This window comes from Microthrixaceae bacterium (assembly GCA_023957975.1).
Taxonomy (GTDB): Bacteria; Actinomycetota; Acidimicrobiia; order Acidimicrobiales; family Microtrichaceae; genus JAMLGM01.
Map to the genome: position 1 here is coordinate 1 of JAMLGM010000005.1, position 57,671 is coordinate 57,671.

The 57,671-nt window shown below is 66.2% G+C and carries 53 protein-coding genes and 3 tRNA genes (1 of these 56 running past the window's edge); 28 read left to right on the forward strand and 28 right to left on the reverse strand.

Annotated features, from left to right (window positions below; genetic code table 11):
* Together M9952_08720 and M9952_08725 are read left to right on the forward strand one after the other, a co-directional pair.
* Positions 1–254 (forward strand): protoglobin domain-containing protein (locus tag M9952_08720; protein MCO5313001.1); only part of this gene is annotated, 254 nt, incomplete at its 5' end.
* Between the two features lie 7 nt (positions 255–261).
* Positions 262–846 (forward strand): MarR family winged helix-turn-helix transcriptional regulator, encoded by a 585-nt coding sequence (locus tag M9952_08725; GenBank protein ID MCO5313002.1) that lies wholly within the window; start codon positions 262–264, stop codon positions 844–846.
* Positions 847–951: 105 nt separating this feature from the next.
* Here M9952_08725 and M9952_08730 read toward each other — a convergent pair whose 3' ends face one another.
* Positions 952–1,413: a GNAT family N-acetyltransferase gene (locus M9952_08730; protein MCO5313003.1), complete on the reverse strand. Its 462-nt coding sequence runs from the start codon at positions 1,411–1,413 to the stop codon at positions 952–954.
* Between the two features lie 311 nt (positions 1,414–1,724).
* On the opposite strand from M9952_08730, the gene M9952_08735 reads away from it, so the two are divergent.
* The 3 genes from M9952_08735 (at position 1,725) to M9952_08745 (ending at position 7,812) form a co-directional block, all read left to right on the forward strand.
* A complete protein-coding gene (locus tag M9952_08735; GenBank protein ID MCO5313004.1) occupies positions 1,725–3,464 on the forward strand; it encodes a type I restriction-modification system subunit M in 1,740 nt (579 codons plus the stop codon).
* A gap of 200 nt (positions 3,465–3,664) precedes the next feature.
* On the forward strand, positions 3,665–4,672 hold the full coding sequence (locus M9952_08740) for a restriction endonuclease subunit S (GenBank protein MCO5313005.1): 1,008 nt from the start codon (positions 3,665–3,667) through the stop codon (positions 4,670–4,672).
* The gene (locus tag M9952_08745; protein MCO5313006.1) at positions 4,672–7,812 is read left to right on the forward strand and encodes a type I restriction endonuclease; all 3,141 of its coding nucleotides are present in this window, start codon (positions 4,672–4,674) and stop codon (positions 7,810–7,812) included. The genes M9952_08740 and M9952_08745 overlap by 1 nt, the downstream gene beginning before the upstream one ends.
* A gap of 128 nt (positions 7,813–7,940) precedes the next feature.
* Here the strand turns inward: M9952_08745 and M9952_08750 are convergent, their stop codons facing one another.
* Both M9952_08750 and M9952_08755 read right to left on the reverse strand, forming a co-directional pair.
* The gene (locus M9952_08750) at positions 7,941–8,369 is read right to left on the reverse strand and encodes a type II toxin-antitoxin system VapC family toxin (GenBank protein MCO5313007.1); all 429 of its coding nucleotides are present in this window, start codon (positions 8,367–8,369) and stop codon (positions 7,941–7,943) included.
* Positions 8,366–8,599: an AbrB/MazE/SpoVT family DNA-binding domain-containing protein gene (locus M9952_08755; protein ID MCO5313008.1), complete on the reverse strand. Its 234-nt coding sequence runs from the start codon at positions 8,597–8,599 to the stop codon at positions 8,366–8,368. Before M9952_08755 ends, M9952_08750 begins: the two co-directional genes overlap by 4 nt.
* Positions 8,600–8,907: 308 nt before the next feature.
* On the opposite strand from M9952_08755, the gene M9952_08760 reads away from it, so the two are divergent.
* Together M9952_08760 and M9952_08765 are read left to right on the forward strand one after the other, a co-directional pair.
* Positions 8,908–9,072, forward strand: coding sequence for a hypothetical protein (locus M9952_08760; GenBank protein MCO5313009.1), 165 nt, complete (start codon positions 8,908–8,910; stop codon positions 9,070–9,072).
* A complete protein-coding gene (locus M9952_08765; GenBank protein MCO5313010.1) occupies positions 9,069–9,503 on the forward strand; it encodes a PIN domain-containing protein in 435 nt (144 codons plus the stop codon). The genes M9952_08760 and M9952_08765 overlap by 4 nt, the downstream gene beginning before the upstream one ends.
* A 260-nt stretch (positions 9,504–9,763) precedes the next feature.
* Here M9952_08765 and M9952_08770 read toward each other — a convergent pair.
* From M9952_08770 to gltX, 4 genes are all read right to left on the reverse strand, one after another.
* Positions 9,764–9,836, reverse strand: a tRNA-Glu gene (locus tag M9952_08770).
* Between the two features lie 36 nt (positions 9,837–9,872).
* Positions 9,873–9,944, reverse strand: a tRNA-Gln gene (locus M9952_08775).
* Positions 9,945–10,195: 251 nt separating this feature from the next.
* Positions 10,196–10,933: a YdcF family protein gene (locus tag M9952_08780; protein ID MCO5313011.1), complete on the reverse strand. Its 738-nt coding sequence runs from the start codon at positions 10,931–10,933 to the stop codon at positions 10,196–10,198.
* A 57-nt stretch (positions 10,934–10,990) separates the two neighbouring features.
* Positions 10,991–12,409, reverse strand: a complete 1,419-nt coding sequence (gltX, locus tag M9952_08785; protein MCO5313012.1) for a glutamate--tRNA ligase — start codon at positions 12,407–12,409, stop codon at positions 10,991–10,993.
* An 84-nt stretch (positions 12,410–12,493) separates the two neighbouring features.
* Between gltX and M9952_08790 the strand changes: the two genes are divergently transcribed.
* Complete coding sequence (locus M9952_08790) at positions 12,494–13,408, forward strand: L,D-transpeptidase (GenBank protein ID MCO5313013.1); 915 nt, start codon at positions 12,494–12,496, stop codon at positions 13,406–13,408.
* A gap of 48 nt (positions 13,409–13,456) precedes the next feature.
* Here the strand turns inward: M9952_08790 and M9952_08795 are convergent, their stop codons facing one another.
* From M9952_08795 to M9952_08810, 4 genes are all read right to left on the reverse strand, one after another.
* Positions 13,457–13,954, reverse strand: coding sequence for a hypothetical protein (locus M9952_08795; protein MCO5313014.1), 498 nt, complete (start codon positions 13,952–13,954; stop codon positions 13,457–13,459).
* A 33-nt stretch (positions 13,955–13,987) separates the two neighbouring features.
* Entirely contained in the window at positions 13,988–15,658 is a 1,671-nt protein-coding gene (cimA, locus tag M9952_08800; protein ID MCO5313015.1) for a citramalate synthase, read from the reverse strand.
* Positions 15,655–16,569 carry a branched-chain amino acid transaminase gene (locus M9952_08805; protein ID MCO5313016.1) on the reverse strand — a complete coding sequence of 305 codons (915 nt, stop codon included), beginning with the start codon at positions 16,567–16,569 and terminating at the stop codon, positions 15,655–15,657. Before M9952_08805 ends, cimA begins: the two co-directional genes overlap by 4 nt.
* A gap of 87 nt (positions 16,570–16,656) precedes the next feature.
* The gene (locus M9952_08810) at positions 16,657–17,652 is read right to left on the reverse strand and encodes a 3-isopropylmalate dehydrogenase (GenBank protein ID MCO5313017.1); all 996 of its coding nucleotides are present in this window, start codon (positions 17,650–17,652) and stop codon (positions 16,657–16,659) included.
* 130 nt (positions 17,653–17,782) lie between these two features.
* Between M9952_08810 and M9952_08815 the strand changes: the two genes are divergently transcribed.
* Together M9952_08815 and mscL are read left to right on the forward strand one after the other, a co-directional pair.
* Entirely contained in the window at positions 17,783–18,256 is a 474-nt protein-coding gene (locus M9952_08815) for a transcription elongation factor GreA (protein MCO5313018.1), read from the forward strand.
* Positions 18,257–18,353: 97 nt separating this feature from the next.
* On the forward strand, positions 18,354–18,722 hold the full coding sequence (gene mscL / locus M9952_08820; protein ID MCO5313019.1) for a large conductance mechanosensitive channel protein MscL: 369 nt from the start codon (positions 18,354–18,356) through the stop codon (positions 18,720–18,722).
* Positions 18,723–18,773: 51 nt separating this feature from the next.
* Here mscL and M9952_08825 read toward each other — a convergent pair whose 3' ends face one another.
* A complete protein-coding gene (locus M9952_08825; protein ID MCO5313020.1) occupies positions 18,774–20,384 on the reverse strand; it encodes a Ppx/GppA family phosphatase in 1,611 nt (536 codons plus the stop codon).
* 213 nt (positions 20,385–20,597) lie between these two features.
* On the opposite strand from M9952_08825, the gene rsgA reads away from it, so the two are divergent.
* Positions 20,598–21,635 carry a ribosome small subunit-dependent GTPase A gene (rsgA, locus tag M9952_08830; protein MCO5313021.1) on the forward strand — a complete coding sequence of 346 codons (1,038 nt, stop codon included), beginning with the start codon at positions 20,598–20,600 and terminating at the stop codon, positions 21,633–21,635.
* Positions 21,636–21,787: 152 nt separating this feature from the next.
* Here the strand turns inward: rsgA and M9952_08835 are convergent, their stop codons facing one another.
* Positions 21,788–22,441: a helix-turn-helix domain-containing protein gene (locus M9952_08835; protein ID MCO5313022.1), complete on the reverse strand. Its 654-nt coding sequence runs from the start codon at positions 22,439–22,441 to the stop codon at positions 21,788–21,790.
* Positions 22,442–22,517: 76 nt separating this feature from the next.
* Here M9952_08835 and leuC point away from each other — a divergent pair, with 76 nt between their 5' ends.
* The 3 genes from leuC to M9952_08850 all read left to right on the forward strand — a co-directional run bounded on the left by leuC (position 22,518) and on the right by M9952_08850 (position 27,020).
* Positions 22,518–23,924 carry a 3-isopropylmalate dehydratase large subunit gene (leuC, locus tag M9952_08840; protein MCO5313023.1) on the forward strand — a complete coding sequence of 469 codons (1,407 nt, stop codon included), beginning with the start codon at positions 22,518–22,520 and terminating at the stop codon, positions 23,922–23,924.
* Positions 23,921–24,514 (forward strand): 3-isopropylmalate dehydratase small subunit, encoded by a 594-nt coding sequence (gene leuD / locus M9952_08845; GenBank protein MCO5313024.1) that lies wholly within the window; start codon positions 23,921–23,923, stop codon positions 24,512–24,514. Before leuC ends, leuD begins: the two co-directional genes overlap by 4 nt.
* Positions 24,515–24,737: 223 nt before the next feature.
* Complete coding sequence (locus tag M9952_08850; GenBank protein ID MCO5313025.1) at positions 24,738–27,020, forward strand: beta-propeller domain-containing protein; 2,283 nt, start codon at positions 24,738–24,740, stop codon at positions 27,018–27,020.
* A gap of 115 nt (positions 27,021–27,135) precedes the next feature.
* On the opposite strand, the gene serA is transcribed toward M9952_08850, so the two are convergent.
* The 3 genes from serA to M9952_08865 form a co-directional block, all read right to left on the reverse strand.
* A complete protein-coding gene (serA, locus tag M9952_08855; protein MCO5313026.1) occupies positions 27,136–28,701 on the reverse strand; it encodes a phosphoglycerate dehydrogenase in 1,566 nt (521 codons plus the stop codon).
* A gap of 115 nt (positions 28,702–28,816) precedes the next feature.
* Positions 28,817–30,811, reverse strand: a complete 1,995-nt coding sequence (locus M9952_08860) for a prolyl oligopeptidase family serine peptidase (protein MCO5313027.1) — start codon at positions 30,809–30,811, stop codon at positions 28,817–28,819.
* Positions 30,812–30,963: 152 nt separating this feature from the next.
* The gene (locus M9952_08865; GenBank protein ID MCO5313028.1) at positions 30,964–32,187 is read right to left on the reverse strand and encodes a pyridoxal phosphate-dependent aminotransferase; all 1,224 of its coding nucleotides are present in this window, start codon (positions 32,185–32,187) and stop codon (positions 30,964–30,966) included.
* 111 nt (positions 32,188–32,298) lie between these two features.
* Between M9952_08865 and serC the strand changes: the two genes are divergently transcribed.
* The 4 genes from serC to M9952_08885 are packed head-to-tail and all read left to right on the forward strand — an operon-like array spanning position 32,299 to position 37,651.
* Positions 32,299–33,417 carry a phosphoserine transaminase gene (gene serC / locus M9952_08870; protein ID MCO5313029.1) on the forward strand — a complete coding sequence of 373 codons (1,119 nt, stop codon included), beginning with the start codon at positions 32,299–32,301 and terminating at the stop codon, positions 33,415–33,417.
* A gap of 46 nt (positions 33,418–33,463) precedes the next feature.
* Entirely contained in the window at positions 33,464–35,614 is a 2,151-nt protein-coding gene (locus M9952_08875; protein MCO5313030.1) for an acyltransferase family protein, read from the forward strand.
* A 40-nt stretch (positions 35,615–35,654) separates the two neighbouring features.
* Positions 35,655–37,415, forward strand: coding sequence for an acyl--CoA ligase (locus M9952_08880; GenBank protein MCO5313031.1), 1,761 nt, complete (start codon positions 35,655–35,657; stop codon positions 37,413–37,415).
* Positions 37,412–37,651, forward strand: a complete 240-nt coding sequence (locus M9952_08885; GenBank protein ID MCO5313032.1) for a hypothetical protein — start codon at positions 37,412–37,414, stop codon at positions 37,649–37,651. The genes M9952_08880 and M9952_08885 overlap by 4 nt, the downstream gene beginning before the upstream one ends.
* Before the next feature lie 13 nt (positions 37,652–37,664).
* Here M9952_08885 and M9952_08890 read toward each other — a convergent pair whose 3' ends face one another.
* Both M9952_08890 and M9952_08895 read right to left on the reverse strand, forming a co-directional pair.
* Complete coding sequence (locus M9952_08890) at positions 37,665–38,975, reverse strand: bifunctional o-acetylhomoserine/o-acetylserine sulfhydrylase (protein MCO5313033.1); 1,311 nt, start codon at positions 38,973–38,975, stop codon at positions 37,665–37,667.
* Between the two features lie 186 nt (positions 38,976–39,161).
* Entirely contained in the window at positions 39,162–39,977 is an 816-nt protein-coding gene (locus M9952_08895) for a hypothetical protein (GenBank protein MCO5313034.1), read from the reverse strand.
* 210 nt (positions 39,978–40,187) lie between these two features.
* Between M9952_08895 and M9952_08900 the strand changes: the two genes are divergently transcribed.
* On the forward strand, positions 40,188–40,562 hold the full coding sequence (locus tag M9952_08900; GenBank protein ID MCO5313035.1) for a hypothetical protein: 375 nt from the start codon (positions 40,188–40,190) through the stop codon (positions 40,560–40,562).
* 18 nt (positions 40,563–40,580) lie between these two features.
* Here M9952_08900 and ung read toward each other — a convergent pair whose 3' ends face one another.
* Positions 40,581–41,237 carry a uracil-DNA glycosylase gene (gene ung, locus M9952_08905; protein ID MCO5313036.1) on the reverse strand — a complete coding sequence of 219 codons (657 nt, stop codon included), beginning with the start codon at positions 41,235–41,237 and terminating at the stop codon, positions 40,581–40,583.
* A 62-nt stretch (positions 41,238–41,299) separates the two neighbouring features.
* On the opposite strand from ung, the gene M9952_08910 reads away from it, so the two are divergent.
* The 5 genes from M9952_08910 to M9952_08930 all read left to right on the forward strand — a co-directional run bounded on the left by M9952_08910 (position 41,300) and on the right by M9952_08930 (position 45,299).
* A complete protein-coding gene (locus M9952_08910; protein MCO5313037.1) occupies positions 41,300–42,172 on the forward strand; it encodes a helix-turn-helix domain-containing protein in 873 nt (290 codons plus the stop codon).
* Positions 42,173–42,176: 4 nt separating this feature from the next.
* Positions 42,177–42,656, forward strand: coding sequence for a VOC family protein (locus tag M9952_08915; protein MCO5313038.1), 480 nt, complete (start codon positions 42,177–42,179; stop codon positions 42,654–42,656).
* A 62-nt stretch (positions 42,657–42,718) separates the two neighbouring features.
* Positions 42,719–43,195 carry a 2-oxoglutarate and iron-dependent oxygenase domain-containing protein gene (locus M9952_08920; protein ID MCO5313039.1) on the forward strand — a complete coding sequence of 159 codons (477 nt, stop codon included), beginning with the start codon at positions 42,719–42,721 and terminating at the stop codon, positions 43,193–43,195.
* 23 nt (positions 43,196–43,218) lie between these two features.
* Entirely contained in the window at positions 43,219–43,533 is a 315-nt protein-coding gene (locus M9952_08925) for a hypothetical protein (protein MCO5313040.1), read from the forward strand.
* Positions 43,534–43,574: 41 nt separating this feature from the next.
* Entirely contained in the window at positions 43,575–45,299 is a 1,725-nt protein-coding gene (locus tag M9952_08930; protein MCO5313041.1) for an amidohydrolase, read from the forward strand.
* 97 nt (positions 45,300–45,396) lie between these two features.
* Here M9952_08930 and ilvC read toward each other — a convergent pair whose 3' ends face one another.
* The 3 genes from ilvC to M9952_08945 form a co-directional block, all read right to left on the reverse strand.
* Entirely contained in the window at positions 45,397–46,428 is a 1,032-nt protein-coding gene (gene ilvC, locus M9952_08935; GenBank protein MCO5313042.1) for a ketol-acid reductoisomerase, read from the reverse strand.
* A gap of 112 nt (positions 46,429–46,540) precedes the next feature.
* Positions 46,541–47,050 (reverse strand): acetolactate synthase small subunit, encoded by a 510-nt coding sequence (ilvN, locus tag M9952_08940; protein MCO5313043.1) that lies wholly within the window; start codon positions 47,048–47,050, stop codon positions 46,541–46,543.
* Entirely contained in the window at positions 47,047–48,825 is a 1,779-nt protein-coding gene (locus M9952_08945) for an acetolactate synthase large subunit (protein ID MCO5313044.1), read from the reverse strand. The genes ilvN and M9952_08945 overlap by 4 nt, the downstream gene beginning before the upstream one ends.
* A 403-nt stretch (positions 48,826–49,228) precedes the next feature.
* On the opposite strand from M9952_08945, the gene M9952_08950 reads away from it, so the two are divergent.
* Positions 49,229–50,518 carry an MFS transporter gene (locus M9952_08950; protein ID MCO5313045.1) on the forward strand — a complete coding sequence of 430 codons (1,290 nt, stop codon included), beginning with the start codon at positions 49,229–49,231 and terminating at the stop codon, positions 50,516–50,518.
* Positions 50,515–51,072 (forward strand): hypothetical protein, encoded by a 558-nt coding sequence (locus M9952_08955; GenBank protein ID MCO5313046.1) that lies wholly within the window; start codon positions 50,515–50,517, stop codon positions 51,070–51,072. The genes M9952_08950 and M9952_08955 overlap by 4 nt, the downstream gene beginning before the upstream one ends.
* Positions 51,073–51,118: 46 nt before the next feature.
* Here the strand turns inward: M9952_08955 and M9952_08960 are convergent, their stop codons facing one another.
* A complete protein-coding gene (locus tag M9952_08960) occupies positions 51,119–51,793 on the reverse strand; it encodes a hypothetical protein (protein MCO5313047.1) in 675 nt (224 codons plus the stop codon).
* A gap of 78 nt (positions 51,794–51,871) precedes the next feature.
* On the opposite strand from M9952_08960, the gene M9952_08965 reads away from it, so the two are divergent.
* Entirely contained in the window at positions 51,872–53,182 is a 1,311-nt protein-coding gene (locus M9952_08965; GenBank protein ID MCO5313048.1) for an MATE family efflux transporter, read from the forward strand.
* Positions 53,183–53,200: 18 nt separating this feature from the next.
* Here the strand turns inward: M9952_08965 and M9952_08970 are convergent, their stop codons facing one another.
* The 4 genes from M9952_08970 to M9952_08985 all read right to left on the reverse strand — a co-directional run bounded on the left by M9952_08970 (position 53,201) and on the right by M9952_08985 (position 56,893).
* Positions 53,201–55,237 (reverse strand): HD-GYP domain-containing protein, encoded by a 2,037-nt coding sequence (locus tag M9952_08970; protein ID MCO5313049.1) that lies wholly within the window; start codon positions 55,235–55,237, stop codon positions 53,201–53,203.
* A 281-nt stretch (positions 55,238–55,518) separates the two neighbouring features.
* Positions 55,519–55,595, reverse strand: a tRNA-Val gene (locus tag M9952_08975).
* 51 nt (positions 55,596–55,646) lie between these two features.
* Positions 55,647–56,153, reverse strand: a complete 507-nt coding sequence (locus M9952_08980; protein MCO5313050.1) for an NUDIX domain-containing protein — start codon at positions 56,151–56,153, stop codon at positions 55,647–55,649.
* Entirely contained in the window at positions 56,153–56,893 is a 741-nt protein-coding gene (locus M9952_08985) for a hypothetical protein (GenBank protein ID MCO5313051.1), read from the reverse strand. Before M9952_08985 ends, M9952_08980 begins: the two co-directional genes overlap by 1 nt.
* Before the next feature lie 54 nt (positions 56,894–56,947).
* Between M9952_08985 and M9952_08990 the strand changes: the two genes are divergently transcribed.
* Positions 56,948–57,511, forward strand: coding sequence for a hypothetical protein (locus tag M9952_08990; protein MCO5313052.1), 564 nt, complete (start codon positions 56,948–56,950; stop codon positions 57,509–57,511).
* 24 nt (positions 57,512–57,535) lie between these two features.
* On the opposite strand, the gene M9952_08995 is transcribed toward M9952_08990, so the two are convergent.
* A protein-coding gene (locus M9952_08995) for a hypothetical protein (GenBank protein ID MCO5313053.1) crosses the window boundary here: on the reverse strand, positions 57,536–57,671 show its 3' portion. 278 nt of this gene lie beyond the right edge of the window; only the last 136 of its 414 coding nucleotides appear in the window; its start codon lies beyond the right edge, outside the window — the gene reads right to left on this strand; it ends in the stop codon at positions 57,536–57,538.

The following is a 57,671-nucleotide window of genomic DNA, read 5'->3' on the forward strand; positions in this document are numbered from 1 at the left end:
ACCAGGAGGTCATTGCGCTGAGGCACCACACCGAGGGCAAGAACCAGGCCGACGGAGTCGATTCGCCGTCCACCCACGTTCCGCTTCGTCACCTCATCGCACTCATCGTGCCCATCACCGTTACCATCCGGCCGTTCCTCGCCGCACACGAACCAGACGCCGAACGAGTCGACGAGATGTATCACGCATGGCTCAAAGCGGTGACGCTCACGGTCGCGCTGTGGGCCCGCCCCTACAGTGCCATGACATGGTGACCCAGCCGTGAGTATCGACCGACCCGAGGGATTGGCCCACAAGATCGTCGCTGCACTCGACCGGCTCGAGCGCGCCCAACGCGCGGCCCGACAGTCTGTCGCCACTTCGCAGCAGCTGACGCCCCTCCAGCTCGATCTCCTCGAGGTGCTTGGGCGCGGCACTCCCCCCATTCCCTCGGTCGGCGAACTCGCACGAGAGGTCGCCGTGTCGCAGCCGACCACGACCGATTCGGTGAAGTCGCTGGTGGCCAAGGGCCTCGTGCGCCGAGACCGCGACCCCGACGACGCCCGCAGGGCCATCTTGAACGTCACCCCCGACGGGGTGAAGGTGAGCGAACGCTCCGTCGAGGCGGACGCCCCGCTCATCGCCGCGGTCGAGTCACTCCCCGCTGAGGCCCAAGCCGTCCTGCTCGAAACGCTGCTGACGTTGATCGCCTCGATGGTCCACAGCGGCGCGATCGATGTCGCACGCACGTGCCTCACGTGTCGGTATCACGAAGCCACCGACGACCGGCACCGGTGCACGCTGCTCAACGTCGATCTCCCGATCCCCGAACTCCGGGTCAACTGCCCCGATCATCAAGCGGCATAGCCTGGCGCTCAGCATCTTCGTTGCCGACAACGCAACGATTCGACGCGACAAGCCTGGTCATCGTCCACGCGGATTCGGGACGCTGAAATCTGGCAGCGCAAGCGTTCAGCGTCGGAGCTCCTGGTGGTAGTAGAACGAGCGCTCCCCTGTCTCGGGGTTGCCCCCAAGGAAGCCGTGACGCTCGTAAAACCTGCGGGCCCCGAGATCGCCCTCGTCGACGTTGATCTCGACCAGTTCGACATCCATCTCGCCGACCAGCGTGAGTAGTTTCGACATGACCGCCGAACCGATGCCCTGACCACGTCGAGACGGAACCACGTACATTTCGTCCAAGAGCGCGACCTTTCCTTCGCACCACACGTTCGGTCGGAGCGTCACGAGCGCAACGGACACCGGCTCCAAGCCAGCTATGACCGCAAAGGTGGAATCGGTCGCGAGCAATGCCCTCAGCCTCGCACTGAGGAGATCAACCCCCGGCGACGGCGTCTCGAACTCGACGTTGAAATCGTGGAGTAGCCGGGCCACGTCCTCAGCATCCTCGACGAGCGCACGTCGAGGACCTGTCAAGTCACCTGACGACTCCGATGCTGCTGTGTTCACCATGTGCCGATACCTCCCACACGTTGGCCGACCCAACCGACAGTCTGAGGTATTCGCGACCGCTGCGATTCAGATTTCGTAGGTTTCATGTCCGAATCGCGTCCCGCGCTCGGCGACCCGGCAGCAGGTCCGCCCGCCATAGGCTGGCGGTCGCGACCGGGCTGCCTCGGTCGCGCTGCTCCACAGGGCTACCGGCGGCACCGCGCCGTCATCGGCGGCCCGCCCTGCAATGCCCACCGCCGCGACCGCGGCGTTCGAAATCGACGGAAGATTTCCTCATGAGCCAACTCGGCAATTTCGTCTGGGGTATCGCAGACGCCCTTCGAGGCCCCTACAAGCCGCATCAGTACGGTGACGTCATTTTGCCGATGACCATCCTGCGCCGCCTCGACGCCATCTTGTCGCCCACCCGCGACGAGGTGGCCAAGGTGGTTGCTGACAGCGCGAGTGTCGAAGTCGCCGCAGCGCGCATCAAGCAACAGTTCGGTCTGCACTTCTTCAACACGTCGCAGTGGACGCTCGCCAAGCTGCTGGGCGACCCGGACGGGTTGGCCGACAACCTCGTCAACTACATCAACGGCTTCTCCAAGAACATCGACGTGTTCGCCGAGTTCAAATTCGACGCCACCATCGCCGACCTCGCCGACAAAGACCGGCTGCTCGTCGTCGTGCAGGAGTTTGCCAAGGTCGACCTCTCACCGTCGGCGATCGACAACGCGGCGATGGGCGACCTGTTCGAAGAGCTCATCCGTAAGTTCGCCGACGCGTCGAATGAAACCGCTGGCGAGCACTTCACCCCGCGTGACGCGATCCGCTTGATGGTCGACCTGTTGTTTGCCGGCGACAGCGACGCCTTGGCCGGCGATGGTGTCGTGCGCACCGTCTATGACCCGACCGCCGGCACCGGCGGAATGTTGTCGGTCGCCGAGGACCGACTCCTGCAGATGAACCCCAAGGCCCGCCTGCGCTTGTATGGCCAGGAGATCAACCCGCAGTCGTACGCGATTGCGAAGTCGGACATGATCGTCAAGGGCCAAGACGCCGAGAACATCAAGCGTGGCGACACCCTTACCGACGACCTGTTCTCCGGCACCACGTTTGATTACTGCCTCTCCAACCCGCCCTACGGAGTCGACTGGAAGACGGCGCAGGCGAAGGTGAAACAAGAGGTCGAAGATCTCGGTGAGGCGTCGCGTTTTCACGCCGGTCTGCCTGCGGTGTCGGACGGGCAGATGCTGTTCTTGTCACACCTCGTGTCGAAAATGCGTCCGGTGAAGGATGGCGGCGCCCGGGCGGGCATCGTGTTGAACGGCTCGCCGTTGTTCAACGGTGGGGCCGAGTCGGGGCCCTCCAACATCCGCCGCTGGCTGCTCGAGTCCGACCTGGTCGACGCCATCATCGCCCTGCCGACCGACATGTTCTACAACACCGGCATCGCCACCTATATCTGGGTGCTCGACAACGCCAAGCCTCAGGAACGTGTCGGCAAGGTGCAGCTCATCGACGCGACGGGCTTCTACACGAAGATGCGCAAGAGCCTCGGTTCGAAGCGTCGCGAGGTTGCCCCCGAGCAGCGCGACGAGATCGTTGCCCTGTACGAGGCGTTCGACGAGCGCGAACACTCGAAGATCTTCCGCACCGACGAGTTCGGCTACTGGACCATCACCGTCGAACGACCGCTACTCGACGACGACGGCAACGTCGTGACCGACAAGAAGGGCAACCCCAAGCCCGACCCGAAACTGCGCGACACCGAGAACGTGCCGTTCACCTACGGCGGGAACACCGCTGGCGAGGCCGGAGCGAAGGCCACGATCACGAAGTACATGCTCGACGAGGTCCTCCCCCACGTGAGCGACGCCTGGGTGGACGAGAAGAAGACCAAGGTCGGTTACGAGATCCCGTTCACCCGGCATTTCTACAAGTACGTCTCGCCCCGTCCGCTCGCCGAGATCGACGCCGACCTTGAAGCTCAGGTCGCGAAGATCCTCGAACTCCTGCGGGAGGTGGAGGCGTGAGAGCTCCAAATGCTCTACTTCCGAACGTCCCCTCCGATTGGAGGCTCGTTCCGCTCTGGACACTCTTTCGACGCGAGGCGAGGCGGGACCGAGGATCGGAAGAGCTGCTTTCGGTCTACCGCGATTACGGCGTAATCCCGAAAGCCAGCCGGTCAGACAATTTCAACAAGCCGTCTGACGACCTCGACTCATACCTGTTCGTGGAACCCGGCGACCTTGTCGTGAACAAGATGAAGGCCTGGCAAGGCTCGATGGGGATATCTCAGTTCCGAGGAATCGTGAGTCCGGCGTACTTCGTCTATCGCCCGCTTCATCGGGAGGACGGCAGGTTTCTCTCCTACCTCCTCCGGTCCCAGCCAATGACGAAGGCATACATCGCGAACTCCAAAGGCATCCGCATCAATCAGTGGGATCTCGATCCCGGGGCGTTCTCGCGGCTGCGCGTTCCCCTTCCACCGCTTGCTGGGCAGCGGGCGATTGCGGACTACCTCGACCGCGAGACCGCCCAGATCGACACCCTCATCGCCGAGCAGCAGCGCCTCATCGAGCTCCTCGACGAACGCCGAGTCGCCGCAATTGAGGCCTCGTTCGCGTGCGGCGTTGTGAACAGCAGACTCCGCCACGCCTGCCGCGAAATTATCGATTGTCCTCACACGACGCCGGACAGAGACGAAACTGGTGTCTACGAAGCAGTCCGGACGGCATCGGTAAGGCGGGGGGCCTTTCGCCCTGGAAATGGCATTCCGGTTTCGGAGGCGGCCTGGTCGTCACGTAATTCCCTAGGAAGTCCGGAACTTGGTGATGTGCTCTTCACCCGAGAGGCCCCGGCAGGAGAGGCGTGCATGGTTCCCGGCAATCAAATCTGCCTGGGGCAACGAATGGTTCTTCTCAAAGTTGACAGCGAGAAAGCCGTCGGCGAATTCGTACTCTGGCAGATTTACAGCAAACGAGTGCAGGACCACTTCGTCAACACATCCAATGGTTCGACTGTCACCAACATCAGACTGCCTGTCCTACGGTCGCTGCCGATCTACCTCCCACCGCTCGACGAGCAGCGGCGAATCGTGGCGGAACTCGACGAAGTGACCTCCAAGATCGATACCCTCATCGCAGAGGCGGAGCGGTTCATCGAACTGGCGAAAGAGCGGCGTTCGGCGCTCATCACTGCTGCGGTGACGGGTCAGATCGACATTCCTGGGGTGGAGTAATGGGCGAGACACACCACGAGAGCGAGTTCGAGAAGCTGATCTGTGCGCATCTGCACGACAACGGGTGGGAGCACTCCAACCACGGCACCGATAAGGGCTACGACGTCGAGCGGGCGCTGTATCCACCTGACCTTTTCGCCTGGCTGGAGGAGACGCAGCCCGAGCAGTGGGCGAAGATCGTCAAGCCCGCCGACTCGCCAGCCGTGCAGGACAAGGCGAAGATCAACCTGCTCGACCGGGTCGTCAAGGTGCTCAACACGCCGTTGAACGCCGGGGGTGGAACGCTCAATCTGCTGCGCCGCGGTTTCAGCACTGGCGCTGCCAAATTCAAGATGGCGGAGTTCAAACCAGCCACCACACTCAACCCCGACGCCACGGCGCGCTACCAGGCGATGCGCCTGCGAGTGATGCAACAGGTCCGCTACTCGACCAAGCACGGAAACAGCATCGACCTGGTGTTGTTCGTCAACGGCCTGCCCGTCGCAACCATCGAACTGAAGACCGACAACACGCAGTCGATCGAACACGCCATCCAGCAGTACAAGAAGGACCGCAAGCCGGCTGGCGAACCGCTCCTCGGCTTCGCGAACCGCTGCCTCGTGCACTTCGCCGTGTCGAACACCCGGGTGGCGATGACCACCAAGCTCGACGGCGACAACACCTTCTTTCTGCCCTTCGACATGGGCGACAACGGCGCAGCCGGCAACCCGATCGTCGCCGGCAAGTCGCCAACGGCGTACCTGTGGGAACGGGTGCTGCAGCGCGACGCCTGGCTGCACATCATCGGCAAGATGATGCACCTCGAACACAGCGAGACGACCGACCCGATCACCGGCGAGGTCACCAAGAAGTCGACGCTGCTGTTCCCTCGGTTCCATCAGTGGGACCTCGTCACCAACCTGCTCGACACCGTGGCGAGCGAGGGCCCGGGGCACAACTACCTGATCCAACACTCGGCAGGGTCCGGCAAGACCAACTCGATCGCCTGGACGGCACACGGGCTCGCCACGCTGCACGACGGGCACAACAACAAGGTGTTCGACTCGGTCATCGTCGTGACCGACCGCACCGTTTTGGACGACCAGTTGCAGCGTGCGATCAAGGAGATCGAGGGCACGACGGGCACGGTGTCGACCATCAACATCGACGAGGCGCTCAAGGCGGGCAGCGGGTCGAAGTCGAAGCTGCTTGCCGCCGAACTCGCGTCGGGCAAGCTCATCGTCGTCGTCACGATGCAGACCTTCCCCTACGCGCTCGAAGCGATCGCCGCGAACCAGGGCCTCGCCGGCAAAACGTACGCCATCATCGCCGACGAGGCGCACTCGTCGCAGACCGGGCGCACGTCGCAGAAGCTCCGCAAGGCGCTCACCTCCGAAGAACTCGCGGCGCTCGAGGACGGCGGCGAGATCGACGTCGAAGCGGTCCTCGCGGCGGAGATGGCCGAGCGGGCCGAGTCGAAGAACCTGTCGTTCTTCGCCTTCACCGCCACGCCGAAGCCCAAGACGATGGAGCTGTTCGGGCGTCTCAACGACGACGGCGTGCCGCGCCCGTTCCACGTCTACACGATGCAACAGGCCATCGAGGAGGGCTTCATCCTCGACGTACTGAAGAACTACACCGACTACGACACCGCCTTTCAGATCGCCGAGAAGGCCGCAAAGTCGAGCGAGCACAAGCCCGGCGGGCACCTCACCGAGGTGAAGCTCGTCGACGAGTCCGAAGCCACCAAGCACCTGATGCGCTGGGTGTCGCTGCACCCGACGAACATCGCGCAGAAGGTGCAGATCATCGTCGAGCATTTCCGCACCAACGTTGCGCACCTGCTCGACGGGCATGCCAAGGCGATGGTGGTCACCGGTTCACGCCACCACGCGGTTCTCTACAAACAGGAGATCGACGCGTACATCGCCAAGAACAAGTACACCGACGTCGCCACGCTGGTCGCGTTCTCGGGCACCCTCACCGCCGAGCAGGTTCCCGAGGTGGCCTTTGCGCATGCCGAGCCGCCCTACTCCGAGACAAATCTCAACAAGGGACTGCGGAAGCGCTCGATCCCCCGCGCCTTTGCCAGCGACGAGTTCCAGTTGCTCATCGTGGCCAACAAGTACCAGACCGGATTCGACCAGCCGTTGCTGTGCGCCATGTACGTCGACAAGCGACTCGACGGGGTCGCCGCCGTGCAGACGCTGTCTCGCCTCAACCGCACCTACCCGGCGGGAGGCAAGGACACGACCTATGTCATCGATTTCGTCAACGACCCGGCCGACATCCTCAACGCCTTCCTGCCGTACTACCGAGATGCCCGCATGGCGGAGACCACCGACCCAGACGTGGTCCACGACCTTCGCTCCAAGCTCTCCGCCGCCGGGTTCTACACCGACGACGAGTTGAACGCGTTCGCCTCCGCGTACCTCACCGGCAAGAGCGAGGGCATCGAAGCGCCCCTCGGTTCGGCAGCCAAACGGTTCTCCGTTGAGTGGAAGGCGGCACTGGCAACGAAGGACCAAGCCCGAATCGATGAGCTCAACATCTTCCGCAAGGACGTCGGTTCCTACGTACGCCTCTATGACTTCTTGTCGCAGATCGTGAACTACGAAGATCCCGACCTCGAGAAGCTGTCGCTGTTCCTCCGCTTGCTCGCCAAACGCCTGGAACGACCGGAGGCCGCGGAAATCATCGACCTCACCTCGGTCGAACTCACACACATCAAACAAGCCCGGACCCAACAGATCGCACTCGACCTCAAGGGCGGCGACGTCATCGACCTCAAACCGTCCAAGGCCGCGGGCACCGGCCAAGCCAGAGACCCACACATGGTGTTGCTCGAAGAGGTCTTGGCGAAGGTGAACGCGCTGTTCGAGGGCGAGGACTTCACGCCGGGCGAACAGCAGTCGTGGGTCGAGGGGCTCGTCACCGTGCTCGTCGAGAACCCCACCGTTCGAACACAGGCCGAAGCCAACTCGTCATCGCAATTTGTCGAATCGCCCGACCTCTCCGACGCCGTCACCACGGCCGTGCTGACCAGCACCGACGCTCACGGTCGCATGACCGACAAGTTCTTCGCCAATGACGAGTTCAAGTCGCAGATCATCAAGCTGCTGGGACAACTCGTGCACAGTGACCTGAACCGCGCCGGGTAAGGGGAGCGACGGCGGAACCGCGCGCTTCGTGCGTTCTGTAGGTAATCGGTGTCGCCATAGCCGCCGCGATTACCTACAGAACGCCTCGATCGATGCACACCCGTGTGCACGACCGTTGACGACTGTCGCTATTGATCAGCAGTAGCCAACAGTTCGACCTCAACGCCGAGAACCCTGTACGTGTCCAATGCCCGACGGTCGAGGGTGATGAGGGTCAAACCGTGCTCCTTCGCCGCCGAACCGACGAGCGCGTCGTACACCGACCCTCCCGCGATCTCCCCCTCTGAGAGCCGGCCCACCAAGCCCTGGGCTCCAATCGGCGAGAGGAACCTGCTCTCGGGGAAATTGGCCGAGAGCAGCCGAGAGACCACCATCGGCGACCGACGCGCCGGCGGCGGCAACCTCGTGAGCACCGAGAAGGTCTCGAACACGGCGTGACCCGCCAAGCCCAACCGGCGGCCCCTCAATGCCATCGTGGTCGCGCGGTGATGGACGTGGTCCTCGACGCACAGCGCAACCGCCGCGCTGGTGTCGAGTAGCACGACCTGCTTACTCACCGTTGGTCCGAGTCGCGAAGCTCGCGCACTTCTTCGACCGTGAGCGGCTCGTCTCCAGACGGGATCACCAGCCACTCACCGCCCGATTCGAGCGAGTCCGCGAAGACCGGTTCGATTCGCAGGGCCGAGCCGTCGGTGGTGAGTTCCACCTCGCCTGGGCGCAACCCGAGACGGTCTCGCAACGGCTTGGGAATTACCAGCCGACCCGCCTTGTCAATGGTTGCTCTCATACCATAAGGCTACCAATTCCCGTTGCCCATCCCCTCGCTGTTCGCGCGATAACCCAGACCTCAACGCGGGGCCGAGCGAGACCACTCTCCGCGTTCGCCAATCTCGGCACGAACGCTGCGACACTCAACGACACCATCGGCCATGACCCTGTGATGCCCAGAACCCACCACCGACAGTGACCAAGTACAACGCGACTGGACCGATGAACGACGGTCACACACAGCCAACGAAGCCTCCCAGCCCACAGAGGCTGGGGAGCAAACTCCATGCCGAGGAGAACCCCGGGTTTGTTCGGTAGACTTGCGCCATGCCCGCGATGACCCAACCGGAACAACCGAGCGGTCTCACGGTGCTCCCACCTCAAGAAGCGCTCCGCCTGGCAAGGCCGCTGCCTGACCCCGCGGATCTCGCGATCGAAGGCGTTTCTGACGAGGAATGGGACGCCTTCGAACAGGCCCTTATTGACCGTTGACGAGCCACCAGAAGTCGGCGGTGGTGCTCGACACGATGGTTGTGTCCGCGATCCTCAACGCCACCCGGAAACCAGAACCCGCCGCCGAGTACTTGAGGCTCATCGCTCGCCGTCGCATCGTCTTGTCGTTCGCGACGATCACCGAACTTCGATACGGAGCTTTGAAAGCTAACTGGAGTGAACTTCGACGACGTTCGCTCGAACGCAGCGTCGCACACTTCTCGATCGTCCAAGCCGACGACGCGTTGATGTCGACTTGTGCCAGGCTCCGAGCATCCTGCGAAACCGATGGGCACCCGCTCGGCCAGAAACTGCACGAAGCCGACCGGTGGATCGCGGCAACCGCCATCCACCTCAACCTCGAACTCGTCTCCGACGATCGAGTGTTCACCAGCGTCAACGGGCTCACGGTCCGGTCGAGATCCCACTGACCACGTCGCAGCCCGGCACATCGCTATCCCCTGGCTCGACGAGATCAAACCAGCACCCAACGCCTCCGTCTCGCCTCGACCGCACGAACCCGAGCGATCCCTTTCGACCGCCGGTCGGCGGCGCGCTCGCGCACCCACGTGGGGCGCCAGGCACTCGATACGGGCCGCCACGTGCAACACATCCGGCCCTAGATCCGAACGCGGCGAAACCCCCGAACTTCTGGGCGTTTCGCCCACCGTTGCGAGGGTTTCGATCAGTGCACCCCCAACGGGATTTGAACCCGTGCTACCACCTTGAGAGGGTGGCGTCCTAGGCCGCTAGACGATGGGGGCCAATGCTCGAAGCGAACTCCGAGGCGATCTGTTGTGTTCGGAGACGAGGACTCGAACCCCGAATAACTGGACCAGAACCAGTTGTGTTGCCAATTACACCATCTCCGAAAGAAGGTGCTCCCGGCCGCTTCACCGAAGAGAGGTGCCCGGAAAGCGAGCAAGATACTAGCGGCGGGGGTGCAGCCGGCCAAATCGGCAACCCGCCTCACCCATTCTGTAGGTAATCGCGGTGGCTATAGCAACCGGAATTACCTACAGAACGGGCGGCGCGAGGCGCGGCGGCGCGATGCGCGGCGCGGGCGAGGGCAGGCGGGGCGAGGCGGGGCGGGCGAGGGCAGGCGGGTGAGGGTGACGCGGGGTCAGCCGATCCAGTTGACCGAACGCCGGTAGCCGATCACCCGCCCGATCGCGACCGCTCCGGTCTCACGAATCACCTGGCGGGTCGGCGACGACATGTCCACCGGCGACACGAACGCCGTCAACCCGACCTCGTGTGCAATCCCCTTGAGCCGCAGCGAGTGGTACGGGTCGCTCACCAACACCACGGTGTCGATTCCCTCACCTCGCAACACCCGACCCGACGCGGCCAACGATTCCCACGTCGAACGCCCGTCATCCACGACGATCAGGTCGTCCTCGGGCACCCCCGCCGCGATCAGGTACCGCAAGCCCGAATACGCCTCGGTGAACCGGTCCCCTTCCGCCCGACCACCCGTCACCACGATGCGAGGAACCACCTCATCGAAATACAGCTCGGCCGCATGATCGAGTCGAGCGCGAAAGACGGCGGAGGGCGTCCCGTCGTATTGCGCGGCCCCCAGCACGACGGCCGCCTCCGCGGACGCCTTCGCCTCGGTGGCCTCGTCCCAGGTCGACGCCCACAGCACGTGCGCGAAGGTCGCGCCGAGGTAGACCACGAGCGCGACCACCACCGCACCGATCGCCCATCTCGTACGACGAAACGGAAGTCGCCGCCGCGCCTTCGCCGTCACCGGCCCCGAAGCGGTCGCTGCCGCCACCGACGACCCCGTCGACCCCGACGAATCGGACGGCACGGACGAGGACTGGCTCACCGAGCCGTAGGAGGGTTGGTGCATTCTGGCCACAAGCTCCTCCTTCGATACGGTGTCCGACCCCTAGCGCAGTCCAGTCTCCTAGAGAAGTGCCCTCGCGTCACGGATTCGACTGAGGGTCTCATCACGTCCGAGTACGGCGAGCGCCTCGAACAGCGGCGGCCCGACCGTACGGCCGGTGACCGCTACCCGAATCGGGCCCTGGGCCTTACCGAGTTTCAGCCCGTTCGCCTCGGCCATTTCCAACGTCGTCGCATGCAACGCCTCGGCGCTCCACTCCCCCAGGTTCTTGTACCGCCCGAGCACCTCATCGAGCCACGCTGCGGCGTCGTCGACCCCCTTGAGCGCCTTGTCCCACGAGGCCTCGTCGATGGAAATCTCGTCGAGGAACAAGAAATCGACCTGCGGCGGCACCTCCGACAACACCCGCGCCCGAAGCTGCACCTCCGCGGCGATGCGAGCGAACACGTCCGCGTCGTATCGCTCCGCCCACGGCTGCTGCGCGAACCACGGTTCGCAACGAGCGACGAACTCGTCGACGTCGAGCGCACGGATGTACTCGCCGTTGACCGCCTCAAGCTTCTTCACGTCGAACATCGCCGGCGACGAACCGACGTCGGAGATATCGAACAACTCGATGATCTCGGAAATCGGGCGAACCTCGATGCCATCGGAGGGCCCCCAGCCCAACAGCGCCAGGTAATTGACCATCGCTTCGGGTAGGAAACCGCGGCGCTTGTAGTCCTCGACGCTCACGTCGTCGCGTCGCTTCGACAGCTTTTTGCGCTGCTCGTTGACGATGAGTGGCATGTGTGCGAACTCGGGCCGCCCCTCATAGCCCAACGCCTCGCGCAACAACAGCACCTTCGGCGTGACGTTGATGAGGTCCTCGCCGCGGATGACATGAGTGATGCCCATGTCGCCGTCATCGACCGCGTTGGCCACGAGAAACACCGGGGTGCCGTCGGTGCGGGCCAACACGAAGTCCTCGATGCTGGCGTGTTCGACGGTGATGGTGCCGCGGATCAGATCGTCCCAGCTCGTCGCCCCCTCGTCTGGGGTACGGAACCGCACGACGTGAGGCCCTTCGGCCGACACCTGACGGTCGCGGCAAAAGCCGTCGTACCCCGATGCCCCACCGCCGACCGCGGCGTTGCGCGCCGCGACCTCGTCCTGGCTGCAGTCGCAGCGGTACGCCGCGCCGGACTCGACCAACCGTGCGATCGCCGCGGCGTGCAGGCCAGCCCGACCGGACTGGAAGGTCGCCTCGCCGTCGTAGTCGATGCCGAGCCACTTGAGCACGTCGAAAATGACCTGGATGAGTTCGGGCTGGCTCCGCTCGCGGTCGGTGTCCTCGATCCGCAGCACAAACTCCGCCTCGTGCCCCTGAGCGGCGAGATGGCGGGCGTGCAACCAGTTGAACAGTGCGGCCCGAGCGCTGCCGAGATGCAGGTAACCGGTCGGAGACGGAGCGAAACGAAGGCGATAGGGAGAACTCACGGCCCAAGGCTACCGCCGACACCCACCCGGCTCCGGAGCCCGCCACGGTCGAAACCAGGTCGTCTCCCTAGACTGAACGGTGTCATGACGCGTCGTTCACGTAATTTCATCGCGTTTCTCGCCGCCGGGGTTGCCGTCACCGGGCTTGTCGTGGCCTTCACCCTCGGCGAACCGACCGATGCCACGACACCGGACACGACGGTGGCGCCGACGACCGCCCCGACCACCGCCGCCACGACAACCGTTCCGATCCACCTCGAGCCGGCGGTCACCGAGATCGCCACCGGCACCGCGCCCATCGTCGAGGTGTGGCGCGAACTCCCGACGCTGGCGGCCGACAGCCTCAACCCCGCCGCCACGGACGCGGCGATCGAACTGGCGGCACAACTCCCGCACTACTCAACCCTGCGCCCGAACGCCGAGGCCATCCCCGCCGCGGGTTCGCCGGTGGTCGGCCGGCGCGCCACCGACACCGGCTGGGAGTTCGACCACCCGACCCCGCAGCACTACGAACTCACCTTCGTCGTCACCGAGAACCACGGCGAGTGGCTCAAGGTGCTGTTGCCGGTGCGCCCGAACGGAACCCAGGGATGGGTCCACGCCAGCCAGGTCCGCACCTCGACCATCCATGCTCACGTCGCCATCAACCTCGCTGAACGACGACTCGTCGCCACCGTCGACGGGACGGTCATCGCCGACACCCCGGTCGTCATCGGCGCCGCCGACACCCCGACGCCCACTGGGCGACTCTTCCTCACCCACTACGACGAGAAGGCCGAGGGCTCGGCCTACGGTCCGTGGGTGGCGGCACTGTCGGGGTTCAGCCAGGCGCTCGACAGGTTTTCTGGGGGCGTGCCGGTCATCGCCATCCACGGGACGAACAACCCTGCCGCGGTGGGACAGGCGCGATCGAATGGCTGCATTCGCATCCCGAACGACGTGATCCGGGTGTTGCGCGACTCGCTGCCGCTCGGCACACCGGTCGACATCTGGCCCTGAGCCATTGGCGCCGTCCGCCGCCGGCCGCCGGCCGCCAGCGTCGCGGTGTTACCAGTTGGCGACGGCGCTGGTGATCTTCGCGGCGGGCTGTGCCAGCACCTCAGCCTCGACAAGGTCGGCGATGCTGCGCAACCGAACGTAGAAGTGCGGGTGGTGGCATTCCTCCAACAACGCGGCCCGCCGCTCGCCCGCGTCGCCCGAGGGTGGCGCCTGATCGAACCCGAGCGCGGTGACGGCCGCGGTCACGTCGTGAATCACCGGAGCCCGCCCGAACAACGAGGCCCGCTTGAGCGCGACGACGGCGATGGCCTCGCGGACATCGGCGAGGTGCTCGTGGTGGCCGAGTTTCAGCGACGACTCGACGGTGTCGACGAGACGATCGACATAGCCCGGGTCGGGTCCCGGAGCGCCGAGTCGGTCGCCTTCCGGCTGTCGACCGTCGAGTTCACCCGGTCGATCGGCGTGCCACGAACCCGGGCGCCACTTCGGCGACTGGTAGGACTTGCGAGCGGTCGGCGACGTGGGAACGAACTCGGGTGCAGACATAGTGCCCCCAAGATTATCGAAGCGCCGCCACGGTCACGACGTCCGGTGCAACAGGCCGAAGGTGATGGCGTCGATGAGCGCGTCCCACGACGCCTCGATGACGTTGGTGCTCACCCCGATGGTGGTCCACGTGTCGTCGCCGTTCGTCGAGTCGATCAGCACCCGGGTGACCGCATCGGTGCTCGCGGAGGTATCGAGGATCCGGACCTTGAAGTCGACCAGATGGATGTCGGAAATCGCCGGGAATCGCGCCTCCAACGCGTTGCGCAACGCCGCGTCGAGGGCGTTGACCGGGCCGTTGCCCTCCCCCACCGCAGCGATGCGTTCGTCGCCGACCCACACCTTCACCGTTGCCTCGGTCGACACCTCGACATCGTGACCCTCGGCCGCGACATCACCCTCGCGGTGATACGACGACACCCGATAGGCCTCGACCCGAAAGAACGGGTTGTCCCATCCCCCGGCCCGCCGCATCAACAGCTCGAGCGAGGCGTCGGCGGCCTCGAACACATACCCCTCGGCCTCGAGGACCTTGATCCGATCGGACACCTCGGCGGCCTGACGCGCATCGAGGTCGACGCCGAACTCCTCGGCCTTCATCGCCATCCCCGCCCGCCCGCCGAGGTCGGACACCAACACCCGCGTCCGGTTGCCAACCACCGCCGGGTCGATGTGCTCATAGGAGGCGCTTCCGACCTTCGCCAACGCCGAGGAGTGCAGGCCGCCCTTGTGCGCAAACGCCGAGGAACCCACGTAGGGATCGGCGGGATGCGGGGGCAGGTTGACGAGTTCGGCCACATGGCGGCTGACTGCGGTGAGTCGGCTGATGTTGCCCTCGGGAAGGGTCGTCACCCCCATCTTGAGCGTGAGGTTCGGGATGACGGTGATCAGGTTGGCGTTGCCGGTTCGTTCGCCGTAGCCATTGATCGTGCCCTGCACGTGAGTCGCCCCGCCGACGACCGCAGCGATCGAGTTGGCGACCGCACACCCGCTGTCGTTTTGGGTGTGGATGCCGATCTTGACGTCTTCGAAATACGAGCTGACCTCCGCCACGATGCGCTGAACCTCGTGGGGCAGCGACCCGCCGTTGGTGTCGCACAGCACGAGGGTTTCGGCACCGTTGGTGGCGGCAGCTTCGAGGACTCGCAGGGTGAATTCGGGGTTGGCCTTGTAGCCGTCGAAAAAATGCTCGGCGTCGAACAACACCCGCAACCCGGCTCCGGTCAGGAACCGCACCGAGTCGGCCACCATCGCCACACCCTCGGCGAGGTCGGTGCCGAGCGCCTCGGTCACGTGGAACGCCGACGACTTGCCCACGATGCACGCCGTCGACACGCCGGCGTTGACCAGCGCGCTCAGCGTGGGATCCGAGTCGGTCTTGCCCGCCGGCCGACGGGTCGACCCGAACGCAACGAGCGTCGCTGTCGACAGGGCCAACTCCTTGGGAGCGCGGCGGAAGAACTCCTCGTCCTTCGGGTTCGACAGCGGGTAGCCGCCCTCGATCCAATGCACGCCGAGCCAGTCGAGCTGCTCGGCGACGCGGAGTTTGTCATCGACCGACAGCGAGATCCCTTCGAATTGGGTGCCGTCGCGCAAGGTGGTGTCGAAGATCTCGACCGATTGCACCGCGTCCGGAGCGCCACCGACGTTCGGAAGCCACGAGGGGTCGCTGGCGGCGCCGGGCCCGCCGGAGCCGGAGGTCATGCGAGCTCGACCCAGTGCGCGTACTTCGGGTTTTTCCCACGCACGACATCGGCGTAGGCCTGCGCCACCACCGAGCCGATCGGGCCGGGGCACGGGATGTCACGGTCGTCGACCGAGTTCACCGTCGACACTTCGGCAGCGGTTCCACACAGGAACATTTCGTCGCAGGTGTACAGGTCCGAGCGGGTCAGGTCGCCTTCGACCACCTCGTGGCCCAGATCGTTGAGGATGGCCGACACCGTCGACTGGGTGATGCCCTCGAGCGCTCCCGCCGACAGCGGCGGGGTGACGATCCGGTCGCGGCGCGCCACAAAGATGTTCTCGCCGGTGCACTCGGCGACCAGACCCAACTTGTTGAGCATGATCGCCTCCTCATAACCGGCGTTGAGGGCCTCGACCTTTGCGAGCGAGCTGTTCACGTAGTTGCCCGTGGTCTTGGCGGCCGGGGGCATCGTGTTGTGGTCGTGGCGGGTCCACGAACTGATCTTCATCCGCACGCCCTTGGTGACCGCTTCGTCTCCGAGGTAGGCCCCCCACGGCCAACAGGCGATGGCGACATCGATCGAACATGGCAGGGTGTTGAGCCCCATCTCGCCGTACCCGTAATAGGCGATCGGGCGGATGTAACAGCCTGGGAGGCCCGAGGACCGCACCGTGTCCTTGGTCGCCTGCACGATCTCGTCGACCGTGTAGGGAATCTTCATGCCGAGAATCTTCGCCGAGCGAAACAGCCGCTCGATGTGTTCGGTCAGGCGGAAGATGCCCGGGCCGCCGTCGGTCTCATAGGCCCGAATGCCCTCGAAGACACCCATCCCGTAATGCAGGGTGTGGGTGAGCACGTGGATCTGGGCGTTCTCCCAGTCGACGAGTTCGCCGTTCATCCAGATCTTTGGTGTGGGGGTGATGGGCATGATGGTCCTTCAACGGGTCGGGTGGGTGCTCACGGGGTTGGGGTCGCGGATGGTGGTCGCGGTGTGGGGGTCGCGGATGCGCTGCTGTTACGACACTGCGGCAGCGACGGCGTCGCCGATCTCGGTCGTCGAGCCGCTGTAGCGCTCGGGCTGCTCGCACGCTGCGGCGACACGCGCCGCCGCGTCAGCCTCGCCGAGGAACTCGAGCATCATCGCCGCCGATGCGATCGCGGCGATCGGGTTGGCCTTGTTCTGTCCGGCGATGTCGGGGGCCGTGCCATGCACCGGTTCGAACAGCGACGGCCCGGTGCGGTCGGGGTTGAGGTTGGCCGAGGCCGCAAACCCCACGCCGCCAGCGACGGCTCCACCCAGATCGGTGAGGATGTCGCCGAAGAGGTTGTCGGTCACGATCACGTCGTATCGCTCGGGGCGCTCGACGAAGTGGATGCACGCCGCGTCGATGTGGTCATAGCCGGTGGCCACCTCCGGATAGTCGGCGGCGACGATGTCGAAGGTGCGCTGCCACAGGTCGCCAGCGAAGGTCAACACGTTCTTCTTGTGGATGAGATGGCAGGTCTTGCGCTCGGTCTGCATCGCCCGGTCGAAGGCATAGCGGATGGCGCGTTCGGCCCCCTTGCGGGTGTTGACCGAACCCTGGGTCGCGATCTCGAACGGCGTGCCCTTTCGCAGGAACCCACCCTCGCCGGCATAGGTGCCCTCGGTGTTTTCCCGGATCACCTCGAAATCGGTCTTCGGGGCCAGGCGGAACGGGCGGAGGTTGATGTACATGTCGAGCTCGAACCGGGTGCGCAACAACACCCCGCGTTCGACCAGTCCGGCAGGAGCACTCACCCCGGGCGCAGGGTCGCCGACCGCTCCGAGCAGGATGGCGTCGACCTGCCGCCATTCGTCGAGCACCGAATCGGGCAGCACCGTGCCGTCGCGCAGATAGCGGGCCGCGCCCAGGTCGTAATCGATGCGCTCATAGGAGACCCCCGTCGCGTCGAGCACCTTGAGTGCCTCCGCGGTGACCTCCGGGCCGATTCCGTCGCCTCCGACCACTGCGATCCTGTGAGTTGCCATGAGGTCCTTTCCGACGACCGTTCCACCAGCCCTTCGGGCTCGCGATGTGACCGTGAAAGCCTACCCGTCGCGCCGAGGGCCGTCGTTGCCTGCGCCCGTGAGACCGTGATCGTCGGTAGGATCGCGGGCCATGACCACGTCCGAGCACCATCTCTCCCAGGCCGCCCACGATCGCCTCAAGGCGGAACTCGACGAGTTGACCACGGTCGGCCGAATCGAAATCGCCCGAAAGATCGAGGCGGCTCGAGAGATGGGCGACCTCTCCGAAAACGGCGATTACCACGCCGCCAAGGAAGAGCAGGGAAAGATGGAAGCCCGCATCGGCCATCTCAGCGCCCTGTTGGAACGCTCGACGATCATCGTCGAGGACGGCCCGCTCGACGAGGTCGTCGCGGGCTGCGTCGTCACGCTCATCTACGAGGGCGATGACGACGAGGAGCAGTACCTCATCGGTTCCATCGAGGAGCGCCGCGACGGGGTCGCGATCGTCTCCCCGTCGTCCCCGCTCGGCTCGGCGTTGCTCGGCGCCAAGCCCGGTGAACGGGTGTCCTTCGAGGCCCCGAATGGCGAGCTGACCGTCGAGATCCTGCGCCTCGACCGCTGACGAACGGTAGGAAAAACACCTATCCGCATTTTGGGGACCCCGCGTTCATAGCGTGACTACGGTCATCTCACCTGTTCACAACGAAAGGGCTTTCCCCATGCTCGCAGGCTTCAAGAAATTCATCATGCAAGGCAACGTCGTCGACCTCGCCGTCGGTGTTGCCATCGGCGCGGCGTTCGGCGCGCTGGTCACGTCGTTCACGACGTCGTTCCTCGATCCGCTGATCCGGCTCATCACCGGTGGCGGCACCACCGGTGGCACCTTCACGATCAATGATCAGGTGTTCGACTACGGGTCCTTCATCACCGCGATCATCACCTTCGTGATCACCGCCGCGGCGATCTACTTCGTCGTCGCCGTTCCGATGAACACGATCAAGGAGCGTCGCTCCAACTCGGCCGAACCCGAGGACCCGACCAACGAGGAGAAGATGATCGCCCTCCTCGAACAGATCGCCAAGAAGTAGCCCGCCCCAGCCTGTTCTCCGATAACCAGTGGTCGTGATCACGACCACTGGTTATCGGAGAACAGGCGGTGTTGTGACGCTCACGGTCCGACCGGCCACCTCGGCCAGCAGCGCGCTGCGCTCAATCGCGGCATAGCGTTCCAACGCCAGATCACTGTCGTTCGACGGGGTCAGCGACAACACCAGGTCGTGGCGTTCGACCGAGACCTCCACCGACGCAACGGCACCGGTGTGAGCGCGGTCGAGCCCGATGGCCACGCGCAGGATTGCCGACAGCCAGCGAACCACCGCCTGCTCCTCATCCGACAGCGCAGCGAACGCCTCGTGTTTGAGCGATGGCGCACTGCGACGGTGATAGCGCGCCACCTGGGCGATCAGTTCGATCTCCGGGTCCGTGAACCCCGATAGGTGCTCGGAGTTTCGAATGATGTAGTAGCTGTGCTGATGGTGTTTGGAGTGCGCGACCATCATCCCGACATTCGCCAGCAGCGAGGCCGCCTCGAGCACCTCACGCTCCTCGTGGCCGAAACCGTGCAACCCTTCGAGTTGGTCGAACATCGACAACGCAAGGCGCGACACCGCCACGGAGTGTTCGGGGTCCTCATCGCCGACCTCCATGAGGTGGGCGATGCTGCGGCGGCGGATGTCGCTGAGGTGATCGAGGGACGCATCGCTGAACCGACTCGCCAGGTCGAACAGCGCGCCCTCGCGAAGCGCGTAATCGCTAACGGTCACCGACTCGATCCCGAATTGGCCCATCACCTGTTCGAGGATGATCGCACCCCCGACGATGATGTCGGAGCGGCTCCGGTCGATTCCGGGGATCAGTGCGCGTTCCTCCGGCGTCGACGCTTCGAGTAGGGAGGCGATCACGTCCCCGAGCGCCTCGCGGGTCAAGACCGCTCCGTTCAGGCTCTGGAATTCCTGACCCGCGGCAGCGAGCGCCATCGACGTGAGACTCTCGATCGTTCCCGAGGAGGCCACAGCGATCTCGAAACCGTACCTGCGGACCTCGCGACCGAACGGGGCGATCGTCGAACGAACGAATTCACGCGCCTGCTTCACCGACTTCTTCGTGACCGTTCCGTCTGCGAAGAAGCGCTGGGTCATGCGAATCGCGCCCAGCTTGAAGCTGCGCGATGCCCGGACCTCGCCACGCAGGCCGAGCAACAATTCGGTGCTGCCACCTCCGATGTCGCACAGCAGCAACGCGCGGTCATAAACGGGCAGCGCCTGCAACACGCCGAGATGGATGAGGCGCGCCTCCTCGTGGCCGGCGACGACTTCGACGTCGATGCCCGCCTCCCGGCGCGCCCGCTTGATGAACTCGCGGCGGTTGTCGGCCTCTCGCACCGCACTGGTGGCAACCGCGGCGTAGGGGGCGCCATAGGTGTCGAGCACGACGCGGCACCGCGCCAACGCCGCGACGCCGCGTTCGATCGCCGCCGGCGTCAACTCCTTCAGATGGTCGTCGCCCGTCTCGCCGAGCCGCACCATCTCCTTGAGACGGGTGACCACCTCGAATCGGCCGTCGGACAGCGCCCTGGCGACGATCATGTGGATGGAGTTGGTGCCGATGTCGATCGCCGCCAACACCTCGGGAATCACCACCCGGCCGCTCGCTGTCGACGCAGCGAGCGACGGATGTGTCGAATCGATCACGCGATGAGCCTACGACGCACCTCACTCACGCCCCCAACCTACGCCCGACCAACCCACGCCCCCAACCCACGGCCGACCAACCAGCCCTCCCGCTCGTTCTCCGATAACCAGTGGTCGTGATCACGACCACTGGTTATCGGAGAACAGGCGTGGGAGGGGCGGTTAGCTTGGAAAGGCCATGGCGTTGCCGACCCCTGCCACCCCCCGCCGTCGATGACCGCCGCCGATCGCCTCGTCAGCATCGGCTGGAATGACGACGTCGCCGATCGAATCTCGACGTTGCCGACCCGCTCCGCGACCGACAACACACTTACGGCTGGGCGGATCGTTCGCGTCGACCGCGGCGAGGTAGACGTGGCGCTCGGGTCGCACCCCGATGATGTCGTTCGGGCAACGACGACCACCGCGGCGAAGGATTGCGTGGCCGGAGACTGGGTCGCCGTCGACCTCGAACAGGCCCGGGTTGAAGCCGTCGCTGCGCGCCTCACCGCGTTCGTGCGGCGCGCCGCGCGCGGATCGTTCGCCCCGCAGACCCTCGCCGCCAACATGGACGTGGTGTTGGTCGTACAGGCCCTCGACCCGGGGCTGAACCTTCGCCGCCTCGAGCGCGAACTGGTCCTCGCCCACCAGAGCGGAGCAACCCCGGTCGTGGTGATCACCAAGACCGACCTGGTCGATGCCGACACGGTCGCCGAAGCGCTGGACCAGGCGCGACGCACCGCCGCGAGCGTCGAGGTCGTGGCCGTGTCGAATCGCACCGGCGAAGGGTTCGATTGCCTTCATCAGATCGTTGGCCCGGGGCGAACCTTCGCGCTGCTCGGCAGTTCCGGGGTCGGCAAGTCGACGTTGGTGAACACGTTTGCCGGCGAGGAGGTCCAACTCGAGGGGGAGATCCGCGAGGGCGACGGCAAAGGCCGCCACACGACCACCGCCGCGAGGCTCATCATGTTGAGCGACGGTCGGCTCCTCCTCGACACCCCCGGCGTGCGCGCCCTCGCCCTCTGGGAGTCGTGGGACGGGCTGGCGCTCACGTTCCCCGAGATCGAGGACCTGACCTCGGAGTGCGGATTCGCCGACTGCTTCCACGACGACGAACCGAACTGCGCGGTGGTCGAGGCGGTCGAGGCGGGAACGATCGATGCCGACCGGCTGGACTCGTGGCGTCGCATGCGCGACGAGATGGCCGAACTCGACGCCCACCTCACCGAACAGCAGCGCAAACGCGATCGCCTCGCCGACCGGCGACGCTGAAACACCCCGCCCCCTCGCAAGGCGCCCCGCCACCTCGCAAGCCGTTCTGTAGGTAATCGCGGTGGCCATGGCCACCGCGATTACCTACAGAACGGCTTCGGCCGGGGAAGGCAGGGACGGGTCTCGGGCCGCGCGCCAGCCAGCGCGCTGAGTCAGCGCGCGAGTCGAGCCTCGATCGAGCGCGCTGCGGCCACGACCTCCGCTCCGTGCAAGGCTCCCGGCCGGCGCGTGATGCGATCGAGCGGGCCCGACACCGACACCGCAGCGACGACAACCCCCGAACGGTCACACACCGGGGCCGAAACCGAGGCCACACCCGGGGCACGATCCTCCACCGACTCCAGCCATCCGCTCGCTCCCGGTGATGCGCCGCCCAACAGGCGACCGGCCGAACCCACCCCCAACTCCAGCACCGCGCCGGGGGCCACGATGGTGCGCAGTTCATGCGGCGAGTCGAGCGCGCTCAGACACACCCGGTGCTCCCCCTGGCGCACGTAGAGCTGCACGGATTCGCCCGACTCGTCTCGCAGCCGAGCCAGCACCGGTTCGGCGAGACGGGCGAGGGGAAACGAGTCCGACGCTGCGACGCCCAGGCCGATCAGGCGCGCCCCGAGGTGCCAACGGCCGTCGGCGTCTCGTGCGGCGAGCCCGTGCAGTTCGAGCGCCAGCAACATGCGGTGGACGGTGGAACGCGACATCGCCGAGTCCTCGACGAGTTCGGCGAGGGTCCGCGAACGGCGCTCGAGCAGCTCGACGAGGTACATCGCCTTGTCGAGCACTCCGATTCCGCTTAGTATCTGTTCCATCAGTTGAGATTCTGATCCCACATATTGGGACCTGTCAAGACACTGACGCCCAACCACCCCACAAGGAAGTCCCCAGATGAGCCAGCCCAAGACGCTGAGTCAGAAGGTCTGGGACCGCCACGTCGTCCGCCAGGTCGACGGCGAACCCGACCTGTTGTTCATCGACCTGCACCTGGTGCACGAGGTCACGAGTCCCCAGGCCTTCGACGGTCTGCGCCTCAACCACCGAACGCCGCGCCACCCCGAACTCACCGTGGCGATCGAGGACCACAACATCCCCACCGCCAACATCGATCAGCCCATCACGGACCCGATCTCGGCCAAGCAGCTTCAGGTGCTCGGCAAGAACACCGACGAGTTCGACATCACCCACTACCCGATGGGCCACAAGTACAACGGCATCGTCCACGTCGTCGGCCCCGAACAAGGCCTCACGCTGCCCGGCATGACCGTCGTGTGCGGCGACAGCCACACCGCCACCCACGGAGCGTTCGGCGCCCTGGCGTTCGGCATCGGCACCTCCGAGGTCGAACATGTCCTCGCCACCCAGACGCTGCGTCAGCCCGAACTCGGCACCCTGGCGGTCACGGTGAACGGCGAACTTCCCGAGGGCTCGACCGCCAAGGACATCATCTTGGCCATCCTCGCCGAACTCGGCACCAGCGGCGGCATCGGCTACATCGCCGAGTACCGCGGTTCGGCCATCGAGGCACTGTCGATGGAAGGTCGCATGACCATCTGCAACATGAGCATCGAGGCGGGGGCCAAGGCCGGTCTCATCGCCCCCGACGAGGTCACCTTCGAGTACCTCAAGGGTCGCCCGCACGCACCCCAGGGTGAGCTGTGGGACCGGGCGGTCGAAGAGTGGAAGACGCTCAAGACCGACGAGGGCGCGGTGTTCGACAAGGAGATCGTGCTCGACGCGTCGAAGATCTTCCCGCACGTCTCCTGGGGCACCAACCCGGGCCAGGTCATCCAGATGACCGATGTCATCCCCTCCCCCGAGGACTTCAGCGATCCGGTCGAACGCAACGCGGCTGAGCGCGCGCTTGAGTACATGGACCTCACGCCCGGTCAGCCGATCAAAGAGGTACCGGTCGACGTCGTCTTCATCGGCTCCTGCACCAACTCGCGCATCGAAGACATGCGTGCCGCGGCCGCCGTCGCCAAGGGCCACAAGGTCAACCCGGCCGTCACCACCTACGTGGTTCCGGGCTCGCACCTCGTGAAGGCACAGGCCGAGGCCGAGGGGCTCGACAAGATCTTCATCGAGGCCGGTTTCGACTGGCGTGAACCGGGATGCTCCATGTGTCTCGCCATGAACCCCGACAAGCTCACCCCCGGCCAGCGCTCCGCCTCGACCTCGAACCGCAACTTCGAGGGTCGCCAGGGCCGCGGCGGTCGCACCCACCTCGTCTCCCCCGCCGTCGCCACCGCGACCGCGATCGCCGGCCACTTCGCCACCCCGGAGGATCTCGCATGAAGGCTGTTCAGTTGATTCAGGGTCGCGGCGTGCCGCTCGACCGCTCCGACGTCGACACCGACCAGATCATCCCGTCGGACTGGCTGAAGCAGGTCGAGCGCACCGGTTTCGAAAAGGGCCTCTTTTCGGAATGGCGCGACGAGCCCGACTTCGTGCTCAACCGCGAGCAGTTCCAGGGCGCGAACATCCTCATCGCCGGCCCGAACTTCGGAACCGGCTCGAGCCGTGAGCACGCCGTGTGGGCCATCCAGCAGTACGGGTTCGAGGCCGTGATCTCGCCTCGTTTCGGGCCGATCTTCATCAACAACTCGACCAACTGCGGTCTGTTGCCGGTGGAAGTGTCGGCAGAGGTCGGCGAACAGCTGCTGCGCGCTGTCGAGGCAGATCCGGAACTGCAGATCAGCATCGACGTCACCACCAAGACCCTCGAGGTTCCGGCGCTCGACCTCAAAGTCGAGTTCCCGCTCAGCGACAACGCTCAGCATCGCCTGGTGAACGGCCTCGACGACATCGGCATCACGCTGTCGCACGCCGACGAGATCGCGGCCTACGAGTCGACCCGGCCCGCTTGGATGCCGACCACTCGCTGACCCGGCCGGCCTGGATGCCGACCACTCGCTGACCAGCCGGCACCGACCAGCCGGCACGGACCGGACAGCACTGACCGAGGGGTCGACGGCGCTCGCGTCGTCGACCCCTCGCCGCGTGCAGCACGACAATTTCTTGATCACCGCGGAACTTTCCCCGCGGTGGCGACGTCCAACTCCCAAACGCCGTCGGACATCTGCGTCGCAGCGACATGAGGAGCCGGACATGCCCAACCTTCGCAAACGCCATATTCGCCAGAATCCTGGGTTCCGCACAGCTGCAGCGGTCGCGGCGCTGTGCAGCGTCGCCATGTTGTCCGGCGGCTGTGCGAACGACCCCATCGCCGGTAACTCGACGGCGCCGACCACCAGGTACGACTTCCCGCGACTCGGGCTGAGCGCCGCAGCGCTCACTCGGGCGCAGACCTGCGACGACGTCGTCGCCTACTTCAAGGCAGCCGCCAAAGAGATGGTGTCGGCCCAACAGGGGTACGGCTATGGGGGCGACGTTTTCGCCACGGCGGATGCGGCGGGTTCCGCGGCCGACGGCGCAGCGCCGGCGACGGTACCGGCTGCGCGGGAGTCCAACCGGACGGCGACGCCTGAGTCGTCGACCGCTGGGTCCTCAGACGACAAGGCATCATTCGACGAGACCGCGACCGGTACCAACAACCAGGAGGCCGGGGTCGACGAGGCCGACATGATCAAGACCGACGGCCGACGGGTCGTGTCGATCCGTGGCCAGGAACTCATCGTGGTCGACCTCGATGGCGGCGCCGCAGCGGTCAGTGGTCGAGTGACGTTGCCCGACGGGTTCAGCGCCGCCTCCCTGTTCCTCACCGGCGACCGGGTGATGGTGTTGGGGTCCTCTTGGCTCCAGACAGAGGACTCCCCCGCTGGCGCCTCCGGCGGCGTCCGCGACGATGCTGCCCTCGACATGGGCTGGAGCCCCGGGGCCTCGGCGGTTCAGGTTGTGGAGGTCGCGCTCGGCGGCCAACCGACGGTCGTTGCGACCCGCAGCGTCGAGGGGTGGCTCACCGACGCCCGCATGAGCGATGGGACGGTGCGGGTCATCGTCTCCAATTCCAAGCAGCCCTACTACCAGGCTCCGATGCCCGAGTACCCGTACTCCGACGACGAACGGTCGTGGGAGGCGTACACCGAAGCGTCGACCAAGGCGATGACGGAATACATCGAGACGACCACGGCAACCGACTGGCTGCCCGTCGACGACTCCGGCGATCTCGTCACCAGATGTGCCGACACCTACCTGCCCGCCGAAAACGCCGGTGACGGCACGGTCACCGTGCTGACCTTCGCCGACGGTGTCGACTCGATGGAATCGGCAGCGGTGACCGGCACCGCCGAGACGGTGTACGCCAGCACCGACGCCATCTACCTCGCCACCTCCGTCTGGAACTGGCGGACCTTTGCAGCCGACACCGATGGCGACGCCGGCGGAACCACCGACCTCCACATGTTCGCCACCTCCGGCTCGGCAAACGCCACCTATGTCGCGTCGGGCCAGATCAGCGGCCACGTCCTCAACCAGTACTCGATGAGCGAGTCCGACGACACGCTTCGGGTGGCGACCACCAAGGGATCCTGGGGGTCGGGCGAATCCGGCGTCATGACGCTGCGAGCCGAGGGCGAAGCGCTGCAGGTCGTCGGTGAGGTGTGGGGCCTCGGACCGGGCGAGACGATCCAGTCGGTTCGATTCGTCGGCGACACCGCGTATGTCGTGACCTTCGAACAGACCGACCCCTTCTACGTCGTCGACGTTGCCGACCCGGCGAACCCGAAGGTGCTCGGTGAACTGAAGGTCCCCGGGTTCAGCAACTACCTGCACCCGGTCGGCGAACATCTCGTCCTCGGTATCGGGGCCGACGCCGACGACAACGGCATGACAACGGGGGCGAAGGTGTCGCTGTACGACGTCTCCGACCCGACCAAGCCGAGCGAACTCGACACCTGGACCGCGACCGACCTCGCCTTCCAGGCTGGAAACGATCCCCACGCATTCACCTGGGACGCCGAGCGACGCCTGGCCTATGTCATCTACACCGACGCTTGCTACGCCGATTGGGAGCGCTGCACCTACAGCGATGACGGCGGCGCGGCGGTGTTCCACGTCTCCGAGGACACGATCGAGCCGCTCACCCGTCTGACCCACGACAACCGAGTGCCGGATCCGGCTCCAACGACCACCACCGAACCGACCACCACCGAACCTGCGACAACCGAGCCAGCGACCACTGTGCCCGCGTCAACTGAACCGGCCACCACCGACGCCCCCACCACCACGGCACCCGTTGCCGCACCGGGTGTTTCGGCAACGGAGGACATCGCTGTCTCCGAACCGTCGATCGGTGCCCCGGCCCCGACGCAATGGGTGTTCCCGATCACCCGGGCGTTCCCCCTCGGCGATTCGGTCGTCACGTTCTCGTGGTGGGGCATCGGGGTGTTCAGCGCCGACGACTTCCGCCTCACCGGGTTCGCAGCGTTCTAGCCCGCACCACCAGCCCAGCTCGCGTCAGCGTTCTGTAGGTAATCGCGGTGGCCATAACAACCGCGATTACCTACAGAACGGCCAACGGCGGCCAACGGCGGCCAACGGCGGCGCGTCAGCCGCGAACGCGGTTGACGCTCACGATTCCCTCGCGAGCCTCGAGATCGGCGACCACCGAATCCGCAACCGCCTCGGAGGTCGACAGCACCATGAGTGCCGCCACCCCATCGGCGTCCTCGCCGACGACCATGTCGGAGATGTTCACCCCCGAAGCCCCCACGGCGGTGCCGATGAGGCCGATCATGCCCGGCACGTCGTCGTTGCGCACGACGAGCATGTTTGCCGACGGACGAATGTCGACCGCGAACCCGTCGACCATCACGATCTTCGAAACGGCACGAAGCCCCGCAAGCGTCCCGGCGATGGAGTTCGAGCCGATCCGCACCGTGATCAGGTTCACGTAGTCCTTCGGGGTCGTCGACTGCGTGGCGTTCACGTCGATGCCCTTGTCGGCGGCCATCTGCGGAGCGTTCACATAAGACACCGGATCTTCGCTGATGGCGCCGAAGAACCCCTTGAGCACCGACAGGGTGAGGATTCTCGTGTCGTACTCGGCGATCTGTCCGTCGTAGCTGATCTCGAGCGCCCCCTTCGCACCCCCGGCGAGGCCGGCGAGCAGGCCGCCGAGCGTCTCGGCCAAGGCCTGGTACGGCCGGACCGTCTCGGACACCTCACCCGCCGAGACGTTGACCGCGAACGGCACGAATTCGCCGGACAGGGCGAGCTTGACCATGTCGGCGATCGTGTCGCCCGCCTTGTCCTGCGCTTCGACCGTGGAGGCCCCGAGGTGCGGGGTCACGATGATCTCGTCGACGTCGAACAACGGGGACTCGGTGCACGGCTCGGAATCGAACACGTCGATGGCTGCGCCGGCGATCACCTTGTTGCGCACCGCGTCGGCGAGGTCGGCCTCGTTGATGATGCCACCGCGGGCGACGTTGATGATGCGCATGTCGGGTTTGGCTTTGGCGAGCAACTCGGCGTTGATCAGGTTGATCGTCTCGGGGGTCTTCGCCAGGTGCAACGTGACGAAGTCGGATCGGGCCATCAGCTCATCCAGGCTCACCAGCTCGGTGGACATGCGCCGGGCTGCGTCCTCGCTGACGAACGGGTCATACGCGATGAGCTTCATGCCGAACGCGAGCGCACGCTGAGCCACCAACCGCCCGATCCGGCCGAGACCGATGATGCCGAGGGTCTTGTCGCCCAGTTCGACGCCGTTCCACTTCGAACGCTCCCAACGCCCCGCCTTGAGCGCCGAATGGGCCTGGGGAATGTTGCGGGCCTGGCTCAGCAACATGGCCATGGTGTGTTCCGCCGCCGACACGACGTTGGACTGCGGGGCGTTCACCACCATCACGCCGAGTTCGGTTGCCGCGGCGGTGTCGACGTTGTCGAGCCCGATGCCCGCACGCCCGACCACGACCAGGTCGCGTCCCGCCTCGAGCACTTCGCGGGTCACCTGCGTCGCCGACCGGATGATCAGCGCGTGCGCCCCCTTCACCAGTTCGAGGAGCGATTCGGGGGTCCAGTCGAGCTGGATGTCGACCGTGTGCCCGGCGTCGCGCAGACGCTGCAGACCGTTGTCGGCGATTGCTTCAGTTACGAGTACTCGTGCCACGTCCGCCGATGCTACCGGCGCGGCGCCCCGGCCCCGAACCGAGATTCACCACCGTGACGGGTGTCGCAACGTTGCGACCGACGACACGTCAGCGCCCATGGCGCGAGGCGAGCGTTCACAGGTGCTTGACCTCGACCGGGTCGACCCCCTCGGGATGTGGAAACCCGAGGGTCTGCGCGTAGAAGCTCAGCTCGGCCTCCAGGCACCGCACGATGTTGTCGGCCTGGCGAAAGCCGTGGCCTTCCCCCGCGAAGAACACGGCGCTGTGCGGCACGCCGCGGGCATCGAGCGCGGCGGCCATCACCTCGGCCTGATTCGCCGGAACCACGAGGTCCTCGGTGCCCTGGAACAAGATGACCGGAGCGGTGAGGCGTTCGATGTGATGGATGGGCGAGCGCTCGATGAACACCTCGCGCCCCTCGGGCAGGTTGGCGACCAGGCTGAAGGTGTAGCGCGATTCGAACTTGTGGTCGTCGCCCACCAACAGCTCGAGATCCGCGATTCCATACAGCGAACAACCGGCGCTGAACGCATCGTGGAACGTGAGCGCCGCCAAGGTCGTGAATCCACCGGCGGACCCGCCGCGGATGATCAACCGATCCGGATCGGCACGGCCTGCGCCGATCAGGAACTCGCCGGCGGCGATGCAATCCTCGACGTCGACGACACCCCACTCGCCGCGCAACAGGTCGCGGAACTGGCGGCCGAACCCGGTGCTGCCACGGTGATTCACATCGACCACGGCGAACCCCCGGGAGGTCCAGTACTGGGTCCGAAGGCTGAGTTCCGGGGTGGCTGATGCGGTCGGACCGCCGTGGATCATGACCACCAGCGGCGGACGGGTCCCCTCCGGTGCGACGAAATCGGGGTTCGTCGGCGGGTAGTAGATCCCGTGGGCGACACCGTGAACGGTCGGATACGTGATGGGCTGGCCGACCGAGATGTACGCCGAGGTCATCGGCGGGTCGGCGACCGGACGCATGCTTTCGATGCGCGAGGTCGCACCGTTTCTGCCGACGACGGTCGCCACGACCGACGCGGACAGCGTGAAGCTCCCGCCGACGAACACGACGGTGGTGGTCCAGGCCTGAACCTGTTGCACCGACGTGAAGGGCACCTCGAGTCGATCGACGCGGGTGCTGAGCTGGTCGTACACCGCGAGATGGTCGATGCCGTCGCTGGAATAGGCGAACACGACCCGGTCATCGGAAAGAAAGTCGTAGCGCGACAGACCGAACACCCACGGCGGCGTGCCGACCTCCCAGGGGCCTTCGGCAACCACGTGCGGTTCGCCGGTCGGCGCACCCTGCTCGTTGAAGTGGTACAGGTTCCACCAGTCGTTGCGATCCGAACAGAACCACAGGTGATTGTCGTGATCCCACCGCGGTTGCACGATCGACTCGTGGCCGTCGCCGACCACCTTGGTCGGGTTCACGAGCCGCGGGGTTCCACTCGACGTGTCCAGGCGGCCCATCCACAACTCGGTGGCGTCCCAGGGCATGTTCGGGTGCGACCATTCGACCCACACCACCCACTCGCCCAACCGGTCGACCCGCGGCGACATGACGAAATCGGCGTGCTCGCGCAACACCACCGGCTCGCCGCCCACCGCCGGCACGGCGACCAGCCGGTTGACACATTCGGTGGCTCGCGGCAGGCCCTGTTCGCCCGGATGGGCCTCCTGAACACAGACGATGAAGCGACGATCGGGGGTCATGGACGCGTCGGCGTACCGCAGACCTCGCGACCGTCGCGGCGCCGGGGTGACCGGCGTCGGCTTGGATCCGGGGACGAACCCGGGATCGCACCGGTAGATCCGTTGATCGGCGCCGTTGACGAAAAACAGCGTGTCGACGTCAACCCACCACGCACCGCCGCCGTACTCGTGCACCGAACTCGACGCCGAAAATCCGTCGGGGAGCAGGTCGAACAACTCCCCGTCGGGGGTGCGCTTCACGATCTGAATCCGGCCGCCCTCGGCCGGACGCCCCTCCGACCAGAACACGGCGTCATCGGTGATCGCCACCTCGCCGAGGCGAGCGGTGGCCGACATCACGCGCTGCGCAGTGATCGGTGAGTGCCAGGAGCCGTAGGGCGCGAGTTCAGCCATGCCGTGTCGACGATATCGCGGGCGCTTGCCGAAACCGCCTGATGCCCTCGAAACGGCCCCACGCCCCCCCGACGCGAACACGACCCCACGCGAACACGCCCCGACGTCGGCCACAGGGCCGTCGGGGCGTGTTCACGAGCTGGCGAGAAAGGTCAGGAGCTGGACGCGACGAGATCCGCGATGCGACGGATGCCCTCGATCATGTCCTCGTCGGAGAGCGCGAAGCTGAACCGGGCGTATCCCGGCGCACCGAAGGCCTCGCCCGGAACGAAGGCCACGTTGACCTCCTCCAAGATGAGGTCGGCGAGTTCGAGCGTCGTGGTGGCGACCCGACCGTTGAGCGAGATGTTGAGCAGGCCCGTGAAGTTCGGGAAGGCGTAGAAGGCCCCCTCCGGTTCGAGGCAGGTGACCCCGGGAATCTCCGAGAGCATCTTCCACATCGTCACCCGTCGGCGGTCGAAGGCCGCACGCATCTCGTCGACCGCGTCGAGGCCGCCCTCGAGCGCCGCGATCGCCGCGTACTGGGCCACGTTGCTGACGTTGGAGGTCGCGTGGCTCTGCAGGTTCGTCGCGGCCTTGATCACGTCGGTCGGCCCGACGATCCAACCGACCCGCCAGCCGGTCATCGCGTAGGTCTTGGCGACCCCGTTGACGATCAGGCAGGTGTCGCGCAGTTCCGGCACGACTCCCGGCATCGAGGTGAACTCGTTGTCGCCGTAGACCAGGTGCTGGTAGATCTCGTCGGTGATCACCCAGATGCCGTGTTCGACGGCCCAGCGGCCGATGGCCTCCACCTCGTCGCGGGGATACACCGCACCGGTCGGGTTGGAGGGCGACACGAACACCAGCGCCTTGGTCCGTTCGGTTCGCGCGGCCTCGAGTTGTTCGACCGTCGCCCGGAATCCGGTCGACTCGTCGGTGGGCAACTCGACGGTGACCCCGCCGGCCAGAGCTATCGACTCGGGATACGTCGTCCAGTACGGGGCCGGCAACAAGACCTCGTCGCCGGGGTCGAGCAGGGTTGCGAACGCGTTGTACAGGGCGTGTTTGCCGCCGTTGGTGACGATGACCTGCGACGGTTCCACCTCGACCCCGGAGTCGCGCAGCGTCGCCGCGGCGATCGCGGCCTGCAGCGCCGGCAGCCCACCGGCCGGGGTGTAGCGGTGTGCCACCGGGTTCTTCGCCGCCTCGATCGCGGCGGCGACGATGTAGTCGGGGGTTGCAAAGTCGGGTTCACCGGCACCGAAACCGATGACCGGCTCCCCCTTCGCCTTCAGCGCCTTGGCCTTCGCGTCGACCGCGAGGGTTGCGGACGGGGCGATCGCGGCGATGCGCCGGGAAATTCGTGGCTTGTGGGATGCGCTTGATTCGGTCACGTGGGCAATTCTTGGCCGCACGACGGCCCGCGTCGAATTCATTTCCCACCCACCTCAGCCATCTGTCGAACTGATTTCCACCGAGGGGCGATCATTGGGAGACTGAGGGCGATGAGCGACACGATCAACATCCCCTCCGACCTGCTCCCCGCGGACGGCCGCTTCGGTTGTGGCCCTTCCAAGATCCGCCCCGAGGCGATCGAGGCCCTGGCGGCCTCGACCGGCTATCTGGGCACGTCGCACCGCCAGGCTGCGGTGCTCTTCGAGGTCGGAGCGCTGCGCAACGCCGTCGCCGAACTGTTCTCCCTGCCCGACGGATACGAGGTCCTCATCGGAAACGGCGGGTCGACTCTGTTCTGGGACGCCGCCACCTTCGGGCTCATCCGCGAGCGCAGCCAGCACCTGGTGTTCGGAGAGTTCAGCTCGAAGTTCTTCTCCGCGTCGAAGGCGGCGCCCTTCCTCGGTGACCCGTCGAAGGTCGAATCCGAGGTCGGCACCCACCCGGTGTCGGTGGCCGAGGACGGGATCGATCTCTACGCGATGACCCACAACGAAACCTCGACCGGGGTCGCGATGCCGCTGACCCGCCCCGCCGGCATCGCCGCCGATGCGCTCGTCGCCGTCGACGCCACCTCAGGCGCGGGCGGGCTTCGCGTCGACATGAACGAGGTCGACGTCTACTACTTCGCCCCCCAAAAGTGCCTCGCCTCCGACGGCGGGCTGTGGATCGCAGCGTGTTCGCCACGCGCCATCGAACGCATCGAACAAATCCGTGCCTCCGGGCGTTGGACCCCGGCCATGTTGGACCTAGGCATTGCGCTCGACAACAGCCGCAAGGACCAGACCTACAACACGCCGGCTCTCGCCACGGTGTTCCTGGCCAACCAGCAGATCCGCTGGGTTCTCGACAACGGCGGGCTCGAGTTCGCCGCCGGGCGCTGTGACGCCTCGGCACAGACGCTGTATGGCTGGGCCGATGCCCACGAGTTGGCGACCCCCTTCGTCACCGATGCCGCCATGCGGTCCCATGTGGTCGCCACGATCGACTTCGCCGACACCGTCGACGCCAAACGCCTCGCGGCGGTTCTGCGGGCAAACGGCATCGTGGACGTCGAGCCATACCGCAAGCTCGGCCGCAACCAGTTGCGGGTGGCGATGTTCCCGGCCATCGACCCCGACGACATCGCGAAGCTCACCGGCTGTATCGATCACGTCCTCGAGCGGCTCTAGAGCCCGCGTCGAGCCGCCCCTCCAACCGCTTCCCCGCCACGACCACGTGACCGCACAGCTCGCCATCGAGTCACCGCCCGCCGGTGCCCCGCGCCTGCGGCGGCCGCGCTACCTGCCGGCGCTCGACGGTCTTCGCGGCTTTGCCGTCGCGGCGGTCGTCGCGTATCACCTCGGTTGGCTCCCCGGGGGCTTTCTCGGCGTCGACCTGTTCTTCGTGCTCAGCGGGTTTCTGATCACCCGCATCATCACCGCCGAGATCGCCAGCACGAACTCGTTGAACCTCCGCCGGTTCTGGGCGCGGCGTTTTCGCCGGCTCGCCCCATCGCTGTTCATCGTGTTGGGTTCGGTCGGCGCGTACGTCGCCATCGCCGGCCCGAACGAGCGGCCGGTGGGAATCGGTCGCCAGTTCGCCGCCGCGTTCACATGGACCTCGAACTGGGAACAACTGTTGGGCAGCGGGTACTGGACGAGCTACGGCGCGCCCTCGCCGCTTCGTCACCTGTGGTCGTTGGCCATCGAGGAGCAGTTCTACCTCGTGTTTCCGGTCATCGTGATCATGCTCTACCGCTGGGCGAGAAACCCCCGTGCGGTGGCGTTCCTGCTGGCGGTGGCGGCGACCGTCACCTCCGCGTGGGCACTGTTTCTGGTCGCGACCGACGCCCCGACCGACCGCGTGTATCTCGGCACCGACACCCGCATCGGTGCCCTGTTGATCGGTGCCGCTGCCGCGCTGTGGATCGCACGAGGTCTGCCCCGCTTCGTGCAATCACGCTGGATGGGCGCGATCGTCGTAGTCTCCTCCATCGTCTCGGTCGTGTTGTGGGCGACGTTGTCGTTCGACCGGATCAACCTTGCGAAGTGGGCGCTGTTGTTGGTGAGCGGAATCTGCTCGCTGATGCTGGTTCTCGCTTGTGCACGTCGCAACACCAACGACTGGTTCCACCGACTCATGACCCTGCGGCCGCTTCGGCGGCTCGGAATGATCTCCTATGCCCTCTACCTGGTCCACTGGCCGATCCACATCTGGCTCGGTTCCTCCGCCCCCGAAACCTCACCGACCGTGCGCGGCCTGATCGTCGTCGCGCTCAGCGTTCCGATCGCGGCGGTGTTGACCTCGCTGGTCGAACAGCCCATCCGGCTTCGCTCGTTCACCAGCATCAAGTCGTTCGCCCCGCTGGCCGCGACCGCGGCGGTGGTGATCGGCGCCGCCGGGGTGGGCGCAGTGATGACCTCCTCGTCGACGCCGACCCAGCGCCTCCTCGTGGCAGCGCCGAGCGACACCATGTCGACCCCGATGGGCAATGACGTCGACAGCGACCTGAACAGCGCGGCGAGCGCCACCACCGATGCCCAACCCACCGACCCGAACGCGGCCGTCGCAGGCGCCACGAGCGTCGCCGACCCGGCAACACCGCTCGACGAATCCGAGGCGCCGGCACCCGACTCGACACCGGCGGGCGGCCAGGCGATTGCGGCGCCGGCGAGCAACCCGTCGACCACCCCGACGCCCACTCCACGGCTGTTGATGCTCGGCGACTCGGTTGCGGCCGGCATCCAACGCGACTTCCTCGCCTCGGCCAAGACCGCGGGCATACCGGCGCTGTCCCATTCGATGATCGGCTGCGGAATCGCCGGATTCGGCGACGGACTTCGCCTGGCGAACAAGACGCCCGTCGCTCCCACCCGCAACTGCACCGCGTGGCGCAACGCCTGGCGCAGCACCATCGAAGGGTTCGCTCCGACCGACGTGATCGTCATCCGATCGACCGTCTATTTCGAGGAGGTCAACGTCGGGGGCGCTTGGCATCCGGTGTGCTCGAGCAGCTATCACGACTTCTATCGCGACCATGTCATCGCCGAGATCGACGAGATCGCGTCGCAGGGTGCCCGGGTCGCGTTGGCGAACATCGCCTACAACCGCTCCAAGATGCTGGTCATGTCCGGCGAGGATGCGGTACGCCGCAACGACGCCAACATCGACTGTTTGAACGCAGCGCTGCGCGACGCCATCGCCGCCCGGCCCGACTCCGCTCGGCTGCTCGACCTCGCCGCCTGGGTGTGTCCGAACGGCCAGTGTCCGACCGGCGACGAAGCGACCCGGATGCGGCCCGACGGGGTCCATTTCGAAAACGGTGGTGCGGTGCTGATGGCCAATTGGGTCGTCGAGGCGACGCGACGAAGCATCCCCGCCGGCTGATTCCCGCCGTGACGGTGGTCACACTGGCAGACTGTTGGCCATGTTGACCTTTCAGGAGATCACCGCGCAGCTCACCGCCCCCGGCGCTCAGTTCGAAACGACGACCGAGCTCATCGACGGCATCGAACAGACCGTTTACACCAACCGGTTCGGGTCGCTGCGCGAGGTCGCCCAGTTCTCACAACTCGCCCACGGGCCGAAGGAATTCATCGTCTACGGCGATCGACGAATCACCTTCGGCGAGTTCTTCGACCAGGCGAACGCGGTGTCGGCCGCTCTCCAATCGGCCGGAGTGGCCAAGGGCGACCGGGTAGCGGTCCTCGCGCAGAACTGCCCGGAATGGTGCCTGACGTTCTGGGGCACGGTCGACATCGGCAGCGTCCTGGTCGGCCTCAACGGTTGGTGGACCAACGACGAGATCCTCTACGGCCTCGAAGACTCCGGCGCCAAGGTGCTCGTGGCCGACCGCAAGCGATTCGAACGGATCAAAGACGATGTCGATCGTCTCGACTTCCTCGAGCGGGTCTACCTGATCGACTGCGACCCCGCCGAGGTCACCCCGGCCGGTTCCGACGGAGCAAAGCTCTACCGATTCGCAGACCTGCTGACACCGACCGCTGGGTCCGCTCCAGGCGCAACCACCATTGCCGACATCGCGATCGACGAAGCCGACTACGCGGTCATCTTCTACACCTCGGGAACGACGGGTCGCCCGAAAGGCGCCATCAGCACCCACCGCTCGATGGTCTGCAACCTGCAAAACACGGTGTTCGTCGTCACCGCATCGGCGGCGCTCCTTGCGGCGAACCATCCCGATCAGGCAGCGGCGGCGTCCTCCGGCGGAGACCAACCGGTCGCGCTGTTCACCTCGCCGCTGTTTCACGTCTCCGGTTGTCACACCTCCATGGTCGTGGGCGCCCTCGCCGGCATGCGCCTGGCGATGATCGAGGGCAAGTTCGAACCCGACAAGGCGCTCGAACTGATCGAGCGCGAGCGGGCCTCGACCTGGTCGACCGTGCCGACCATGGTGTGGCGGGTCTGCGAGTCGCCGAACCGGCACTACTTCGACACGTCGACGATCACCTCGGTGGGGTTCGGCGGTTCGCCCTCCGCCGACGAACTGCAGCGCCGCATCCGCGAGACCTTCCCCAACGTCGCCGCCACCACCAACGCCTACGGACTCACCGAGACCTCCTCGGCCGCCACCGTATTGGTGGGCGACGACGCGTTGAACCGCGCCGATACCGTCGGGCTGCCGATGCCGACGGTGACCCTCGGAATCTCCGACGGAAACGCAGGCCTCGCCGCTGCCGGGGCCACGGGCGAGGTGCTCGTCAAGAGTCCCCTGTTGATGGCCGGGTACTGGAACAAGCCCGATGCCACCGCCTCCACCATCCGCGACGGATGGCTCTACACCGGCGACGTCGGATTCATCGATGACGACGGCTACCTGCACATCACCGACCGCTCGAAGGACATGATCATCCGCGGCGGCGAGAACGTCTACTGCGTCGAGATCGAGAACTGCCTCGTCGAACACCCCAGAATTGCCGATGCCGCCATCATCGGCGTGCCCCACGACGGCCTCGGCGAGGAGGTCAAGGCCGTGATCGAGGTCGTGGGCGGTGAGACCCTCGATGCCGACGAGGTGCGTGCCTGGGTCGCCGAGCGCCTCGCTCCGTTCAAGGTTCCGACCTACGTCGAGTTCCACGACGGCAAGCTGCCCCGGAATGCGTCGGGCAAGCTGTTGAAGAACATCCTGCGAGGCAGCGGCGAGGTCTCGATGGCGGAGACGATGTGAGCGATCAACCCCCGCTGCCGGATGGCAGCTACGACGTGTTCATCGTCGACGCCATGGCGCACCCCGACGACGAACAGCGGGTCGCCGGGGTGGAAATCACTATCACCGCCGGCGAACACAAGGGCGCGTCATTCGCCCTCGCCGCGACCGGTTTAGCCGGCAGCGACATCGAACTGATCGGCCTGCCGGCCACGCTCACCGTCGTCGAGGGTGAACCGAAGCTCACCCTCGACTGACGGCGCTGTACTGCTACTTCGCCGCGGCGAAGCCCACCTCGAGGTCGGCGAGGATGTCGTCGATGGTTTCGAGGCCGACCGACAGGCGGATGAGCCCCGGGGTCACCGACGAGGCCGCTTGTTCCTCGGGGGTGAGCTGGCTGTGGGTGGTCGAGGCCGGGTGAATCGCCAACGAACGAACATCGCCGATGTTGGCGACGTGGCTGTGCAGCCTGAGCGAGTCGACGAAGCTGCGCCCGGCCTCGCGACCGCCCTCGATCTCGAACGCGAGCACCGAGCCGAAGCCGCGCCCCTCGAAGTACTTCTCGGCACGCTTGTGCCACGGTGAGGAGTCGAGCCCGCTGTAGTTCACGCTGCGGACCTGCGGGTGCCGAACGAGGAAGTCCGCCACCGTCTGGGCGTTCTCGAAATGACGCTCCATGCGGAGGCTGAGCGTCTCGACCCCCTGCAGCGTCAAGAACGCGTTGAACGGCGAGGTGGCGGGGCCCAGGTCTCGAAGCAGTTGCACGCGAGCCTTGACCGTGTACGCACCGGCGCCGAGCGCCGGGTGGAAGGCGAGGCCGTGATAGGACGGATCGGGGTCGATCATGCCGCGGTGTTTGCCGTGTGCGGTGTAGTCGAAGCTTCCGCCCTCGATGATGGCGCCACCGATCGAGGTGGCGTGGCCGCCGATGAACTTGGTGGTCGAGTGAACGACGATGTCGGCGCCCCACTTGATCGGGTTGATGCCATAGGGCGACGGCACGGTGTTGTCGACGATGAGCGGAACCCCGAGTTCATGGGCGAGCGTCGAGATGCCCTCGATGTCGAACACGTCGTTTCGAGGGTTGGCGAGCACCTCACCGAAGTACGCCCGGGTGTTCTCCTTGGTGGCGTCGCGCCATTGATCGAGGTCGTGGGGATCCTCGACGAAGGTCACCTCGATGCCGAGCTTGGGCAGGGTGTGATGCAACAGGTTGTAGGTTCCGCCGTACAGCGAAGGCGACGCCACGAGGTGCTCCCCCGCCTCCACGATGTTGAGGATGGCCAGCGTCGCAGCCGACTGCCCCGAGGCCACCGCAAGCGCGCCGGGCAGCCCGACCGCCGTGGTGAGCGCCCCTTCGAGCGAGGCGAGTCGGGCCTCGAGAACGCCCTGGGTGGGGTTCATGAGACGGGTGTAGATGTTGCCGATCTCGCTGAGCGCGAAAAGGTTGGCCGCATGATCGGAGTCACGGAACTGATAGGAGGTCGTCTGATAGATCGGCACGACCGTCGCGCCAGTGGTCGGATCCGGCTCCTGACCGGCGTGGATCTGCCGGGTCTCGAAACCCCATGACTCGCTCATTTGCACTCCTCGTTGAGTAGGTCTTCGTTGAGTAGGTCTGTCGTTGAGTAGGTCTGTCGTTGAGTAGGTCTGTCGTTGAGTAGGTCTGTCGTTGAGTAGGTCTGTCGTTGAATAGACCGCTGTGACGAGCACCCTAGGTTCCCAATTCCCGACCAAACAAGTCGGGTTTAGCTCGGGCAGGTGCCCTCACGTGAACCGTGCTCCGCGGTCATCGATCTGCAGCACCCTCGCGACCCCTGATGTCGGCAACTTCGCCACCACCCGCAAGCCGTCGCCCGGTTCGACAAAACACGCGACGGTCGGCCCAGAACCGCCGAGCCAGGCCGCGACAACCCCAGCGGCTCGCATCGCGTCCAGCGCCTCCTGTGATGGCGGCGACATGGCGAGGCGGAGGTCCTGGTGGAGACGGTCGTGCATCGCTTCGCCGATCGCATCGAGGTCGCCGGCTGCGAGCGCAGCGACGAGCACCGACGCGTGGGCGACGTTGAACACGGCGTCGACAAAGGGCACCATCTCGGGCAGCGCCGCTCGCGCCTTTCGGGTGGAGGTCACCGTCGTCGGCCACCACACCACGACGTCGAGCGCAGCGCCGAGCGGCACCCGAACCGCGGTCGTGCCCACCGCCGCGGTGAGGCCACCGAGCATCGAGGCCGCCGCGTTGTCGGGGTGTCCTTCGAGTTCGATCGCGAGCTCCAAGGCTCGAGCGCGGACCTGCGCCTCGGATTCTGCATCGCCGGTTTCCTCCACCCCGAGCAGGGCACCCGCCACGCGTGCTGCACCGGAAAAGCCGAGGCCGCGCCCTGGAGGGATCGGCGAGCGCCACCACAGCGGCCTCGAACCGCCGGCGCGCTGATACGCGACCACCAGCGGATGGCGGTCGTCTGCCTGAAGCAACGACTCACCCGGCTCGGTCGACGCGATGAACGGCAGAGTCAGCGCGAGCCCGAGGCTGTCGAAACCGGGGCCGAGGTTGGCGGACGACGCCGAGACGCTCACTCGCATGGCTCCACGCTACCGGTCTCTTCCGACATCGATTCTCGATATCTCCTGGCACACTGGCGGACGTGAGAATCGTGGAGCACGGGTGATGGCGTGAAGGTCGAAACCCCCTTGGGAACCTGGGTGGTTCGTCGTCGGTGGGTGCCGCGACAGCTCGGAAACGACAGCTACTGGTCCCGCTTTCGGAGCCGGAACTCCAAGGCGCGGCGCCGAATGAGCGAGGGCGCGGACCTACTCGATGCCGGCGACGGGTGCCTTCCCGACCTCGGCGAGGGGATCGCCATCGCGCTCCTCGTGATCGCCGCGGCGTTGTTGTTCATCTTCCTCGGGATCCCGCTGCTGATTGCGCTCGGCGAACTCGCCTTGCTGCTCGTCCTGTTCGTGATCGGCGTCGTCACCAAGGTCGTGTTTCGACGCCCCTGGACCGTCGAGGCGATCGATCACACGGGTGAACGTCACGCCTGGCGGGTGGTGGGCTGGCGGGCGAGCGGCGAGGTGCGCAACCTCGTCGCCGAGCGGGTCACTACGACCGGGGCCGTCCCGACGATCGCTGAGGTGTCGATGATGGCCGGGGTCGTCGCCGAGTGAAGGCGGACGTCTCGCGACTCAGCCCAAGCACCACTCGATGGGATCTCGTCCGGCCTCGGCGAGTGCCTCGTTCGCTCGACTGAACGGTCGGCTCCCGATGAACCCGTTATGGGCCGAGAGCGGAGACGGATGGGCCGATTCGATGACGACGTGTCGCGACGTATCGATCAGCGGCTTCTTTTTGCGCGCATAGGCGCCCCACAAGATGAACACCACCCGCTCTGGTTTGTCCGACACCGCTGAGATCACGCGGTCGGTGAAGCGTTCCCACCCCTTGTTCGCGTGCGAGCCGGCCTTGTGCGCCCGCACCGTCAACACCGCGTTCAACAACAGCACCCCCTGGCGAGCCCACGGCTCGAGGTTGCCGTGGGATGGAATCGGGCAGCCCAGGTCGCTGTGGAGCTCCTTGTAGATGTTCACCAACGACGGCGGTGGCTTCACGCCGTCGGTCACCGAGAAGCACAGCCCGTGCGCCTGCCCCGGACCGTGGTACGGGTCCTGGCCGAGGATCAGCACCTTCGTTTGCGCGTACGGCGTGAGTCGCAGCGCCGCGAACTCCTGTTCCTGTGGCGGATAGACGACGGTTTGCGAGCGCTCAGCGGCCACGAAAGCTCGAAGTTCCTTCCAGTACCCCTCGTCGAACTCGCCGCGCAGCACCGGATTCCAGTCGGTCATCACGGTGCCCATTCTGCTTCGACCCGCCACGACGAGCGACACCAGCCGATACCGTGGCAACGATGCCCGGATCCGCTCCGACGACGCTCAACGAGATGATCCCCCACCGGCCGCCACCGGCGCTGGCGGGCTACTTCGACTCGATCATCGGGTATCGCATGTCCGGGTTCCCCGCCGGGGTCCACCTCGGCATGCCGTCTCGTTCCCTCACCGTCATCATCAGCTACGACGATCCACTCCGGTTGCGGATGCATCCCGACACGGACCATGAAGGCTCGACCCATCTGGCGATGGCGAGCGGCATCCATCCGATCGCCGTCGAAATCGATCACACCGGGAACCAGCACGGCATCCAACTGAACTTCACACCCCAAGGCGCCCGGGCGTTGTTCGCCATGCCCTCGAAGGAACTCGCCGGCCTTGCGGTCGACCTCGACGACCTGTGGCCGGGGTCGCTGGGGCGCGACATCTACGACCGAACCGCCGATGTTGCGGGTTGGCCGCAGAGATTCGCCGCGCTCGACGCGGTGCTCCTCGAGGTGCTGCATCGCCACGAGGACCGCCGTCACGCTGTCCACGCCGCGGCGAGCGACACGTGGGACATCTTGTGTGCCACCGACGGTCGCGCTTCGATCTCCGCGATCGCGAGCGAACTCGGCTGGAGTCGACGGCTCATCACCGCACGCTTCACCGAGGAATACGGCCTCACCCCCAAGGCCATCGCCGGAGTCTTGCGCTTTCACCGCTCCGTGGAATGGCTACGTGCCCACCCGACCGGCTCCCTCGCCTATGCAGCCGCGGCGTGTGGGTTTTCCGATCATGCCCACATGACCAGGCAATGGCGCCAAATCTGTCGCACCACGCCGACGGGATGGCTGCGCGACGAGGTTTTCCCAAACGTTCAAGACACCGCCGCCGACGACATGAGACGCTGACCACATGACCGAACCACGCGACCCGAAAAGCGAAACCCACCCGAACAACGCAGCCCCGCCGACGGTGTGGGGCAGCCAGAACTACACCGACGCGAACGCCGCGATCGAGTTCCTCACCAACGTCTTCGGCTTCGAGGCGACGCTCGTCGTCGAGGATCCCGATGACCCTCAGATCATCCACCACGCAGAGCTCTGGTGGCCCGAAGGCGGAGGATTCATGCTCGGCACCAGCCAACGCGAGGGATCGGAGTTCTCGACGCTGCCCGGCCGTGTGGGCATGTACGTCGTCACCGCAGATCCGTTCCCCATCTACGACCGATGCGTCGCCGCCGGAGCCCGAATCGAACGCGAGATGGAGTCGACTCCCTACTGTGCGGCGCAGTTCACCGTGGCCGATCCCGAAGGCAACATGTGGTGCTTTGGAACCTACCGAGGCCTCAGCGAACCGGGCGACGCAGGTGCCCGCGTCACCTTCGAGGAATGAATCGATGCTGAATCAAAGCTGACGGTTCGCGACGGTTTCGACGAGCGGCCTACAGTCGCTCCGTGACCTACCAACCGTCGCCTTCCATCGCTGTGTCCCGACACGGCGCGACTGCCCCGACGCTCGTCGAGGTCGACCTTCGCCGCTGGGACGGGACCGAGACGCAACGGCGCGAACTCGCCGAGGAAGTCCGCGAGATCTGCCACCACGTCGGGTTCTTCGAACTCGTCGGTCACGGCGTTCCCGATGAGTTCCGTCGACGACATTTCGACTTCGTCGAACGGTTCTTCGCGTTACCCCTCGAGCACCGAAGCGCGATCGACAAGGCCAGGTCCCCTCAGTTTCGGGGATGGGAGCGCGTCGGTGCGGAACTCACCGACAACCGGGTCGACTACCGCGAACAGCTCGACCTCGCGGTGGAATACGAGGCCTACCCCGTCGGCGTCGAACCGGCCTACCTGCGCATCGACGGACCCAACCAGTGGCCCGACGAGGCGGTGATTCCGGGATTTCGCCTCGCGACGACGCGTTCGTCGTGAACCTCGGCGAGATCCTCCAGCGAATGACCGGAAACTACTTCGTCGCCACCAACCACCGGGTCATCGCGTCGCAGGCTCGAACCTCCTCGGCCTACTTCCACGGTGCCGATCTGCGCACGGCGCTCGTGCCGCTTTCGATGCCGCAGCGATACCTCGACGCCGTCGCGGCCTCACCGCGTCACGCCGAGGCCGGGTTCATGGCCAAACGCGACGAACTGCTCGCCGGCCAGGCGGGAACGAACTCGGCCTCCGCGGACACCTTCGGCCAGCAACTCATGAACTACTACCTGCGCAGCTACCCCGACATCGTCGCCGTACATCACCCCGACTGGAGCTGAATCGACGACGCCGTCGGGGCGCCGCACCGTAGGGTGGCCCCATGTGTGAAGCATGCGGCCCCCTCGGAGTCATCGCTCGAACCCGCACGGTTGCTCGCCCGACAGGTCCCATGCGCCCGGCCCGCCTCGCCCGGATGGCCACCGCGCACCACCGGGTCACCCCCGGTTCCGCCCGCCCGATCGAACGACTCCTTCTCGGCGCCACCGTGCACACCCTCGATCCGGCCTCGACGATCGCCGAGGCCATCGCCATCCGCGACGGAAGGATCGCGGCCGTCGGCTCGGCAGGGGAACTGCGCCACCTCGCCGATTCCAGCACCGAGGTGCTCGATCTCGACGGCCGCACCGTGGTCCCGGGCCTCATCGATGCCCACATGCATTCGGCCATGGTCGTGCTCGACGACTTCGTCGACGTCGGCCCCATCGCCACCCCGACCGCGGACCTGGTGTTTCAGGCACTCGCCGCTGCGGCCACCACTGGCGAAGGGTGGGTGCTGGCCAAGGCGTTCGACCCGACCATCACCGTCGGCCATCCCCAACTCGACCGCGACGTGCTCGATCGCCTGGTGCCCGACCGCCCCGCGTTCGTCCTCGAATCCAACGCCCACATCGGCTACGTGAACTCGGTCGCGCTGCGAATCGCCGGGGTCGACGACACGACCCCCGACCCGCCGGCCGCACGGTTCGTTCGCGACGCGACCGGACGTCTCACCGGCCGGGTGGAGGAATCCGCGGCGATCGCAGCATTCATCCTCCACGCGCCCTTTCCCGACGCCACCGAGATGCGCGCCCGGATCCGCCGGTTACTCGACCACGCGGCGAGTGTCGGGGCAACCATGTTGCACGACTGTGGCATCGGGATCGGAGGCCCGGCGGACCTCGACCTGCTGGCATCCGCGATCGACGAGAACTCCCCCGTTCGGTATCGGGGAATGTTGACCACCGACCACCTCGACGCCTGGGAACGTACGGGAATCGTGCCCGGATGGGGCACCGACGACTTCCGAGTCACCGGCATGAAGGCGTGGAGCGACGGATCGAATCAGGCCGGCACCGGCTACCAGCGCGAGCCCTACCTGAATTCGACCTCGCGAGGCGAGCTGAACTTCACCGTCGAACAACTCGCGGCCACCATCGATCGCTGTCACCGCGGCGGCTGGCAGATCGGGGTGCACGCCAACGGCGACGCCGCGATCGACACCACGATCGACGCGTATGAGGCCGCGCTCGAAGCGACGCCGCGCGAGGATCACCGCCATCGCATCGAGCACTGCAGCGTCTTGCACCCCGAACAGATCGAACGCATGGCGAGGCTCGGGCTGTCCCCGTCGTTTCTCATCGGACACATCCGCTGGTGGGGCGAGGCGTTTCGAGACCGGCTGCTCGGCCCCGAGCGATCGATGCACTACGACCCGTGTGCCTCAGCGCTCGCTGCGGGCCTGCGCATTTCGCTGCACTCCGACTACAACGTGACCCCGCTCGAGCCGCTGCGTTACGTGGAAGATGCCGTCAACCGGATCATGGCGGCCAACGGCGAGGTGCTCAACGATGCCGAACGCATCAGCGTCGAGGCCGGGCTGCGGGCGGTCACCAGCGACGCCGCCTGGCAGCTTCGCGAGGATCACCGCGCCGGCACGATGGAGGTGGGCAAATCGGCCGACCTGTGTGTCCTCGACGACGATCCGTTCCGAGTGGACGCCACGCGCATTTCACGCATCGCCGTCAGCGCCACCTACCGCGACGGGGTGTTGCGCCACGGCGCGTGACGCGCCCCCGGACGCGAATCATCCGGCTGGAGGCGACGCCAAGCGCCAACTCCAGCCGGATGAACAGCGACGATCTTCGAGCGTCAGGCTTCGAGCGTCAGGACTGACCGCCAGCGGCGTCCTTCACCGACTGCTTGCCCTGGGAGATCCACGGCATCAGCGCACGAAGCTCCTTGCCGACCTTTTCGATCTGATGGGTCTTGCCCTCTTCCTCGAGGCGGTGGAAGTTCGCCCGACCCGAACGCGACTCCTTGATCCACTCGTCGGCGAAGCGGCCGTCCTGGATCTCGGCCAACACGTTGCGCATCTCGTCTTTCACCGCCGGGGTGATGATGCGCGGGCCGCGGGTCAGGTCGCCGTACTCGGCGGTGTCGGAGATCGAGTAGCGCATGCCTTCGATGCCCTCTTCGTAGATGAGATCCACGATGAGCTTCACCTCGTGCAGGCATTCGAAATACGCCGCCTCGGGCTGATACCCGGCCTCGACGAGGGTCTCGAACCCGGCCTTGATGAGCGAGGTCAGACCACCGCACAACACGACCTGCTCGCCGAAGAGATCGGTTTCGGTCTCCTCGGGGAAGGTGGTTTCGAGCACACCGGCGCGGGTGCCGCCGTTGGCGTCGGCATAGGCCATGGCGAGCGCACGGGCGTTGCCGGTCGCGTCCTGGTGAACGGCGATGAGCGACGGCACGCCGCCACCCTCGGTGTAGGTGCGTCGAACGAGATGGCCGGGGCCCTTCGGGGCGACGAGCGCGACGTCGACGTCGGTCGGCGGCACGATCTGTTCGTAACGGATGTTGAAGCCGTGGGCGAAAAAGAGCGCATCGCCGGCGTTCAGGTTCGGGGCGATGAACTCGTCGTAGATGTCCTTTTGCTCGGTGTCGGGCAACAGGATCATGATCAGGTCGGCCCACGCCGACGCCTCGGCGAGCCCCATCACGGTGAGACCGGCGGCCTCGGCCTTGGCCTTCGACGATGACCCGTCACGAAGGCCGACCACGACCTCCACGCCGGAGTCCTTGAGGTTGAGCGCGTGAGCGTGGCCCTGGGAGCCGTAGCCGAGGATGGCGACCTTGCGACCCAGGATGAGGGAACGGTCGGCGTCCTTCTCGTAGAAAACGTTGGCCATGGAGGGTGGTACCTTTCGGGTGTTCGAGCGTGCCGAAACTACTGGCACGAGCGGGGGTTCGGAAATACGACGATGCAGATTTCGACGTCGGGACGCCGATGACGGGTGCCGGTCAGAGCCGGCTGCGATCGAGTCGCGGAAGGGCGATGCGGCCGGTGCGCTGGACCACGACGATCCCGTAGGGACGCAACAGGTCTTCGAGATCGTCGAGGCGAGACGGGACCTCGGCGGCCGAAATGGTGACGTCGGAATGGCCGACGTCGATGATCCGGGCCCCGAAAATGTTCGCCAACTCGACGATCTGCGAGCGGGTCGCCGAATCCGCGCTCACCGTCAACACCATCAACTCCTGTTCGACGGCGTCATTCGGGTCGAGTTCGGAGATCTTGATGACGTTGATCAACTTGTTGAGCTGCTTGACGATCTGCTCGAGCGGGGCGCTGTCGGCATCCGCCACGATGGCGATGCGGCTGTAGGCCGGATCGTCGGTCGGGGCGACCGCGAGGGAGTAGATGTTGTACCCGCGGCGGGCGAACAGGCTCGCCACCCGGGCCAACACCCCCGCCTTGTTCTCGACGAGCACCGACAACATGTGGTGCTTGGGTGCGTTTGGTGCGCTCACTGGACGACGTCCTCCTCGCCGGGACCGACGACGATCTGGCTGTTGGTGCTGCCCGGAGGCACCATCGGAAAAACCTTCTCCGAGGCGTCGGTGCGGAACTCCAACACGACCGGACGGTCATTGATGGAGTTCGCCTTCTCGATCGCCGGAGCGACCTCCTCGGGCGACTCGACGCGCATGGCGACACAACCCATCGCCTCGGCCCACTTCACGTAGTCGGGCAGGTCCGGCGACAGGTAGACCTCGGAGTAGCGCTCTTCGTAGAACATCTCCTGCCACTGGCGAACCATGCCGAGATATGCGTTGTTGAGGATGGCGATCTTGACCGGAATCCGTTCGGTCGCGGCCGTCACCATCTCCTGGGCGGTCATCTGGAAACAGCCGTCGCCATCGATGGCCCACACGGTGCGATCCGGCATGCCGACCTTCGCGCCGATGGCGGCAGGAACCGAAAAGCCCATCGTGCCGAGTCCGCCCGAGTTGATCCAGGTGTACGGGTACTGGAAATTCCAGTACTGGGCAGTCCACATCTGGTGCTGGCCGACCCCCGACGCGACGATCGTGTCGCGCGGCGACAGGTCGCGGATCTGTTCGAGGACGAACTGCGGCTTGAGCAATCCCCCCGGAGCGGACTGCTCGTAGGTGAGCGGGTATTTCTCCTGCCAGCCCGACAGCGTCGAACGCCATGGGGTGCGATCGGTCTGGTTGTCGGGAGCGCCCTGGTTACGAAGCACCCGGATGAGCTCTTCGGCGACGAGGCGGGCGTCGCCCACGATCGGAACGTCCGGCCGCCGGACCTTGCCCAACTCGGCCGGGTCGATATCGATGTGGATGATCTTCGCATCGGGCGCGAAGCCGTCGAGTTTGCCGGTGACCCGATCGTCGAATCGGCTGCCGAGCGCGATCAACAGGTCGGACTCCTGCATGGCGGTGACCGCGGTGTAGTTGCCGTGCATCCCGGGCATCCCGAGGTTCAACTCGTGATCGTCGGGCAGCGCACCGCGCGCCATCAACGTCGTCACGACCGGAATGTCGGCCAGTTCGGCCAACTCCCGCAGGGCCTCGGCACCGCGGGCTTTCAACACTCCGCCGCCCACATAGAGCACCGGACGGTGGGCAGCGGTGATGAGCTCGGCGGCCTCCTTGATCTTGCGGGGGTGACCCTTGGTCGTCGGCTTGTAACCGGGCAGCGACGCGGCCACCTCCTCGTCGGTCGGCCAATGCCACTCCATCATCGAGTTCGGATGCGTCGGATCGATGATGTCTTTGGGAATGTCGAGCAGGACCGGGCCCGGACGGCCGGTGGTCGCCAGGTGAAACGCCTGGCGCACCGCGAGCGGGATGTCTTGGGCGCTGGTGACCAGTTCATTGTGCTTGGTGACCGATCGGGTGATTCCGATCGTGTCGCACTCCTGGAACGCGTCGGTGCCGATGGCCGCGACGGAGACCTGACCGGTGATGACCACCATCGGGACCGAATCCATGAACGCGTCGCACAGCGGCGTCACGATGTTGGTGGCCGCCGGCCCCGAGGTCACCATCGCCACACCGGGACGTCCAGTGGCGTGGGCATAGCCCTCGGCCATATGCCCGGCGCCCTGCTCGTGTCGGACGAGCACGTGGCGAATGGGGCTGTCGATGATCGGGTCGTACACGGGAAGGATGCATCCCCCGGGCAATCCGAAGATCACCTCGACGCCCTCGAGCTCGAGCGCCTTGATCAGCGCCTCCGCCCCGGTCATTCGGGTCGGTTGTTCTCCCTGTTGTTCACCCATGGATCTTCTCTCTGACAGTTGATGTCGGATCGTGACAAGTTTGGTCGTTCGCCGGCCTCGGCGTCAGTTCCTGCGCTGCCTCCCACTCGTCGTTGCGACCCGCTTCGGGTCGATCTCCCACATCGGCGGGAGCCGGTCGGACCGATCTCGGATCGCCCATCCGAAAAAGACGAAAGGCCCCCGGAGGGACCTTGGACGCGCACGCAGGAATATCGGCTGCGGCGCTAGCGCACTACTACGAGGCTGGAGGAAACGATCAGGTGCGTCACGGCCACAACGATATCAGCAACACGCGGCCGTGGGCGCCGTTTCGGGTTGAGAGCCGGGGCGGCACGGTCGCGACCGGTAGCCTGCATGCCATGCCGCGGTCCCCGATCGACACTCAGCGCTGCGCCGATCGGCGATGACGCCGCCGCGTGAGGGCGGCCCCGACGGTCATACCCCGCAGGATCATCGCCACGTGTGGCCGACGGTGCGTGGCTTCGCCGCCACCCGCCTCCTCGGCAACCTGTTCGTACGGGCGCCGTACGTGTTCATCACCGAGATCTCCCGGGGCCTCGGTGTCAGCGTCGAAACCATGACCGTCGTGCTGGGCGTGCGCGAGCTCGGCGGGCTGGGGTCGCCGGTCGCCGGTCGACTCGTGGACAACGGCCACGGTGCTGCGGTCATCGCCGCGGGTGGAGTTCTGGTCGGGATCTCCTGTCTGTTGGCCGCCACCCCGTGGTTTCCCGTGTTCGTCGTCGTCATGGTGCTGGGGGCGTTCGCGAAGAACTCGATCGACCTGGCCCAGAACGCGTGGGTCGGCCACGAGGTTCCCGTCACCAAACGAGCGCGGGTCATCGGTTTCATCGAAACGACCTGGGCGGGGTCGTTCCTCCTCGGCGTTCCGATCATCGGCTTCGCCACCGACCGTTTCGGCTGGAGGTCCGGGTTTCTGATCACCGGACCGATCCTGGCGTTGTTGGCGGTCGGTTCCGGGGCGAGCCTTCGGCGCTCGCAGCAGGGTGCCGCCGAGGACGAGCCCGTCGGAGCACCGGCCGCACGCCCAACGGGCTCCGCCGCGACCTCGACCGGCTCCGCCGCCACCCACCACGCCCTCGAGGCGATCGCCAACCCGGCACGCCTTCGCCGAGCCATCTGGGCGTTTTTCTGCCTGCAGCCGTTTTCGCAGATGCTCGTGTTCGCCGTGAACGGCGACTGGTTCGCAGGGCATCTCGCCATGTCGAACACCCAACTCTCCTTTGCCACCGCGGCCCTCGGGGTGGCCGAGCTCGTGGGCGTGGCGTGGGTGATCGCATACGCGGACCGCCTCGGACCGGTCCGCGTCGGCGGGGTCGCGATCGGTTTGGCGGCGATTCCGTCGTTGATCCTGATCGCCATGTCGAACAGTGCGGTCGGCAACTCGGCGGTGTTCGGGGTGGCCATGTTGTTGCTGATGGACCTGGCCATGGAGGCGTCCTTCGTCGCCACCCTGCCGATCGTGACCGAGCTCGATGTCGACAACCGCGGGCGCTCGGTCGCCCAGGCGTTCGTCGTGATGCTGGTGTCCCGAGCAGTCGCATCGGCGGCCGGAGGGGCCATCTACACGCGCCTGGGGTTCAACGCGACGCTGCTCACCTCCGCCACGTTGTGCGTTGCGGGTTGTGCCGCACTGACCTGGGCTCGGCGAGGCCCGAGGCTCGAGGCGACATGAGTGGGCACCGCGGTGGCGTGGGGGTGTTCCCCGGCACGTTCAACCCGCCCACGGTCGCGCATCTCGCGGTGGCCGAGGAGGCTCGAACCACGCTCGAACTCGAACGGGTCGACCTTGTGGTCAGCCGCATCCCCATCGGCAAGGAACACCTCAGCATCCCGAGCCTCGATCAACGTGTCGAGGTGCTCGAACGACTGGCGGGCCGCGTCGGATGGATGCGCATCGTCGTCAGCGAGCAACGCCTCATCGTCGACATCGCTGCCGGCTATGACGTCGTCATCATGGGGGCCGACAAGTGGGGGCAGGTGAACGATCCGGTGTATTACGGCGGCGACAGCGCACGCCGCGACGACGCCGTCGCCCGGCTTCCGCGCCTGGCCCTGTTCGATCGCGCCGATGTGGCCTTCAACGCCGGTGTGCGCCACATCACCGAACCCGACGCCGTCACCCTTCGGCTCGAGGCTCGCTACCTCGACGTGTCATCGAGCGCCGCTCGCGCCGGAGCTTCGCACCTGATGGTTCCCGAGGCCCTCGAGTCGGGGCTCTGGAGCTGAACGCCGGCCGCTCGTAGAGGCGGCCGCTCGACGCTCGGCCGCGGGTTCAGCAACTGCCTCCGACCGCAGCGAGATCCCCGCACACGGTTGCCCTGGTCACCTTCCACGCCCCGTCGATGAGCTTCGCCCCACCGTTGCGGCCCGGCACCGGATCGGCTCCGGGCACCACGATCGTGTAGATCACCGTGGCGGAGTTCGCCGTCGGGAATTTCACGTCGTTGACGCTTACGACGACCTGTTTCACCAGTTCGCCGTTCGGCCCCGCCTCAATCGCTTGAAGCGCCAGGTCGACCCCGGAAGGATCATCGACGCTCAACAGGCGCTCGCTCAGCGGCTGCGACGCGTCGTAGACGGTCGTGAACGCTCGCACCACTGCCAGGCGATCGTCATCGCTGGGCGCCGAGTCCCCCGACCCAGCCTGCGCCGTACCAGCCGATGCCGAACCCGCCTGTTCCGAATCGGCACCGACGCCGAGGCCGAGGCCTTCGTCGGTGGCGACTCGCGGTTCGCCCACCGGCACCGTCGTGGTGGCCGACGACAGCCGGGCCACCTCGGCCTCCATCTCGTTGAGGCGAACGTGTGCGGTGAATCCGAACAACAACGCTCCGAGCGCGAGAACAACCGCCGCCGCTGCCCACGCCCCCGACGCCGCGCCTCGTTCGCGGGTCCCGTCGTTGCGCATCCGTGACCTCCTGGCGAACCGTTTCACCGACGGCGTCATGGTAGCCACCTGCGATCCCCGACGCTTAGCGCCGAGCACCCGCACTCTGCGCGAATTTCCGCATCGTAGGCTCGCCTCGTGCCAACGACCGCGTCTGCCTCGATCGACCGACAGATCGGCGCGATCGCCATTCCCGCCGCGCTAGCGCTGGCCACCGAGCCGCTCGCCGAGCTGTGCGACACCGCGATCGTCGGCTCCCTCGGCACCACGGCGCTGGGCGGCGTGGCGATCGCGGTGCGAGTGGTGTCGTTCGCATCGACGGTGTTCATCTTCTTGATGTTCGCCACCACCACGGCCGTCGCCCGACACCTCGGTGCCGGCGATACCCGCCGCGCGGCGCACGAGGCCGTCACCGCGATGTGGATCGCCCTTGCCATCGGCGCGACGGCAACCGTCACACTCCTGATCGGCGGCCCGACGTTCATCTCATGGCTCGGAGGATCCGGCGAGGTGGCGCGAGACGCTGGTCGCTACCTCGAGATCGTGGCGCTCTCGGCACCCGGGTCCACCCTCACGATGGCCGGCATCGGAGCGCGCCGGGGTCACCTCGATACGCGGATCCCTCTGCTCATAAGTGCGGTCGCCGCGGCCACCAACCTCGTCGCCGACCTGATCCTGGTGATCGGCCTCGGGTTCGGGATCGCTACCGCGGCGTGGACGACCACCGCGACCGCACTCGCATCGGGGATCACCTACGTGGTGCTCGTGGTCCGCGATGCCCGGCGCGCCGGGGCGCCGCTCGTCGCCGATCGGCGGAGCCTGCGCACGCAACTCGTCGTCGGCAGAGACCTGTTGGTGCGCACCGTTGCGCTACGCACCGTGTTGACCGTCGCGACGGCGCTCGCGGCGCGACAAGGTGAGGTGACCCTGGCGGCCTACGCGATCGCCTTTCAGATCTGGATCTTCTGCTCGTACGCGCTCGACGGCCTCGAGGCCGCCGGACAATCGCTGGTGTCGCACCGGTTGGGGTCCGCAACGTTCCACGAACTCGGCACCGTCACCGCACGGCTGTTCACGTGGGGAGTCCGGGTCGGGGTCGCGCTCGCGGTTGGCATCGTCGCACTGTCGTGGTGGCTTCCCCGGGTGTTCAGCTCCGATCAGGCGGTGATCGACGCGGCGACGACGGCCCTGTGGTGGGTCGCAGCGTTCGCCCCGGTCAGCGCCGTCGCGTTCGTTGGCGACGGGATGCTGGTCGGCGCATCGCGTCAACGCTTCTTGGCCGCCACGATGCTGATCGCCTCGTGTGCGTTCGGGTTCGTCGCGTGGGCTGCTGCACCGTGGGGGCTGGCAGGGATCTGGGCCGCGATCTCGGCCATGATGGTCGTGCGCACCGCAGGAGCCGCATTGGGCATCAGCCGGCTGCGAACGATGGCGGCCTCGGCGGCCTGAGGGTCACCGGGTCGGCGTTCAGCACAACAATCCGAGAAGGCAGCCGGAGGTGGTCGTGAAGTTGACCTGCTTCGAGAACGGTGACCCGCTGTACACCTCGACCAACGCGGTGACCGATTGGGTACTGTTGCCCGCGAGCAACGATGTCGCGGTGAAGGTGAACTCGAACGGTGCCGTCGTGGTCGCCGACACCAACAGCCCGTCGCCGTAGACGTAGGTGACACGTTTGATGTTCGGCATCTGATTCGACATCGCCGTCACCACATATCGGGTTCCGGCCTGGAGGTTGGCCCCCTCGAGCGATGTCGAGGTCGACGACCCCTCCTGACGCACGACCAGGGAAAGGGTTGTCGCAGCGGTGCCTTGGCCATTCGGCGGTGGCAGCGGAGCCGAAGGGGGCGCGGCGGTCGTCGGCGCCGCGGTCGACGCTGGTGTCTTGCGCGCATTCGATGCCGAGGCCGAACCCCCGGCGCCGTCCGGCGTGCCTGATGGAGATGGGCCTGAGGCAGGCGCAGTTGGAGACTGCGGCGTTTGCGGTGGCGAGTCGGGCTTGACCGTGCCACTGACCTGGAAGCTGGTCGGCGGCGCCGTCGTCGCCGGCGCAGTGGTCGTCGTGGTCGTCGTCGTGGTCGTCGAGGTCGCTGGAGCAGCCTCGGTTCCGGCGCCTTCCGGCCCGACCGGCGCCTTGCCGGCGTTCGGCGAGCTGCCATAGGTCACGGTTTCGCTGAGCTCGGGCACCGTGGTGACGATGGCTGACTCGACCGGCGCTGGGGGTTCATCGGCGGTGGCGGGCCCGGACCCGACCACCGCTACTGCGCCCGCCACCGCAGCGACAACCGCCGCCGCGGTCGCTGCGGCCGCCGCCGGAGCCGCTGCCGCAGCACCGAGGACCGGCGACGCCAAGCCACCGACTTGTGCAGGAGCGCTCATGATCGACTGGACGAACGGAACCTGCGCCAGCGATGCGAGCGGCCCCGACACCAGACGCAGATCCCCCAATGACACCTTCAGGAACGCCCGCACCACCTCCGGTGAGAAATGTGTTCCCGAGCAACGGGTCAGTTCCGCTCGCGCCTCGCTCAACGGCATCGCACGCTTGTAGGAGCGCACCGCGGTCATCACCTCGAACGAATCGGCGACCGCGACGATCGCCGCCGCCCTCGGAATCCCATCACCGCGAAGGCCTTCGGGATAGCCGGTGCCGTTCCACTTCTCATGGTGGCCGCCGATCGCGTAGACCCACTCGCCGAGGAACTCCCGCAGTGGCTCCACCAGCCTCATGCCCTCGGCCGGATGGCTCTGAAGGGTGGACCACTCCTCGTCGGTGGGCTTGCCCTTCTTGTTGAGGATCTCGTCGGGAACCATCAACTTGCCGAGATCGTGCAACAGCGCACCCCATTGGAGCTTCTGTCGCTCCTCCTTGGACAGGTGGAGTTCCTCACCGATCAGGTCCGCAAAGAGCCGGACGCGTTCGGAATGGCCACGCGTGCGCCGATCGTGGTCGCCGATCGCCGAGATCAGCGCGACGACCTGGCGAGCGGCATCACCCGGATCCGATGCCAACCCGTTCGTTCGAGCTTCCTCGACGTTGCGGGCGAGCCGACGCGAACTTCCGGCCTTGAGTGCGGCTCGCATTCGGTCCGGTGCTTGATCCGGGAACACCAACGACAGCTGCAACAGCGCCGCCAACGGCAGGAACCGGCGCGAGGCCTTGTCGACGAGGCGCACGACCCCGGTGGTGAGTGCGACGACCAGGAGCGCGCGAAGGACCGCCATCACGACCGACGTCGCTTGAGGTAGCACCCTCGACGCCGCCACCGCGAACAGCGCACCGACGGCGATCGGTACCAAGGTCACACCGAGGCGCACCAGGCGGGACGCAATCGGACGCGACTCCCAGGACCGCGTCGGGCTCTGATCGTCGCCCGCACGAGCGGAGCGCTGTTCGACGAACTTCGTCGCCTTCACCGAGCCGACCGCCGCTGCATGTTCCGGCGCGACCTGCGCCTCGGGCGCCTCGGGTGCCTCGAGCACCTCAACGGACCCGTCGACCATCGACGAACGATGAGCGACCACGGTGTGTGGCGCCGGATGGTTCGCGCGCTCGGTCGCGGCGCGAGCCATCGCTCGGCGAAGCGCCTCGCGATCGACCACGTCGCCGTCGACGACGTCGCTCGCTGACAGCTCACTGTCCGGCCGTGCAGGAGCGGTCCGGTCCACAGGGTTACGCTCGAAATCCATCAAGATGGTTATCGGCAACCCTGAGGCCCAGTTTGACCGGGCGATCGTCACAGTCTCCGGTGCCCAAAAGACCTATGAGATAGTGGGCACGCGGGTGGTGGGCGCAGAGGGACTCGAACCCCCGACCGCCTGGATGTAAACCAGGAGCTCTAGCCAACTGAGCTATACGCCCGAACGGTTCGCCAGCATACCGCCCGGCAACCCCACGGCCGATTCGACGACGTCACTGCCCAGGCGTTCGCCCGGTGGCGACACCTTCAGATCGTTCGAGCGCCTCAAGGGCCTCTCGCGACTCGGGGGTGATGGTTGCATCCGAGCTTGCATCCAGCCACGCGACCTCGACGATCTCCGCCGATGCGGGATGGGCGTCGGTCGCCACGACCCCCTCGGCGAGGCCGGCCCGGTAGATGACCCGCACCACCTGTTTGATCGGATCGACGGTGACCGACGGTTGGCCGTGCAACACCACCTCGATGCCGACCTCCTCACGGGTTTCTCGAACCGCGCCCGTCGCGACGTCCTCACGGCGATTCACCAGTCCCCCGGGCAACGCCCAGTGCGACGCGTAGCTGTGCCGCACGTGCAACACCGCCCCATCGGAGCGGGTCACCGCCGTCATCGACCCCACCGTGTAGGAGGGCTTGAACGCCCGCACGAGGCGCTGGCGCATCATCGACGGCAACCGCCCGTACACCTGAAGGCTCCAACGTTGTGTCCGGCTTGAACCCATCACCACATCATTTCTGCCAACAGCGAGTCGCAGGACGCCGCGACGATACAGCGCCGTTCACGAGGATTCAGCGTGACCAGGTCGCGGAACTCGACGTCGCGGGCAACCCCTCCGGCCTCCGCGAGGATCAATACGGCCGCGAGGTAGTCCCACACCCCATGGGAGTCTCCGTCGAGGTTCGTGTACCCGTCGAGGGTGCCATCGGCGACCATGCACAACTCGATCGAGGCCGCTCCGTACGCCCGGAACTGCCAGGTTTCCGCCTTGTTGGACGACATGCCGTTGATAGCGACGACGGCGTCGCCGGCCAGCACCGGTTCCGCCACCCGAATCGGCTCGGGCTGATCGTCACCGACCTGGCGGGTCGCTCCGCCGCCTCGCACCGCACGCCAGGTGACCTTGCGGCTCTGGTCGACGACGGTCGCCAACAGCGGGCCGTCCGCATCGACGGCGCACAGGCTCGTCGCCCAGCACGGCAGCGAGCGGCTCGCGTTCGTCGAGCCGTCGACGGGATCGACCACGACGGTCACCGCCGCACCGTAGCCGTCGCGTCCGGATTCCTCCGACACCACACCGAACCCCGCCGAGCGCAGTGCCTCGGTGACCACCGCGTCGGCATCGAGGTCGAGGCGGTACTGTCCTGGCCGCTCGCCCCGACCGACGCGATCCGCCACGGCAACCGCGTCGGCGACCTCGGCTGCGATCCTGTCGAACAACGCGAACGTTGTGGCATTCTCCACACCGCCACGGTATCGGGTCGCAGTGCCTTGACGGACCTGCGAGACTGGCTCCCAATGGCAGTGACTGACATCCCAGGCTTCATCGCGGATCTCAAAGACCATGCAACCCGTCACGGCTTCCACATCCACGACGAGCGGCACTTCATCGAGACCTACTCCATGCGTCAGGCGTGGGAGGTCGATCTTCATCCCGAGGAGGCATGCGGCGGCCCGCTCGATCTGCACCTCGCGCTTGAGGTTGAGCCGCGGGCCATCCTCGCGTTCGAAGACCTCGTCGTCGGGCTCCCGGAGGACACGGTCCCCGACTCCCCGCTCGCACTCCCGCTCAACTTCACCTGGTCGCTGCCACCGCTGCCGCACTGCCCGGACCTGCTGGTGCTCGCCACCGAACTCGCGGGAATCGGCGGACCGAATCTTCCCCTCGAGGTGTCGGCGATCGACTCGTTCGCCTCGGTCACCGACGCGGCGGAACGCTCGTTGTCGATCATCGCCCGGGTAGACGTCACCCTCACGGAGATTTTCATGGGGACCGAAGACCTGTGTGCGGCACTCGACGGATGCCTCGACGTGAGCCGCTATCTGCTCGACCACTCCCCGTTCTGGCTCGATGAACTCTGACCGGTTCGCGGCGCCGGCGCAGGATCAGCGATCGAAGCACTCGCCGTCGCTGTCGGGGAAGTAGGTGGCGCGCATCACGCAATCCCCCGTGGTCGGCCCGCTGAGGTAGCTCAACAGGTCGGGGTTCGCGGGGTCATAGATCGCCCACACCGCCGGGGCC

Coding starts and splice junctions, on each gene's coding strand:
- M9952_08810 (MCO5313017.1), bottom strand. CDS start 17,652: ATGGCAACTCACAGGATCGCAGTGGTCGGAGGCGACGGAATCGGCCCG.
- M9952_08745 (MCO5313006.1), top strand. CDS start 4,672: ATGGGCGAGACACACCACGAGAGCGAGTTCGAGAAGCTGATCTGTGCG.
- M9952_08895 (MCO5313034.1), bottom strand. CDS start 39,977: ATGCGAGTGAGCGTCTCGGCGTCGTCCGCCAACCTCGGCCCCGGTTTC.
- M9952_08980 (MCO5313050.1), bottom strand. CDS start 56,153: ATGGGTTCAAGCCGGACACAACGTTGGAGCCTTCAGGTGTACGGGCGG.
- mscL (MCO5313019.1), top strand. CDS start 18,354: ATGCTCGCAGGCTTCAAGAAATTCATCATGCAAGGCAACGTCGTCGAC.
- M9952_08860 (MCO5313027.1), bottom strand. CDS start 30,811: ATGGCTGAACTCGCGCCCTACGGCTCCTGGCACTCACCGATCACTGCG.
- cimA (MCO5313015.1), bottom strand. CDS start 15,658: ATGACCTCCGGCTCCGGCGGGCCCGGCGCCGCCAGCGACCCCTCGTGG.
- M9952_08900 (MCO5313035.1), top strand. CDS start 40,188: ATGAGCGAGGGCGCGGACCTACTCGATGCCGGCGACGGGTGCCTTCCC.
- M9952_08850 (MCO5313025.1), top strand. CDS start 24,738: ATGCCCAACCTTCGCAAACGCCATATTCGCCAGAATCCTGGGTTCCGC.
- M9952_08955 (MCO5313046.1), top strand. CDS start 50,515: ATGAGTGGGCACCGCGGTGGCGTGGGGGTGTTCCCCGGCACGTTCAAC.
- leuC (MCO5313023.1), top strand. CDS start 22,518: ATGAGCCAGCCCAAGACGCTGAGTCAGAAGGTCTGGGACCGCCACGTC.
- M9952_08805 (MCO5313016.1), bottom strand. CDS start 16,569: ATGCCCATCACCCCCACACCAAAGATCTGGATGAACGGCGAACTCGTC.
- rsgA (MCO5313021.1), top strand. CDS start 20,598: ATGACCGCCGCCGATCGCCTCGTCAGCATCGGCTGGAATGACGACGTC.
- serC (MCO5313029.1), top strand. CDS start 32,299: ATGAGCGACACGATCAACATCCCCTCCGACCTGCTCCCCGCGGACGGC.
- M9952_08755 (MCO5313008.1), bottom strand. CDS start 8,599: ATGAGAGCAACCATTGACAAGGCGGGTCGGCTGGTAATTCCCAAGCCG.
- M9952_08735 (MCO5313004.1), top strand. CDS start 1,725: ATGAGCCAACTCGGCAATTTCGTCTGGGGTATCGCAGACGCCCTTCGA.
- ilvC (MCO5313042.1), bottom strand. CDS start 46,428: ATGGCCAACGTTTTCTACGAGAAGGACGCCGACCGTTCCCTCATCCTG.
- M9952_08780 (MCO5313011.1), bottom strand. CDS start 10,933: ATGCACCAACCCTCCTACGGCTCGGTGAGCCAGTCCTCGTCCGTGCCG.
- M9952_08915 (MCO5313038.1), top strand. CDS start 42,177: ATGACCGAACCACGCGACCCGAAAAGCGAAACCCACCCGAACAACGCA.
- M9952_08990 (MCO5313052.1), top strand. CDS start 56,948: ATGGCAGTGACTGACATCCCAGGCTTCATCGCGGATCTCAAAGACCAT.
- leuD (MCO5313024.1), top strand. CDS start 23,921: ATGAAGGCTGTTCAGTTGATTCAGGGTCGCGGCGTGCCGCTCGACCGC.
- M9952_08790 (MCO5313013.1), top strand. CDS start 12,494: ATGACGCGTCGTTCACGTAATTTCATCGCGTTTCTCGCCGCCGGGGTT.
- M9952_08950 (MCO5313045.1), top strand. CDS start 49,229: ATGACGCCGCCGCGTGAGGGCGGCCCCGACGGTCATACCCCGCAGGAT.
- M9952_08815 (MCO5313018.1), top strand. CDS start 17,783: ATGACCACGTCCGAGCACCATCTCTCCCAGGCCGCCCACGATCGCCTC.
- M9952_08945 (MCO5313044.1), bottom strand. CDS start 48,825: ATGGGTGAACAACAGGGAGAACAACCGACCCGAATGACCGGGGCGGAG.
- M9952_08970 (MCO5313049.1), bottom strand. CDS start 55,237: ATGGTCGACGGGTCCGTTGAGGTGCTCGAGGCACCCGAGGCGCCCGAG.
- M9952_08795 (MCO5313014.1), bottom strand. CDS start 13,954: ATGTCTGCACCCGAGTTCGTTCCCACGTCGCCGACCGCTCGCAAGTCC.
- ung (MCO5313036.1), bottom strand. CDS start 41,237: ATGACCGACTGGAATCCGGTGCTGCGCGGCGAGTTCGACGAGGGGTAC.
- M9952_08930 (MCO5313041.1), top strand. CDS start 43,575: ATGTGTGAAGCATGCGGCCCCCTCGGAGTCATCGCTCGAACCCGCACG.
- M9952_08960 (MCO5313047.1), bottom strand. CDS start 51,793: ATGACGCCGTCGGTGAAACGGTTCGCCAGGAGGTCACGGATGCGCAAC.
- M9952_08880 (MCO5313031.1), top strand. CDS start 35,655: ATGTTGACCTTTCAGGAGATCACCGCGCAGCTCACCGCCCCCGGCGCT.
- M9952_08835 (MCO5313022.1), bottom strand. CDS start 22,441: ATGGAACAGATACTAAGCGGAATCGGAGTGCTCGACAAGGCGATGTAC.
- M9952_08890 (MCO5313033.1), bottom strand. CDS start 38,975: ATGAGCGAGTCATGGGGTTTCGAGACCCGGCAGATCCACGCCGGTCAG.
- M9952_08760 (MCO5313009.1), top strand. CDS start 8,908: ATGCCCGCGATGACCCAACCGGAACAACCGAGCGGTCTCACGGTGCTC.
- M9952_08910 (MCO5313037.1), top strand. CDS start 41,300: ATGCCCGGATCCGCTCCGACGACGCTCAACGAGATGATCCCCCACCGG.
- M9952_08925 (MCO5313040.1), top strand. CDS start 43,219: ATGACCGGAAACTACTTCGTCGCCACCAACCACCGGGTCATCGCGTCG.